This window comes from Pseudomonas sp. AA-38 (genome assembly GCF_029457475.1).
Lineage (GTDB): Bacteria > Pseudomonadota > Gammaproteobacteria > Pseudomonadales > Pseudomonadaceae > Aquipseudomonas.
In genome coordinates this window covers 515454-573124 of sequence record NZ_CP120359.1, presented here as the reverse complement: position 1 = coordinate 573124, position 57671 = coordinate 515454, and the positions used below count along the sequence as shown (strand labels likewise).

General features: G+C 61.1%; 41 protein-coding genes (2 of these 41 cut by a window edge). 17 read left to right on the top strand and 24 right to left on the bottom strand.

What is annotated here, in order from left to right:
• The 19 genes from PVE35_RS02530 to glnE all read right to left on the bottom strand — a co-directional run.
• A protein-coding gene (locus PVE35_RS02530; RefSeq protein WP_277373674.1) for an O-antigen ligase family protein crosses the window boundary here: on the bottom strand, nucleotides 1–37 show its beginning. 1148 nt of this gene lie to the left of the window's left edge; the window shows 37 of its 1185 coding nt (coding positions 1–37); its start codon is at nucleotides 35–37; its stop codon lies off the left edge, out of view.
• A gap of 36 nt (nucleotides 38–73) precedes the next feature.
• Entirely contained in the window at nucleotides 74–979 is a 906-nt protein-coding gene (locus tag PVE35_RS02525; RefSeq protein ID WP_277373673.1) for a glycosyltransferase, read from the bottom strand.
• 82 nt (nucleotides 980–1061) lie between these two features.
• Nucleotides 1062–2012, bottom strand: a complete 951-nt coding sequence (locus tag PVE35_RS02520; RefSeq protein WP_277373672.1) for a glycosyltransferase — start codon at nucleotides 2010–2012, stop codon at nucleotides 1062–1064.
• Nucleotides 2009–2884 (bottom strand): lipopolysaccharide core biosynthesis protein, encoded by an 876-nt coding sequence (locus tag PVE35_RS02515; RefSeq protein ID WP_277373671.1) that lies wholly within the window; start codon nucleotides 2882–2884, stop codon nucleotides 2009–2011. The genes PVE35_RS02520 and PVE35_RS02515 overlap by 4 nt, the downstream gene beginning before the upstream one ends.
• A gap of 2 nt (nucleotides 2885–2886) precedes the next feature.
• Nucleotides 2887–3549, bottom strand: a complete 663-nt coding sequence (locus PVE35_RS02510) for an HAD hydrolase-like protein (protein WP_277373670.1) — start codon at nucleotides 3547–3549, stop codon at nucleotides 2887–2889.
• 3 nt (nucleotides 3550–3552) lie between these two features.
• On the bottom strand, nucleotides 3553–4290 hold the full coding sequence (locus PVE35_RS02505; RefSeq protein WP_277373669.1) for a 3-deoxy-manno-octulosonate cytidylyltransferase: 738 nt from the start codon (nucleotides 4288–4290) through the stop codon (nucleotides 3553–3555).
• 15 nt (nucleotides 4291–4305) lie between these two features.
• Nucleotides 4306–5907 (bottom strand): aldolase catalytic domain-containing protein, encoded by a 1602-nt coding sequence (locus PVE35_RS02500; RefSeq protein ID WP_277373668.1) that lies wholly within the window; start codon nucleotides 5905–5907, stop codon nucleotides 4306–4308.
• Between the two features lie 15 nt (nucleotides 5908–5922).
• Nucleotides 5923–7074: a glycosyltransferase gene (locus tag PVE35_RS02495; protein WP_277373667.1), complete on the bottom strand. Its 1152-nt coding sequence runs from the start codon at nucleotides 7072–7074 to the stop codon at nucleotides 5923–5925.
• Nucleotides 7061–8815, bottom strand: a complete 1755-nt coding sequence (locus PVE35_RS02490) for a carbamoyltransferase (protein ID WP_277373666.1) — start codon at nucleotides 8813–8815, stop codon at nucleotides 7061–7063. The genes PVE35_RS02495 and PVE35_RS02490 overlap by 14 nt, the downstream gene beginning before the upstream one ends.
• 12 nt (nucleotides 8816–8827) lie before the next feature.
• Nucleotides 8828–10273: a lipopolysaccharide kinase InaA family protein gene (locus tag PVE35_RS02485; RefSeq protein WP_277373665.1), complete on the bottom strand. Its 1446-nt coding sequence runs from the start codon at nucleotides 10271–10273 to the stop codon at nucleotides 8828–8830.
• Nucleotides 10273–11016, bottom strand: a complete 744-nt coding sequence (locus PVE35_RS02480; protein ID WP_277373664.1) for a lipopolysaccharide kinase InaA family protein — start codon at nucleotides 11014–11016, stop codon at nucleotides 10273–10275. The genes PVE35_RS02485 and PVE35_RS02480 overlap by 1 nt, the downstream gene beginning before the upstream one ends.
• Complete coding sequence (locus tag PVE35_RS02475) at nucleotides 11013–11747, bottom strand: lipopolysaccharide kinase InaA family protein (protein WP_277373663.1); 735 nt, start codon at nucleotides 11745–11747, stop codon at nucleotides 11013–11015. The genes PVE35_RS02480 and PVE35_RS02475 overlap by 4 nt, the downstream gene beginning before the upstream one ends.
• A 2-nt stretch (nucleotides 11748–11749) precedes the next feature.
• Nucleotides 11750–12736: a glycosyltransferase family 9 protein gene (locus tag PVE35_RS02470; RefSeq protein ID WP_277373662.1), complete on the bottom strand. Its 987-nt coding sequence runs from the start codon at nucleotides 12734–12736 to the stop codon at nucleotides 11750–11752.
• The gene (gene rfaP / locus PVE35_RS02465; protein ID WP_277373661.1) at nucleotides 12737–13543 is read right to left on the bottom strand and encodes a lipopolysaccharide core heptose(I) kinase RfaP; all 807 of its coding nucleotides are present in this window, start codon (nucleotides 13541–13543) and stop codon (nucleotides 12737–12739) included.
• A complete protein-coding gene (locus tag PVE35_RS02460) occupies nucleotides 13540–14664 on the bottom strand; it encodes a glycosyltransferase family 4 protein (RefSeq protein ID WP_268180980.1) in 1125 nt (374 codons plus the stop codon). Before PVE35_RS02460 ends, rfaP begins: the two co-directional genes overlap by 4 nt.
• 9 nt (nucleotides 14665–14673) lie before the next feature.
• Entirely contained in the window at nucleotides 14674–15678 is a 1005-nt protein-coding gene (gene waaC / locus PVE35_RS02455; protein ID WP_277373660.1) for a lipopolysaccharide heptosyltransferase I, read from the bottom strand.
• A 2-nt stretch (nucleotides 15679–15680) separates the two neighbouring features.
• Entirely contained in the window at nucleotides 15681–16724 is a 1044-nt protein-coding gene (gene waaF / locus PVE35_RS02450) for a lipopolysaccharide heptosyltransferase II (RefSeq protein ID WP_277373659.1), read from the bottom strand.
• A gap of 84 nt (nucleotides 16725–16808) precedes the next feature.
• Complete coding sequence (locus tag PVE35_RS02445; protein WP_277373658.1) at nucleotides 16809–17732, bottom strand: branched-chain amino acid transaminase; 924 nt, start codon at nucleotides 17730–17732, stop codon at nucleotides 16809–16811.
• Nucleotides 17733–17792: 60 nt separating this feature from the next.
• Nucleotides 17793–20735, bottom strand: coding sequence for a bifunctional [glutamate--ammonia ligase]-adenylyl-L-tyrosine phosphorylase/[glutamate--ammonia-ligase] adenylyltransferase (glnE, locus tag PVE35_RS02440; protein WP_277373657.1), 2943 nt, complete (start codon nucleotides 20733–20735; stop codon nucleotides 17793–17795).
• A gap of 269 nt (nucleotides 20736–21004) precedes the next feature.
• Here glnE and aceE point away from each other — a divergent pair, with 269 nt between their 5' ends.
• Both aceE and aceF read left to right on the top strand, forming a co-directional pair.
• Nucleotides 21005–23650, top strand: coding sequence for a pyruvate dehydrogenase (acetyl-transferring), homodimeric type (aceE, locus tag PVE35_RS02435; RefSeq protein WP_268180972.1), 2646 nt, complete (start codon nucleotides 21005–21007; stop codon nucleotides 23648–23650).
• An 11-nt stretch (nucleotides 23651–23661) separates the two neighbouring features.
• Nucleotides 23662–25635, top strand: a complete 1974-nt coding sequence (aceF, locus tag PVE35_RS02430; RefSeq protein WP_277373656.1) for a dihydrolipoyllysine-residue acetyltransferase — start codon at nucleotides 23662–23664, stop codon at nucleotides 25633–25635.
• A gap of 95 nt (nucleotides 25636–25730) precedes the next feature.
• On the opposite strand, the gene PVE35_RS02425 is transcribed toward aceF, so the two are convergent.
• Nucleotides 25731–26231, bottom strand: coding sequence for a hypothetical protein (locus tag PVE35_RS02425; RefSeq protein WP_268180968.1), 501 nt, complete (start codon nucleotides 26229–26231; stop codon nucleotides 25731–25733).
• A 165-nt stretch (nucleotides 26232–26396) separates the two neighbouring features.
• On the opposite strand from PVE35_RS02425, the gene PVE35_RS02420 reads away from it, so the two are divergent.
• The 4 genes from PVE35_RS02420 to PVE35_RS02405 all read left to right on the top strand — a co-directional run bounded on the left by PVE35_RS02420 (nucleotide 26397) and on the right by PVE35_RS02405 (nucleotide 31368).
• Nucleotides 26397–29108 (top strand): EAL domain-containing protein, encoded by a 2712-nt coding sequence (locus PVE35_RS02420; RefSeq protein WP_268184172.1) that lies wholly within the window; start codon nucleotides 26397–26399, stop codon nucleotides 29106–29108.
• Nucleotides 29109–29159: 51 nt separating this feature from the next.
• A complete protein-coding gene (msrA, locus tag PVE35_RS02415; RefSeq protein WP_277373655.1) occupies nucleotides 29160–29819 on the top strand; it encodes a peptide-methionine (S)-S-oxide reductase MsrA in 660 nt (219 codons plus the stop codon).
• 10 nt (nucleotides 29820–29829) lie between these two features.
• Nucleotides 29830–30027, top strand: coding sequence for a putative motility protein (locus PVE35_RS02410; protein ID WP_277373654.1), 198 nt, complete (start codon nucleotides 29830–29832; stop codon nucleotides 30025–30027).
• Between the two features lie 87 nt (nucleotides 30028–30114).
• Nucleotides 30115–31368 (top strand): HD-GYP domain-containing protein, encoded by a 1254-nt coding sequence (locus tag PVE35_RS02405; protein WP_277373653.1) that lies wholly within the window; start codon nucleotides 30115–30117, stop codon nucleotides 31366–31368.
• Between the two features lie 68 nt (nucleotides 31369–31436).
• On the opposite strand, the gene rlmJ is transcribed toward PVE35_RS02405, so the two are convergent.
• Nucleotides 31437–32291 (bottom strand): 23S rRNA (adenine(2030)-N(6))-methyltransferase RlmJ, encoded by an 855-nt coding sequence (rlmJ, locus tag PVE35_RS02400; protein ID WP_277373652.1) that lies wholly within the window; start codon nucleotides 32289–32291, stop codon nucleotides 31437–31439.
• Between the two features lie 121 nt (nucleotides 32292–32412).
• Here rlmJ and PVE35_RS02395 point away from each other — a divergent pair, with 121 nt between their 5' ends.
• Nucleotides 32413–33447, top strand: coding sequence for a nitronate monooxygenase (locus PVE35_RS02395; protein ID WP_277373651.1), 1035 nt, complete (start codon nucleotides 32413–32415; stop codon nucleotides 33445–33447).
• 162 nt (nucleotides 33448–33609) lie between these two features.
• Here the strand turns inward: PVE35_RS02395 and PVE35_RS02390 are convergent, their stop codons facing one another.
• Nucleotides 33610–33984, bottom strand: a complete 375-nt coding sequence (locus PVE35_RS02390) for a hypothetical protein (protein ID WP_277373650.1) — start codon at nucleotides 33982–33984, stop codon at nucleotides 33610–33612.
• 592 nt (nucleotides 33985–34576) lie between these two features.
• Nucleotides 34577–34915, bottom strand: a complete 339-nt coding sequence (locus PVE35_RS02385) for a hypothetical protein (RefSeq protein ID WP_277373649.1) — start codon at nucleotides 34913–34915, stop codon at nucleotides 34577–34579.
• Between the two features lie 600 nt (nucleotides 34916–35515).
• Here PVE35_RS02385 and PVE35_RS02380 point away from each other — a divergent pair.
• Nucleotides 35516–36709: an IS4 family transposase gene (locus PVE35_RS02380; protein ID WP_277372347.1), complete on the top strand. Its 1194-nt coding sequence runs from the start codon at nucleotides 35516–35518 to the stop codon at nucleotides 36707–36709.
• 358 nt (nucleotides 36710–37067) lie between these two features.
• On the opposite strand, the gene PVE35_RS02375 is transcribed toward PVE35_RS02380, so the two are convergent.
• Nucleotides 37068–43721, bottom strand: a complete 6654-nt coding sequence (locus tag PVE35_RS02375; protein WP_277373648.1) for an RHS repeat-associated core domain-containing protein — start codon at nucleotides 43719–43721, stop codon at nucleotides 37068–37070.
• A gap of 272 nt (nucleotides 43722–43993) precedes the next feature.
• On the opposite strand from PVE35_RS02375, the gene PVE35_RS02370 reads away from it, so the two are divergent.
• From PVE35_RS02370 to PVE35_RS02330, 9 genes are all read left to right on the top strand, one after another.
• Complete coding sequence (locus PVE35_RS02370; RefSeq protein WP_277373647.1) at nucleotides 43994–45799, top strand: acyl-CoA dehydrogenase; 1806 nt, start codon at nucleotides 43994–43996, stop codon at nucleotides 45797–45799.
• Nucleotides 45800–45995: 196 nt separating this feature from the next.
• Nucleotides 45996–47741, top strand: coding sequence for a potassium/proton antiporter (locus tag PVE35_RS02365; protein WP_268180956.1), 1746 nt, complete (start codon nucleotides 45996–45998; stop codon nucleotides 47739–47741).
• A gap of 103 nt (nucleotides 47742–47844) precedes the next feature.
• Nucleotides 47845–51192, top strand: a complete 3348-nt coding sequence (gene mscK, locus PVE35_RS02360) for a mechanosensitive channel MscK (protein ID WP_268180955.1) — start codon at nucleotides 47845–47847, stop codon at nucleotides 51190–51192.
• Between the two features lie 18 nt (nucleotides 51193–51210).
• The gene (gene selO / locus PVE35_RS02355; protein WP_277373646.1) at nucleotides 51211–52674 is read left to right on the top strand and encodes a protein adenylyltransferase SelO; all 1464 of its coding nucleotides are present in this window, start codon (nucleotides 51211–51213) and stop codon (nucleotides 52672–52674) included.
• Between the two features lie 181 nt (nucleotides 52675–52855).
• On the top strand, nucleotides 52856–54646 hold the full coding sequence (locus PVE35_RS02350; protein WP_268180952.1) for an SLC13 family permease: 1791 nt from the start codon (nucleotides 52856–52858) through the stop codon (nucleotides 54644–54646).
• Between the two features lie 124 nt (nucleotides 54647–54770).
• The gene (locus PVE35_RS02345) at nucleotides 54771–56048 is read left to right on the top strand and encodes a bifunctional O-acetylhomoserine aminocarboxypropyltransferase/cysteine synthase (protein ID WP_277373645.1); all 1278 of its coding nucleotides are present in this window, start codon (nucleotides 54771–54773) and stop codon (nucleotides 56046–56048) included.
• A gap of 322 nt (nucleotides 56049–56370) precedes the next feature.
• Nucleotides 56371–56805: a thioredoxin TrxC gene (gene trxC, locus PVE35_RS02340; RefSeq protein WP_268180948.1), complete on the top strand. Its 435-nt coding sequence runs from the start codon at nucleotides 56371–56373 to the stop codon at nucleotides 56803–56805.
• Nucleotides 56806–56978: 173 nt separating this feature from the next.
• Nucleotides 56979–57422, top strand: a complete 444-nt coding sequence (locus tag PVE35_RS02335) for a YiiD C-terminal domain-containing protein (RefSeq protein ID WP_277373644.1) — start codon at nucleotides 56979–56981, stop codon at nucleotides 57420–57422.
• 122 nt (nucleotides 57423–57544) lie between these two features.
• Nucleotides 57545–57671, top strand: partial view of a universal stress protein gene (locus PVE35_RS02330; protein ID WP_277373643.1) — the start only. The gene runs 671 nt beyond the window's last position; only the first 127 of its 798 coding nucleotides appear in the window; its start codon is at nucleotides 57545–57547; its stop codon lies beyond the right edge, outside the window.

The window sequence follows — 57671 nt, the reverse complement described above, 5'->3', positions numbered from 1 at the left end:
AGCGAGCATAGCTCTCATATAGCTTTTCACGCCACATCAATCGGTTCCCACAGCAAAATCATACGAGCGCTCATCAAGAAAACAATAAACGACCAATACCGCGCAGCACTTTGGCATTCCAATGACGCAAGGGCAACTCACTTAACAACTCACGCGCCAGTTCCTTATCACGCCCAGCAGACTTCAAAAACATGGAACATAGATATTTTGACTTAACCTGCTCATATGCAGGATGATCGGAAAAAACCTCATAGGTTTTCAACATATTTTCCACCATGAAGCGCAAGCGCTTGTAGGTATTGCTTTCATGCTTCCTGTAGTCACCCAACACATCTGGCAGAATGTCGATATAATATCCAGCCCTGAGAACGCTCAGGCAGATATAGACATCCTCGAGGCGAATCTCAGGATTGAACCCTCCAACGGCCGCCAACGCCTCACGTCTGAACATCAAGGTCGCAGCTTGTGGGCCCGGTTTGAGATCAAGGAAAAGATCATCGAAATCCAGACGCCGAAAAGGCAAATGACGCTGTTTTTGCTCTTTCTCAGGAAGAGGTTGTCCGTTGCTGTCGATGATATCGATATTGGCCGAGCAGATGCCCACCTCGGGCTTGCCCTGCATGTATTCGGCCTGAACGGCAAGCCGCTGAGGGCGCATGATGTCATCGGAGCCAAAAGGAACGATAAGACTACCTTTGCTTCGTGCGATGGCCGCATTCAGTGTTCGACTCAGACCGCAGTTCTGCTGAACCTGAAAGTCAAAGCCATACTCCGCCTGCAAGCGGGTGATGCGCTCGACACTATCATCACTGGAACCGTCATCGATGACCAGCAGCTCGAAATTCGAGTATGTCTGCTGCATGACACTGCGGATGCTGGCCTCTATGTAAGGCGCATGGTTATAGGATGCGATAATCACGGAAATGAGTGGCAAGGAACCCTCCTCACCAAGACATTTTTCTTCATTAACTTCTTTCACCAACACTCACCTTGAAGAACAAGAGCCATCTCGCATCACTGGCCATTCAAAAAAATCTGATAAAACTGAGAAGCTGCATCGCTCAAATACCAAGCCGCATCAGCCAGTTTGCCCTACGCTGAGGGGCGCGAAGCGCTGGGCGCATGGCGTCAACTATCTGTTGACCAATGCGATTGAAACCATATTTTTCTTCGACCAGAAGCCGCCCAGCCTGGGCGATACGCTGCGCCCGCTCAGGCTCGGCTCTCAGCAGGGACAGTTTTTTCCTCAGCTCAGCCACCGTTCGATACAGAACCAGATTGTGCATATCCACGAAACCCAGTGCCGAGTTCTCGATCTCGCCCTGATCATAGGCCAGCAGCACGCAACCACAGGCCATAGCCTCGAAGTTCTTGATCATGTACTCGCCCATTCCCACGTCCGCACTGACGAAGAAACGAATACGATTGAGCATCTCACAATACTCGTCACCGGACTTGGTTTTGGTCACAAACAAGTTTTCTACTTGTCCCAATTCATCAAGCAACGCCTTGCGACCGCTATAGGCCACGCTTTTGGTGCTACCGACAAAACCCAACTCGATATCCCGCTCTCGACCTTGGAAGCCAAGCAGAGCCTGGTCGTAGCCTTTGGGCACGAAACAGGCATCAAATCCCTCTTCAGCCAATCTTTTAGCAACCTGAGCACCGGAGCTAATCACGCGAGCCCATGGCATCCGGCGGTAGTGTGCGGAAAACTTGCCGGTATATTTGCACGGGATGTAATTTTGGTATGCATCGTGTTCCAAAATCACGAGATTCGGAATGGTACGAATGAAGCGCCACTGCTTTATCTCTTTCTTGAAGCGGAGAAAGAAGAGAATCCGGTCATAGCGAGACACATCCACCTGTTCACGAAAATAGCGTTTCAGATTGGCTTGTTCATCACTCGTTAGCCAGCGGGTATCGCAGTTATCGCATGCTTCGGCAATACCCTCGTACAAGCGATCCAATATCGCTCGCTGCTCTGCCTGCACCAAAAAAAGAACGTTCATACGCTTCCCTCCCGTAGTGCCGTCACTGCCAAAAGTCTATCGAGTTCGGCCAAGTCGATCTTAGGCAGTACATCCGCAGGTAGCCGGCTGTTGGTCGAGAGGTTGAACACTTGAAAATCACGTCCCAACACCTGCCGGGACATCCACTGAAAGTGCGGCAGGATGAGGTCTTCATAATCCTCATCCAAGCGGCTGGGTACACGCGTGCCCTTGGGATCATAGAAGTGGCCAAGCGAAGCCTGCAGATCCATGCCTACCATGAAGATTCGATTGAAGCCCAAGTAGTAAGCCAACTGAATCGCGGCGTATGCGATGGTGCGACATGAAAAATAGCCGGCCGGAAAATTTCGGCTAAATCCAATCCGGCTGCGCTTCTGGCTAAACAGCGCACGCTGAATGACATAGTCGCCATTATTGCGCTGCTGCCAAGCAAAACGCCGATCACTAACCCGGGGGACACCTCGCCAGCGGTTGACCCGCTCAGCAACAAACAGGCGACTTTGCCAGATAGCCTCCGGCTCTCGTTCAGCCAGGCTCTCCAAGGCATCTGGCCCCATAAAGCTGAACGCGGCTCGACGTACTCCTTGCGCGACCAGATCACTTTTCCCGGCGGCAACACTGCGGTCATCACAGAGAAAGAAAAACGGATCGATCCCGCTCGGAAAACAGGCAATCGAACCATTGACCGCCATCATGGGAATGTTGCCATAGCGCTCAATGGGAAAGTCCGCGACCGAAGGCCCGGAGGTGACAATGAACACAGGCCCGGAGTATCGCCCCTTGAGCCGCCGCAGATCATCAAGCGGCCTACGCCCATAGGCTTCAAGCTCAATTGCGGGATCATCCTGCAAGTCAATCGTTAACTGCCCCATGATCAACCCCACGCCTGCAGCAGTGCGGCAATGTCGTCAAAAATCACCACTGACTCTCGCTGGCAATAGCCCTGCCAATCTGGAAGCTCACTCCAGCGCGAGACGAAAACGAAGTCCAGACCTGCTTTTTTGGCGCACAGATGGTCGAAACGGCTGTCGCCTATGAATAGTGCGGGCTGCTCAATAGTGCCTGCCAACAGCGCATCGCGCAGAATCTGATCCTTGGGGGTCGGACTGCCATGAATCCCCTGATCGAAATAATCGGCAAGCCCTCGCGCCTGGAAAACCTCTCGCAGTTCCTGCTGATCCCCCCCTGAGGCCACTAACCACCGGCTTGAACGGGTGGCTTGGCGAAGCGGCTCCAGGCCCTCTGCAACAGCGCACCTCATCAATCCCTCGCGAACCGCGCACGCATACGCCTGCAAGAGCTGTTCGAGTTCCTGAGACTTGGGCTCACGACGCAAGATAGCGCTGAACAGGTAGCTGAACTTCTGGTATCGCGACACCCCACCATTGCGAACGTGGTAATCGACGAAAGCCGTTGAAATGTCCACACCGTAATGCTCGGTTACCGAGCCAAATGCATGTGTTTTAACCGCATTGGAATCCAGTAGAACGCCATCGCAATCAAACACCAGCGTGGCGTATCGGGATAACCGGGGCATGAGTTAAAGCCCTCGCTGACGAATCGCCAACTCGGCGCGTTCGACATCTTCGGGGTTATCGACGGCAATCGAGTCGCGGGACATTTCCAACATGCGGACATCCCACCCCAATTCGAGAAAGCGCAGGATCTCGATGTCCTCAATGGCCTCGAGCGCTGTCTTGCCAGTCAAAGCCGCAAATGCCTGTAATGCCGCACGCGGGAATGCATAGATACAGACCTGGCGATAGCCCTGAACGAATACGCTCTGCTTGTTGCCCGGAATCGGCGCACGCGACATATACAGCAGTCGACCATCTGGGCGTAACACCACCTTGGGTGTACTGCTGCTGAAGAACTGCTCAGCGTCATCGATCGAGCAATAGCCATTCAAGACCTCGCCAGGAAACCTGGAGACAGCCTCGGTCATGGAGCGCAAGTCATCTGGGTTCAAAACTGGCTCATCGCCCTGAACATTGATCAGGACATCCACCCCCAACTGCTCTGCGCATTCGGCAACACGGTCGGTTCCGGTCAGGCACTGAGCTGACGTCATCAGTACCTGTATGCCCCACTGGCTGCAGACATCGCGGATACGCTGATCATCGGTCGCGACGTAGACCCGCTCAGCAGGGCACGCCTGAATACAGCGCTGCCAGGTGCGTACGATCATCGGCACGCCACCGAGCAGCACCAGAGGTTTACCAGGCAGGCGGCTGGAGGCATAGCGAGCAGGAATGATCACCGCATAGTTATTCGTCATCGACGGCCCTTACGCTTACAACGCATAAACAGAGGAAATAGGGAGCTGCAACCGAGTCGGAGTAATCGAGAGTAACTCAGGAACCCCAGGTTGGGCTTGGAACAACCCGACCGTCTGATTCAGCTCATGGTTGCGAGGGTCTTCGCCGCTATAGCCGTCGAAGCCTGCCAAAAGAATACGAGAAGCCCTTGCACTGGCCAGCAGCGCCAGCGCATAACTGAGTGCCAGTGTGTTCGGCACCGTGCAATAGCGCTCGGCAAATTCAAAAACACCAGGACGAACGCTCAGCCCAAAGTCCAATAGCGTCAATGCGCCCAAGGCCTCTCGTACACTTGGCGGCAGCATCGCGGCTGGAGTCACCAGTGGCTGGCGCATCTGTGCGTAATCACGTAAATCAGCCATTAGACGCAATGGGTGACAGGCAAGGCGCAAATCGATGACGCTGTCGTCAAGTACACAGTGAGTATTCAACGCGACGACGACCGGATTGTGCTGGCGAATATAGCGTTCCAATGCCTGACGATGACGTGCAACACCCGAACCAGCACCGATAAGGAGTGCCTCGCGACCTTGTAAGGTTTCACGCGGGGCCCAGTCTCCCGTCACTTCGCCATAGTAAAAATGCCGCGCGGCCTCAAGCGTATTAGCGCTGAACGTTCTAGCGCCTTGAGCCTTGAGTGCCTCCAGGGTAGTGGCCAGATCCGCTTCGCTGTAGCGCGGATCGCCCAGCATTTCCTGAACATAGGTCGGATGAATGCCATGTTTGCCAGCCAGGTAATAATGGGGGTTGGTTCCCCAGCCGAAAGCCTGCTGCATCGGTTGAAAGTCCTGAGAGACCAGCCTCAGCAATGGCGCGGTGTTGGCGCCCTCACGCTGCTCGGCGAACTCAAGCGCCAGGTATTCGGTTTTGGCATTACCCGGGCCTCGCCCCATACCCGTTACGGTCGAGTCGACCCAGGTCACGCCATCGGATATGGCTTGCAGGGTATTGGCATGTGCCAGCGCACGGTTGTCATGGGCGTGAATGCCCAGTGCTCCAGCCCAATGCTGACGCAGCGATGCGACCACTGAACTGACTTGCACCGGGCTCATGCCCCCCGTGCTGTCAGCAAAGTACAGTACCTCAACAACGTCCGTTGGAATCGCAGCAACCTGGACAGCCAGTTCATCCGCGTCACACTGCGCGATCTGCATGATATTCAGACCGATACGATAGCCCTGCTCTTTCAGCCAGCGACATGCATCCAGCACGCCCGAGACCTCACGCAAGTGGCACGCGACCCGAACCAGCTCGACCGGAGACTCAGCCGCCGGCCCAAAGAGCAGCTTAACGGCGACATTCGGCCCTTCGGCATGTTTAAGCAGCTCAGCGGCGTTGACCATAACGCCGTAGCGTAGCTCCTCAGGCAACCCCAGATCCTTGAGGTGTTCATCGCGCGAAAAGGCATAGGGCCCGAAGAAACCAGGTCGCAAAAAGCCTCTAAGCCCTAGCTCGACATAATCGATTTTGGCTGCCGCCATCGCCTGCAAATAGCGCTTAACCACCGCTTGCTCGAAGTCCCAACTGTTGTAGTAGCCACCATCTCTGAGAGTGCAATCAAGCATAACAACAGGCATATCTGACCTCCGCAATCAGCTCTTAGTCATCGTGGCGGTCAAGCCAATCGACAGTTTGAGAGTCGCAAGCTGCCAAAAACATGCCCTGGCAGCCGCATCGGAAAACAAGTGCTCCAACCGCGCAACCATCGCTCCAGCATCAGCGCCATGAGTAGCAAGCGTCACCAGGCATTGACTCAATGCATTTGCATTGCCTATGGCAAACAGCGCGTCAGGATCGCCCACTACTTCAGGCGCGCCACCGCAGTCAGTTGCTAGCACTTGCACTTCAGCCGCCATAGCCTCCAACAGCACCATGCCAAACGGCTCATGATCAGAGGTCAGGGCAAACACGTCGAACGCCTTGAAATAACGCCGGCCATTCGCCACCTGGCCGAGAAAGCGCACTGACTCGCTGACACCCAACTCCGCCGCCAGAGCCTTGAGTTGCGCCTCCAGGCGACCACTGCCCATGATCGCCAACAGACTCCCGGCTGGCAGTTGCGGCAAGGCCTGGGCGAAGCCGCGAATCAGCGTGGCCTGATCCTTGTCCGGGTGCAGACGGCCGACATTGCCGACCACCCAGGCGCCCTGCGGCAGTCCTAGGTGCTCGCGCGCGGCCTCGCGGGATACTTGCTCGGCCTGCACCGCTTTGACGTCGATGCGGTTGTACAAAGTCTCGATACGCTCGGCCGGCCACGCCGGCAGGCAGGCGCGCATATCGTCACGCACCGCATTGGACACCCCAAGCAGCGCCAGACGCTTGCGGAAGAAGTTGGCGAACAGTTGGCGCGTGCGGCGCCTGTAGTCGCCGAAGGCGTGATGCACGCCGATCACTGGCAGCGTGCTGCCCAGCAATGCAACGTAGATCGGTTTGAAGCGATGTGCGATGCACAGAGCGAAGTCGCGCGAGGCAGCGATCCGGCGGAAATCGCGGATGGCCCCCAGTTTCAGGCCGCGTACTTGGGCGCTGGAATAGTCGAGAAAGATCACCTCGTCGGAAGCCGAGCCACGCTCGACCTCCGCCGACGGCTTACCCGTCAGGTAGACGGTGCAGACCTTGTAAGGCGTGCCCTTGAACAGCACGGCGTACTGCCGCGCGCAGTCCAGAAAGGGGCCGTCGTAGCCGTGGCAGAACTGCAGCACCCAGCGCTGCGCCTGGCCAGCGGCCTGCTCAGACGCCGTCATACCAGTCCTTGCCGTCCTTGACCACGAGGATGTCTTCCATGATCAGGTACTGCAGATCCGAGCCGTAGAACATGTTCAGCGCGTCGGTGGGCGAGCAGATCATCGGCTCACCACGACGATTGAGCGAGGTGTTCAGCGACACGCCATTGCCGGTGAGCTTCTCCAGTTCCAGCATCAGGTCGTACCAGCGCGGGTTGTACTGGCGCTCCAGCACCTGGGCGCGCGAGGTGCCATCCTCGTGCACCACTTCGCCGACGCGCTCCTTCCACTCCTCGTTCACCTCGAAGGTGAAGGTCATGAACGGGCTCGGGTGATCCACCTTGAGCATCTTCGGCGCCACGGTGTCGAGCATGGACGGGCAGAAGGGTCTCCAGCGTTCGCGGAACTTGATCTGCTCGTTGATGCGGTCGGCCACACCCGGCACGCTCGGGCAGCCGATGATGGAACGGCCACCCAGGGCACGCGGGCCGAACTCCATGCGTCCCTGGAACCAGGCCACCGGGTTGCCGTCGACCATGATCCTGGCGATGCGCTCGGCCGTGTTGTCGATGCGTTTGAACACCGGTTTGTTCGGGTGTTTGGCGCAGGCAGCGATGACCTCCTCGTTGCTGTACGAGGGGCCGAGGTAGACGTGCTCCATCTTCTCCACCGGTACGCCGCGCTGGTGCGAGACGTAGGCGGCGGCGCCAACCGCTGTGCCGGCGTCGCCGGAGGCCGGCTGCACGAACAGCTCCTTGACGTCATCGCGGGCGATGATCTTCTGGTTGAGTTTGACGTTCAGCGCGCAACCGCCGGCGAAGGCGATCTTGCCGGTTTCCTTGAGGATGTCGCCGAGGTAGTACTCCATCATCTGCAGCGCCAGCTTCTCGAACAGCGCCTGCATGCTGGCCGCGTAATGGATATAGGGGTCGTCGGCGATGTCACCCTCGCGCTTCGGCCCCAGCCACTCGATCAGCTTGGGCGAGAAGTAGTAACCCTTGCCGTTTTCCTTGTAGCGACGGAAACCGATGACATTGGCGTACTCGGTGTTGATGATCAGCTCGCCGTTCTCGAACTTGGCCAGGCGCGAGAAATCGTACTTGGCGGCATCACCATAGGGCGCCATGCCCATGACCTTGAACTCGCCGTCGAGCATCTCGAAGCCCAGGTATTCGGTGATCGCACCGTACAGGCCACCGAGCGAATCCGGGTCGTAGAACTCCTTGATCTTGTGGATCTTGCCGTTCTCGCCGTAGCCGAAGAAAGTGGTGGCGTATTCGCCCTTGCCGTCGATGCCGAGGATCGCGGTCTTTTCCTTGAATCCCGAGCAATGATAGGCACTGGAGGCGTGCGCCAGGTGGTGCTCGACCGGCTCGATCTTGACCTTCTTCAGGTCGAAACCCAGTTGCACCAGGCACCACTCGATACGCTTCTTGTAGCGTTTGTAACGACGATTGCCGAACAGGATGGCATCCAGGGCGCGATCCGGTGCGTAGGCGTAGCGCTTGGCGTACTGCCAGCGCGCCTTCTCGAAGATGCTGATGGGGGCGAAGGGAATGGCCACCACGTCGACGTCCGAGGGCTTGATGCCCGCCTGCTCCAGACAGAACTTGGCCGACTCGTAGGGCATGCGGTTTTTCGCATGCTTGTCGCGCACGAAGCGCTCCTCTTCCACGGCCGCGATCAGCTTGCCGTCGATGTACAGCGCGGCGGACGGATCGTGACTGAGGGCGCCAGACAGGCCGAGAATGGTCAGTGCCACAGGTTTGAGCCTCTAATTCGGGCAGGTGCCGGGCACCTGCGGTAAACGTTGGTCGAGCAACTGGTGCAAGGCGCAGTCCGCCGGCCAGTTGCGCAGAAAACGGGCGCGGTCGCGAGCATAGGCCTGGGCGAAACTGCGCGCATTGCGATGCTGGCGCATGGCATCCAGATCGATCAGCGACCAGGCGCCCTGCGCATCATCCCAGAACAGGTTGTGCCCCTTGAAATCACCATGGCTGATACGTTCACGCAACAGGGCTGCGAACAGACGATCCAGCGCCAGCAGTTCGTTTTCCGGGGGCATTGCCTGCTTGTATGCTTCAAAACGCGCGATTATATCCTGCCCGCCGCAATAGTCGGTAATCAGGTAGGCGCGACCGCGCAGCCAGCACCAGCGCCGCTCGATCACGGCCAGCGGCGTCGGCGTGGCGATGCCCAGCAGTTGCAGGCGATTGCCCTCGAGCCAGCTATGCCAGGCGCGGCTCGGCCGCCAGAAGCGCTTGAGCCAATGCAGCCAGTTCTTCACGTTATAGCGCTTGATCACCAGCGGCCGGCCGTCGAGCTCGACCCGCGCAACAGTAGCGGCGCCACCGGTCTTGTAGATATGTCCGGCGTCGATCCGGGCGTCCAGGTCAGCCAACAGCGGCTGCAAGGCCGGCTCGGCCTCGCGGCGTACTACGCGCAGGCCGAAGGCACCGATACGTGCGGCGAACAGGCTGCAGTCTCGTGCCGCCTTTTTCAGGTAGTCGCGCAGGCGCCAGCGCCGCACCTTGGCTATCTCGGCCTGGAGCATCTCCAACGGCAAGGCATGCTCGCCGTTGGCCAGTAAATAGTGGATCAGCAGCTCCTCGATAACAGCATCCAGCTCAGCCGGTAGCTGGGCGAAGAAGACCCCGAGATTCTCCAGCACCTTTGCCCGCGACAGCGGCTGCCCAGGTGTTTCGCAGCGCACACCACCACCGTCGATCAGGCAGAGGTGGCCGTCATGCCGCAGCAGGTTGTCCAGATGCAGGTCGGCCTGCCACAGACCCTGAGCATGCATCTGCCCGATGGCGCCCAGTGCCTCGGCCAGCACCGCCTGCTGGGCATCGCTCAACAGCGGCTCGCGCGCTGCCTGACGCCAGGCATCCCAGAGGCTCTGCGCACCTTCCAGATAGTCGAACAGCAACCAACCGCCCTGACCCGCGACAAAGCCCTGCGCCAGCAGCTCGGGTGTGGTTAGCCCCTGACCGGCCAGCAGCTCGGCGCCCTCCAGCTCGCGCTGATAGTGACGCTGCGCCTTGCTGCCCACCAGCAACTTGGCCAGCACCTGACGCTCCCGCCAGTGAGCCAGCGCGACATAACGCTGCCCAGGCAGCACACGCAGCAGGCGCTCCAGCACCAGCGTTTCGCCGGCGATATCCAGCGTCAGTGGTAGCGCGGGTGCGCGCCCAGCCTGGCTCAGCTCGCTCAAGCCCATCAACGTGCCTCCTTGTAACGCTGGCGTGCACCGAGCAGACGCCACCAGGTGTCGACATCCCCCGCACTGCCCAGATAGGCCGCCAACAGTTCACGTACCTCGGCCTCGTTCCAGACCCTGGCGCGGCGCAACAGCGGTTCGAGATCCTTGATACGGTCACGTTGTCCCAGCAGCAGCGGGCGAGTCTTCTCCAGATCGATCAGTTTCGCCTCGAAATGGCCATCCTGCTCACGGAGAAAGATGTGCTTGGGATAGAAGCAGCCATGCATCTGCCCGGCTCGATGCAGACAGCGCGCAAGCTCACCACAGGCACGCAGGATGGCCATACGCCTGGCGCCATTGAGTCCAGACCATTGCATCAGCCAGTGTTCGAGCTCCAGCCAGCCATCCAGCGCGCGCGTGAGCAGCACCGCGCGCCGCTCGCCCGGCAGGCGGCGTTGGGCAAAGAAGGCGGCCTGCAAGGCGGGTATGGCCAGGTCGGCATAACGGCGGATATTGCGAAACTCGCGGGCGAAGGTGGGCTCACCGAAGGGGTGTAGCAGACTGCGGGTCAGGTGATTGCTCTGCCGCTTGAGGTAGAAGGCGCGCTCGCCCAGCTCCAGGCGATACACCGTGCTCCAGCCACCACGCTCGGTATTGGGCTCGTCCACCGCCTCCAGCTTCAGCGCCCACAGCGCGTCGAAACTGGCCAGGCCGTGACGCTCGAGCAGAGCGCGATCCTGCGCCGCGATGAAGTCGCTCATTCGCGGCCCTCGAAGAACTTGAGAATTTGCCGCACACGCCGCTTGTCGCCCTCACTCAGGCGCCGGCGCCCTCGATACTGCAGATAGAAGCGCAGGCGCTGCGTGCGCGACAGATGATACTTGGCCACCTTGTCCAGGCAGGCCAGATCCTTGACGATGCGGTAGCGCAGCAACGGCCCCCACCAGAAACTACCAGTGGGGCAATCGATGAAGAATAGCTCGTCGTTGTCGTTGACCAGCAGATTGCGCCACTTGAGGTCGTTATGGGTAAAGTGGTGATCGTGCAGGGTACGGGTGCCATCGGCCAGTTGCTGACTGACACGCAGAACCCACTCTCGATTGGCCAAACGCTCATCCTGGCGTTTGGCGATCTCGGCAAGATCGAGGGTATTTTCCAGCTCTCGCGTTACCAGCGCCCCACGCACGAATGCGCCGGCATTTCGTTCGAGCCCATAGGCCACTATCGGCGCGGTCGGGATACCCCATTTGGCGAACAGCTTGAGATTCTGCCACTCGGCCTTGACCCTGGGTCGCCCGAGATAGCGCCGCAAGCCCTTGCCCGCCCCCCAATAACGCTTGACGTAATAGCGTATGCCCTGCAACTCGATACGGATGACCTCCGACAATGGATCCATGGTCAAGCGCTCGCCCTGGAGAGCGAATACGGCCTCGAGCGAGCCAAAGGCCTCAAGCAGCGACGAATCATGCACATTGTGCTTCCAGGCTGACATGCCTATCGCACCCTCACGTCGGCAAGTGCTCTTACGATCCGTCGCAACGGGATGAAGGGCCGCCACACAGTCTTGCCCATCCACTTGAAGCTCATCACCGGATTGATGACGCGATTGAACTCGTTGAAACCGGGACGCCAGGTGAAATCGGAGCGACGGCGCGTAATGGTGAAGGTACGCAAGCCCAAGAGCGAACCAAGGTGCCCGCCCCCCGAGTCGTTGCTGATCACGACGGAGCAGGTTCGTAGAAAAACGACCAACCCCTTGAGATCCCCGAAAGCACGCACCGGATAAGCAGAATACTGTGCCTGCAGAGCCTGCTGCTCTGCCGGAATACCGACGAATTCGACTTGCCAGCCCAGGGATGTCAGGCGACGCGCCAGACGAAGGAAGCCCGACGGCGAGAAATTTTTGCTGGGATGTGGTGTTGTGGGAAAGATGGCGACACGCCGCGATGCATCGCTAGCTACATCCGGCAACGACTGAAACCCCGAAACTGGTCGGGCAAGATCAAGCCCCAAGACTTCTTCTGCATAGAGATCGATCCACTGCACCATGGTCTTGCCGGCCTTTGGATCGCGGCAGATGACATTATGCGCCCCCCGTAGCTCGCTCCCATCGACAATCACGGGACGCTCGGAAAGACGCAGGTTGGCCGGTAGTTTCTTGCCAGATAAGTAGGCAATGTTAGTTATATGCTTCAAGTCATCGCCAGAACGAGCAGCCTTGATCAACCAATCGATATAACAGACAACCAACTCATGGCGCTCAGCTAGTTGCGGCAGATCCGGCTGCACATCGGCGACGATCTCCAGACCTGGGAGGTAGTCACGCAAAGCAGCCAGAGACGTAGACACCAGCGTGACCTTGGCGCCCGCCATCTGAAGGCGCCAGGCCAGCCTGAGGAACAGCGTTGTGTCCCCCAGAGCCGGGCAGGAGACAACCGCCACTTTCATCCCAGGCTTGATTACTGTTTTTTCCACAGCCATCTACAGTCGATCTCCATAACGCTGCTTACGCTCATACAGTTTCGCCGCCTTGCGCTCCAGCCAGGCCAGCAGGCTTGCCTCTTCGCGCAGCACCTGGCGCAGGGGGCGATGGAAGTAGGTGCGCAGGAAGCGCAGCTTGTCGCGGCGGGTCAGGCCGATGTCCAGTGCCGAGAAATACAGCGCGGCCAGATCCTTGTCGCGCCAGCGGCGGGGCACTGCGTCGCGCACCTGGGCGCGGTGCAGGTCGATGACCGACAGGCGTAGGTCGCTGGCCTGGAGCGGTCGGTCAGTGTGCAGGAGGAAGTGGCAGATATAGCAGTCGCGATGATTGACCCCAGCCCGGTGCATACCGCCGGTCATTTGCGCCACGCGCTCGATCAACGCCCACTTGAGCGCAGGCTTGGGCGGCTGCTGCGCCCAGTTCAGGCTGAGCTGCTCCAGATCCACGGTCGGCGCCAACTCTTCGGTGACGATGAAGGAGTGCTGCTGCGCCGGATTGCTGCCACGCTCGCCATAGGCCACCGCGGTCATGGTCGGCACACCGGCCTCGGTCAGACGCTGAATGGCCTGCCATTCCTGCCCTGCCCCCAAGACGGGTGCCTTGGCGCTGAGCAGGTTCTTGACGATCTCGCCCCAGCCGATACCGCGATGGATCTTGACGAAATAGCCGCGCCCGTCGACCTCGGTGCGCAGGGTGCGGCGACCCTCCAGCTCACGGTAGACCTGGCCTTCGAGCGCCTCGACGGCCTCGAAGGCATCGCGGTTCGCCCACAGGCTCTTGAAGGGCTCGGCAAGGATCAGCTTCACGCGTGCTTCTCCGCGAGGATCACGTCGGCAGCCTTCTTCGGCATTGAATACAGGTCGGCACTGTCGGCATAGGCGAGGCCGTTGCGCCCCCAGAACGCACGACGTTGGGGGTCGGCAAGCATATCGGCCAGGGTGCGGTTGAGCTGCTCCTGCGCGAAGGGGCTGGGCACGACCCGGCCGCAGTCGGCATCGGCGATGTAATGGGCGTAGCCGCAGACATCGGTGACCAGCACCGGCAGGCCAGATACCAGCGCCTCCAGCAGTACGGTGCCGGTGTTCTCGTTGTAGGCCGGGTGGATCAGCAGGTCGGCGCCGAGCAGAAAGCGCGGGATATCGCTGCGCCCCTTGAGAATCTGCACCTGATCCGACAGCCCCAGTGCCTTGACCTGCAACAGGAAGGGTTTGGGATCGTCCTGGCCAATGGCGATCAGGCGCGTGCGCTTGCGCAACTCACGCGGCAAGGACGCCAGCGCCTTGAGGCTGCGATCCAGGCCCTTGGTCTTGAAACCGGAGCCGATCTGCACCAGTAGGAGATCATCCTCGCCCAGCTCGAACTCGCGACGGAATTCGGCACGAATCTCGGCAGCATTGGCCGGCGCACGACGATCCTGGGCAATGCCTGGCGGCAGCAGGTGGAAACGCTGCAACGGGGTCTTGTAGTGCTTGATGAACAACGGCTGCTGCACCTCGGAGATCATCAGAATCTCGGTCTTCGAGTCCGGGGCGAACACCGCGCGCTCGTACTCGGCAAAATGCTTGTAGCGGCCCCAGCGGCGATAGATCGGGTTGCGCAGGGTCTGCGCCTTGTCCTCGAAACAGCCATCGGCGGCGTAGTAGAAGTCCAGCCCCGGCATCTTGTTGAAGCCGATCACCCGGTCGACCGGGTCGCGCGCCAGATCGGCCTGCAGCCAGGCCGTGAATTTCTCGTTGCGGCGATGGTTGAACAGCGCCCGCACCGGCGCCACGCGCACGTCGAAGCCACCGGGGTTTTCCCCTTCCCAGATCGGTGTGTAGACGCGGATGGCATGGCCACGCGCCTGGCACTCCAGGGCGATGCGCATGAAATCGCGCTGCAGCCCGCCGAACGGGAAGTACTTGTAGAGAACGAAGGCCAGTTGCATAGCCGCTCCTTAAAGGGTGCCGGGAGGCGCCAACAGCAGCGCCTCCAGTTCCAGGCCGACGCGCTCGGCGCCGAGGCCATCGAAGCAGGGCTTGTCACGGTCACCGCTGCCGGCGTTCGGACCACTGGCGCACAGGTGAATCTGGCTACGGCCGTAGGCGCCCACCTTGCCAGGCAGGGTCGGGCCGTAGAGGGAAATGTTCGGCACATCCAGCGCAGCAGCCAGATGGCCGAGGCCGGTATCGACAGAGACGCAGGCACTGGCCCCGGCGATCACCTTGGCCACACCAGCCAGGTTCAGCTTCGGCAGCACGGCGGCATGCGTCAGGCCAGCCGCGATGCGCTCGGCGCGCGCCTTTTCCGTCTCGTTGCCCCAGGGCAGGCGTACGGCCCAACCCAGCTCGTCCATGCGCTCGGCCAGGGCACGCCAGTCGGCTTCCGGCCAGTGCTTGCTGGCCCAGGTGGTGCCATGCAGGAACACCAGATAGGGCTGCGCTGTGGCATCCATCATCGCCGCACGGTTCAGCCCATAATCACCAGTGCCGGACGGCAGGGGGTAATCCAGCGCCTGAGCGAACAACTGGCGCACCCGCTCCAGGGCGTGCTGATCCTTAGGCACCGCGTAGCAGCGGTCATAGAAGCGACTGGCCAGCGGCTCGCGGGCCGAGTCGCGATCCAGCCCGGCCACCGGCGCCGACACGTAGCGCGTCAGCCAGGCGCTCTTGAGCAGGCCCTGGGCATCGATCACCAGGTCGTAGCGAGTTTCCCGCAGGCGCTTCTTGAAGCGCGCCCACTCACCACTGCGCCAGGTACGCAACGGATGCTTGCGCCAACGGCGAATAGCCACGGGAATCACTTGGGACACCGCCGGGTGCCAGGCCGGAATCTCGGCGAAGCCTTCCTCCACCACCCAGTCGAAGCGGATGCCAGGGATGGCGCGCGCCGCATCGGTCAACGCCGGCAGGGTATGCACCACGTCGCCGAGCGACGAGGTCTTGATGATCAGCACCCGCAAAGTCAGTCGTCCTCGGCCAGGATCGAGACATCGCCGACCAGCCGCTCCAGCGCCTCGATCACCGGCTGCGGCTTCAGTTCACGCAGGCAGTTGTAATGCCCGTAACGGCAGGTGCGCTCGAAGCAGGGACTGCATTCTAGGCCCAGGCGGACGATTTCTACACGGTCGGCCAACGGCGGGGTGAAGCCCGGCGAGGTGGAACCGTAGACCGCCACCAGCGGACGATTCAACGCCGCTGCCACATGCATCAGGCCAGAATCGTTGGACACCACCGCAGTAGCCGCCGACATCAGGTCGATCGCCTCGGCCAGACTGGTCTGCCCGGAGAGGTTGCTGACCTCCTCGCGCAGGCCCGGGATCAGGCGCAGGCGAATATCCTCGCCGCCGGCATGGTCGTTCTTCGAGCCGAACAGCCAGACCTGCCAGCCCTCGCGAATCTTGGCCTCGGCTACCTTGGCGTAGTGCTCGGCGGGCCAGCGCTTGGCCTCGCCGAACTCGGCACCTGGGCACAGCGCCAGCACCGGCCGATCCAGTTGCAGGTCGAACTTGACCAGGGCGGCGTCGCGACTGGCCTCGTCGATCTGCAAGCGCGGCTGCGGATAGGGCTGCGGCAGTACAGCACCCGACTCATAGGCCAGCGCCATGAAGCGCTCGATCATCAGCGGGTAGCGCGCCTTGTCCAGGGTACGGATGTCAGTGAGCAGGCCATAGCGCATCTCGCCCTTCCAGCCGGTGCGCTGGGGGATGCCGGCGAACCAGGGCACCAGGGCGGACTTGAGCGAGTTGGGCAGCAGGATGGCCTGGTCGTACTGGCCGACCAGCGACTTGCCGATGCGTCGGCGCGTGGCCAGGTCGAGCACACCATGGCCCAACGGCAGGCTCAGCGCGGCGCGCACCTCGGGCATGCGTTCGAGGAGTGGCCGACTCCAGTCCGGGGCCAGCACGTCGATCTCGCACGCGGGGTGGCGTTGCTTCAGGCACTGGAACAGGGTCTGCGCCATCACCATGTCGCCTACCCAGCTCGGCCCAACGATCAGTATCTTCATCAAGGACAACCTCAAACGCCAAACCACAAGCCGCAAGCCACAGCAGCTCGGGCCACTTGAAGCTTGTTGCTTGAGGCTTGCGGCTTATTTAACCGGCGTACGCCATTCGGCGTGCGCGCTGGTCTTGCCGGTGACCAGGTCGAAATAGGCCTTCTGCAGCTTCTCGGTGACCGGGCCACGGCGGCCGGCACCGATCCGACGACCGTCGACTTCGCGGATCGGCGTGACTTCGGCGGCGGTACCGGTGAAGAAGGCCTCGTCGGCGATATATACCTCGTCGCGGGTAATGCGCTTCTCCACCACTTTGATACCGTGCTCGGCAGCCAGGGTCAGCACGGTGCTGCGGGTGATGCCATTGAGGCAGGAGGTCACTTCCGGGGTGTACACCACGCCGTCCTTGACCAGGAAGATGTTCTCACCCGAGCCCTCGGCCACGTAGCCTTCCGGATCCAGCAGCATGGCCTCGTCGGCGCCGCCGGAGATGGCTTCCTGCAGGGCCAGCATGGAGTTGATGTAGTTGCCGTTGGCCTTGGCGCGAGTCATGGCAATGTTGACGTGGTGGCGGGTATAGGAGCTGGTGCGCACCTTGATACCGGCTTCCAGCGCCTCTTCACCCATGTAGGCACCCCAGTGCCAGGCGGCGACGATCACGTGCACCTTCAGCCCGGCAGCGCGCAGGCCCATGCCTTCGCTGCCGAAGAACACCATCGGGCGCAGGTAGGCGCTTTCCAGGCCGTTCTCACGCACCGCAGCGCGCTGTGCTTCGTTGATCTCGTCCTTGGAGAAGGGGATCTGCATGTTGAAGATGTGTGCGGAGTCGAACAAGCGGTCGGTGTGCGCCTGCAGGCGGAAGATCGAGGTGCCGTCCGGGGTGTTGTAGGCACGCACGCCCTCGAACACGCCCATGCCATAGTGCAGGGTGTGGGTCAGCACATGGGTGGTCGCATCGCGCCACGGCACCAGTTTACCGTCGTACCAGATCACGCCATCACGGTCGGACATCGACATCTTGCCTGCTCCTCAATTCGCTTCGCGGTTCGGTCATGCTCGGGGCTTGGCCCCTCTCGTTCAACTCAGTTCCAACTGGCGCCACAACCGCATCACGGCGCGGCGCTCGTCCTGGAACTGATCGCCCGGCACCACCCCGGGCTGCTTCTGCAGCGCCTGGCGATGGGCAGCCGAGCGGTAAACCTTGTAGACCTCGCGCAGCAAGCCGGCATCTTCCGCCGTCATCAGGCCGACCCGCTCCAGACCTTCCAGGATGCGGATGTTGTCGGTGAATTCGAGCAGTTGCGGGTATTGCCACGACCAGGCCAGGGCCGCGTATTGCACCATAAATTCGATATCGACGATACCACCGGCGTCCTGCTTCAGGTCGAAGGAGGCCGCAGCCTCGAAGGCGTTCGCCCCGGTGCCGGCGGCGGTCGCACGGGTGCCGAGATTGTCGCGCATCTTCGCCCGCATCTCGCTGACTTCGCTGCGCAGGGCCGTCACGTCACGCTGGCGCCCCAGCACTTCGGCGCGCACCCGGGCGAATTCCCCAGCCAGGCGCTGGCAGCCCACCAGCACCCGTGCACGTACCAGCGCCTGATGCTCCCATGTCCAGGCCTCGTTTTCCTGGTAGCGCTGGAAGGCGCCGAGCGAGCTGACCAGCAAGCCGGCGGCGCCCGAGGGCCGCAGGCGCATATCCACTTCGTAGAGCGCGCCGGAGGTGGTCTGGGTGGTCAGCAGGTGAATGATGCGCTGGCCCAGGCGGGTAAAGAATTGCGCGCCGTCGATGGGCTTGGCGCCATCGGTCTCGGCTTGCGGATCGCCGTCATGGATGAACACCAGATCCAGATCCGACCCATGGCCGAACTCCAAGCCACCCACCTTGCCGTAGCCGACGATGATGAAATCCGGATCACAGGGCGAACCATCGGCACGCTGCGGCCGGCCATGGCGCTGCACCGTATGCTGCCAGGCCAGCGCCAGCACCTGATCGAGAATCGCCTCGGCCAGCCAGGTGAGGTAGTCCGACACTTTCATCAGCGGCAGCGTACCGACGATCTCCGACGCCGCCACACGCAGGCTGTGAGCCAGCTTGAAATGGCGCAGCGCCTCCATCTGTTGTTCCAGATCGTCTTCGGGAATGCGCACCAGCCGCTCGCGCAACTCGGCCACCAGCTCCGGCGCCAGCGGCGGCGAATACAGCCGCCCCTCGTTGAGCAGTTCGTCGAGCAATAGCGGGTAGCGGGCGATCTGCTCGGCAATCCAGGGGCTGGCGGCGCACAGGGTAATCAGCCGCTCCAGCGCGCCGGGGTTCTCGGTCAGCAGCACCAGGTAGGCCGATCGCCGCGCCACCTTCTCCACCAATGGCAGCACACGCTCGAGCACCAGATCCGGCTGTTCATGCTCGACGGTCTGCGCCAGCAGGCGCGGAATGAAGGCGTCCAGACGCTCACGCCCGAGACGCTGCATGGCGCGCACCTGCGGGCCGTTGCGCAGATCACCCAGGCGCCGACTGGCCGCTACGGCCTCGCTGAAACCGGCCTCCTGCAATTGTTGAACGGCAGCCTCCTCGTCCAGCGCGCCTTCCCAGAGCGGCAACCATTCGGCACCGACAGCGGCCTCGCCAGATTCGCCGCCCTCCTCGTCGGGGTCGGCGATCACCTGCTGGAAATGCCACTCGATGCGCCCACGCCAATGCATCAGGCGCTCGTGGAAGCTCGCCCAGTCGGCGAAGCCCATGATCGCCGCCACCCGCGCCTGATCCTGAGGGTCGGCCGGCAGCATCTGCGTCTGCCGGTCGCCGATGCCCTGCAAGGCATGCTCGGTGTAACGGAGGAATTCGTAGCCTTCGCGCATTTCCGCCACCACCGCAGGCGGCAGATAACCCTGCCCTTCCAGCGTGGCCAGCACCTTGAGCAGAGGGCGCTGCTGCAGACTGAGATCACGCCCGCCATGGATTAGCTGGAAGGCCTGAGCAATGAACTCGATCTCACGGATGCCGCCAGCCCCGAGCTTGATGTTCTCGCTCATGCCCTTACGCCGCACCTCCTGCTGGATCAGCAGCTTCATCGCCCGCAGCGCCTCGATGGCGGAGAAATCCAGGTAACGGCGATAGACGAAAGGCCGCAGCATCTCCAGCAATTCGGCGCCAGCGGCCTGATCGCCACCGACCACCCGCGCCTTGATCATGGCGTAGCGCTCCCAGTCGCGGCCCTGATCCTGGTAGTACTGCTCCAAAGCATTGAAGCTGAACACCAGCGCGCCGGAGGAACCGTAAGGGCGCAAACGCATGTCGGTGCGAAAGACGAAACCATCGACGGTGATCGCATCCAGCGCCTTGATCAGCTTCTGCCCCAGACGAATGAAGAACTCCTGATTGTCCAGTGGGCGCTTGACACCTTCGGTCTCGCCGCCCTCCGGGTAGCCGAAGATCAGGTCGATGTCCGAAGACAGGTTCAGCTCGTGCGCCCCGAGCTTGCCCATGCCGAGGATGACCATGTGCTGAGGCCGGCCGCTGCGCCGACCGGTGGGCGTGCCGAACTGCTCGCAATGGCGCGGGTAGAGCCAGTGATAGGCCAGGTCGATGCAGGCATCGGCCAGATCGGACAGGTCGCGACAGGTTTCCGCCAGCGTCGCCTGGCGGCTGATGTCGCGCCAGATGATGCGCACCTGCTGGCGATTGCGAAAACGCCGCAGGCAGCGCCCCAGCGCCTCTTCGTCAGGGCATTCGGCCAGACGCTCGGCCAACTGGGCGCGCAACTCACCCGGCGCCAGCGAGCGCTCCAGCTCACCGGAGCTGGCCAGGGCCACGAAGGTGTGCGGATCGCGGGCTGCCTGCTCGGCGACGAAATCACTGAGGGTCGCCACCCGGCGCCAACTGGCCAGCCGTTCTGCAGGCCAGCCCTGCCTCTGCGCCTGCAACTCGGCCTGCTCGGCCAGCGCAGCACTGAGAAACTGCTCGGCGCGGTCGCCAAGGTGATCGAGAGAGGCAGGCAAATCGAGCAGCACAGGCAGGCTCATGGTCTATCCTTTTTGCGGGCTGCGAACCGCAGGCCAGGGTCTCCAAGACCCCGGCGCCGCCCGAGGTGCGCGGCATACGGCACAGCTCACTGTAGTTTTACTACTGGTCAAATGTGCCCAGAGGGCTGAATCCGCCGTCGAAATGTAGTAAAACTACACACCGGCCGGTCCTACCCCCGGTACATCCAAGAATTCAGCTCGCCCGCTCAAAAAGCCAGCGAGACCCACTGGCCTCCGATTCTGGAAGCCTTTCCGCCCTGGAGCAAGCCATGCAAGACCTCGATCCGATCGAAACCCAGGAATGGCTGGACGCCCTTGAATCCGTCCTCGACCGTGAGGGTGAAGACCGAGCCCACTACCTGATGACCCGTCTGGGCGAGCTGGCCACCCGTAGCGGTGCGCAACTGCCCTACGCGATCACCACGCCGTACCGCAACACCATCCCGGTCACCCACGAAGCGCGCATGCCCGGCGATCTGTTCATGGAACGCCGCATCCGCTCGCTGGTGCGCTGGAACGCCCTGGCCATGGTGATGCGTACCAACCTGGAAGACCCGGATCTGGGCGGCCACATTTCCAGCTTCGCCTCCTCGGCGACCCTCTACGACATCGGCTTCAACTACTTCTTCCAGGCGCCCACCGAAGAGCACGGCGGCGACCTGGTGTTCTATCAGGGCCACGCCAGCCCCGGTGTGTACGCTCGCGCCTTCATGGAAGGCCGCCTGAGCGAAGACCAGATGCAGAACTTCCGCCGCGAAGTCGACGGCAAGGGCCTGTCTTCCTACCCGCACCCCTGGCTGATGCCGGACTTCTGGCAGTTCCCCACCGTTTCCATGGGCCTCGGCCCGATCCAGGCCATCTACCAGGCGCGCTTCATGAAGTACCTGGAAGCGCGCGGCTTCATCCCCGCCGGCAAGCAGAAGGTCTGGTGCTTCATGGGTGACGGCGAGTGCGACGAGCCGGAATCCCTCGGCGCCATCGCCCTGGCCGGCCGCGAGAAGCTGGACAACCTGATCTTCGTCATCAACTGCAACCTGCAGCGCCTCGACGGCCCGGTACGCGGCAACGGCAAGATCATCCAGGAACTCGAAGGCGTGTTCCGTGGCGCCCAGTGGAACGTCAACAAGGTGGTCTGGGGTCGCTTCTGGGATCCGCTGTTCGCCAAGGACAAGGACGGCGCCCTGCAGCGTCGCATGGACGAGGTGGTCGACGGCGAGTACCAGAACTACAAGGCCAAGGACGGCGCCTACGTGCGCGAGAAGTTCTTCAACAGCCCGGAACTCAAGGAGATGGTCAAGGATCTCTCCGACGACGAGATCTGGAAGCTCAACCGCGGCGGCCACGACCCGTACAAGGTCTATGCGGCCTACCATCAGGCGGTCAACCACAGCGGCCAACCCACCGTGATCCTGGCCAAGACCATCAAGGGTTACGGCACCGGCGCCGGTGAAGCGAAGAACACCGCGCACAACACCAAGAAGGTCGACGTGGAAAGCCTGCGTCAGTTCCGCGACCGCTTCGACATCCCGGTCAAGGACGAAGACCTGGAAAACCTGCCGTTCGTGCGCCCCGAGCCGGGCAGCCCTGAGCACAAGTACCTGCACGAGCGCCGCGCCGCCCTCGGCGGTTTCGTACCGCAGCGCCGGCAGAAGAGCTTCAGCATCCCCACCCCGCCGCTGGATACCCTCAAGGCCATCCTCGACGGCTCGGGCGACCGCGAAATCTCCACCACCATGGCCTTCGTGCGTATCCTCGCGCAACTGGTCAAGGACAAGGACATCGGCCAACGCATCGTGCCGATCATCCCGGACGAAGCCCGTACCTTCGGCATGGAAGGCATGTTCCGCCAGCTCGGTATCTACTCCTCGGTCGGCCAGCTCTACGAGCCGGTGGATAAGGACCAGGTGATGTTCTACAAGGAGGACAAGAAAGGTCAGATCCTCGAAGAAGGCATCAACGAAGCCGGCGCCATGAGCTCCTTCATCGCCGCCGGTACCTCCTACTCCTGCCACAACCAGCCGATGCTGCCGTTCTACATCTTCTACTCGATGTTCGGCTTCCAGCGTATCGGTGACCTGGCCTGGGCCGCTGGCGACAGCCGTACCCGTGGCTTCCTCATCGGTGGCACCTCGGGCCGCACCACCCTCAACGGTGAAGGTCTGCAGCACGAGGACGGCCACAGCCACATCATGGCCGCGACCATCCCCAACTGCCGCACCTATGACCCCACCTACGGCTACGAGCTGGCGGTGATCATCCAGGACGGCATGAAGAAGATGACCGAAGAGCAGCAGGACGTCTTCTACTACATCACCGTGATGAACGAGTCCTACCAGCAGCCGGCCATGCCCAAGGGTGTCGAGGAAGGCATCATCAAGGGCATGTACCTGCTCGAAGAGGACAAGAAGGAAGCCGCGCACCACGTGCAACTGCTGGGTTGCGGCACCATCCTGCGCGAAGTGCGCGAGGCGGCGAAGATCCTGCGCGACGAGTACAACATCGGCGCCGATGTGTGGAGCGTCACCAGCTTCAACGAACTGCGCCGCGACGGCCTGGCCGTGGAGCGTAGCAACCGCCTGCATCCGGGTCAGAAGCCCAAGCAGACCTACGTCGAAGCGTGCCTGAACGGTCGCAAGGGCCCGGTCATCGCCTCCACCGACTACATGAAGCTGTTCGCCGAACAGATTCGCCAGTGGGTGCCGAGCAAGGAATACAAGGTGCTGGGCACCGACGGCTTCGGCCGCAGCGACAGCCGCAAGCAACTGCGCCACTTCTTCGAGGTGGATCGCAAGTGGGTCGTGCTGGCCGCTCTGGAAGCACTGGTCGACCGTGGCGAGATCGAAGCCAAGGTACTGGCCGATGCCATCGCCAAGTTCGGCATCGATGCCGATAAAGCCAACCCCCTGGACTGCTAAGGAGCGTAGCGATGAGTGAGTTGATTCGCGTACCCGACCTCGGCGGTGAAGGCGAGGTAATCGAACTGCTGGTCAAGGTCGGCGACCGTGTCGAAGCCGACCAGAGCATCCTCACCCTGGAGTCCGACAAGGCCTCCATGGAGGTGCCCTCGCCCAAGACCGGCGTGATCAAGGAACTGAAGGTCAAGATCGGTGACCGCCTGAAGGAAGGCGACGAGCTGCTGGTGCTGGACGTCGAAGGTGCCGCCGAGGCGGCACCGGCGCCGAAAGCCGAGGCCACTCCTGCCGAAGCGCCGAAAGCGGCTGCTCCGGCTGCTGCTCCCGCCGCCGCTGCCACCAGCAGCAGCGTGCAGGATGTGCACGTACCGGACATCGGTTCGGACGCCAAGGGCAAGGTCATCGAGATCATGGTCAAGGTCGGTGATCGCATCGAAGCCGACCAGAGCCTGCTGACCCTGGAATCCGACAAGGCTTCCATGGAAATCCCCGCTCCGGCCGCCGGCGTGGTGGAAGAGCTGCTGGTCAAGCTGGATGACGAGATCGGCACCGGCGACCTGATCCTCAAGCTGAAAACCGAAGGGGCCGCACCCGCTGCTGCTCCGGCTCAAGCCGCAGCACCCAAGGCCCAAGCCGCTCCCGCGGCAGCCCCGGCACCGGCTGCCACGCCCAGTGGCAACAGCGTGCAGGACGTGCACGTGCCGGACATCGGCTCCAGCGCCAAGGGCAAGGTCATCGAGATCATGGTCAAGCCCGGCGACAGTATCGAAGTCGACCAGAGCCTGCTGACCCTGGAATCCGACAAGGCCTCCATGGAAATCCCCTCACCGGCAGCCGGCGTGGTGGAACAAGTGCTGGTCAAGCTGGACGACGAGATCGGCACCGGCGACCTGATCCTCAAGCTCAAGGTGGCCGGTTCTGCACCGGCCGCTGCTCCGGCTCAGGCCAGCCAACCGGTGCACCGCGTACCGGAAGGCGCCGCACCGGAAGTGGCCGCCGAAGTGCGCGCCATCGCCTCGCTGTCCGCCGCCGCGGCAGAAGTGGCCAACGCGCCCAAGCGCGATGGCGCCAAGGTGCATGCCGGCCCGGCCGTGCGTCAGCTAGCCCGTGACTTCGGCGTGGAACTGACGGAGATCGCCGGTACTGGCCCGAAAGGTCGCATCCTCAAGGAAGACGTGCAGGCCCACGTCAAGGCCATGATGCAGAAGGCCAAGGCCGCGCCCCAGGCTGCTGCCGCAGCCACTGGCGGCGCCGGCATCCCGCCGATCCCGACCGTGGACTTCAGCAAGTTCGGTGAAATCGAAGAAGTGCCAATGACCCGCCTTATGCAGGTCGGCGCCGCCAACCTGCACCGTAGCTGGCTCAACGTGCCGCACGTGACCCAGTTCGAGTCCGCCGACATCACCGAGCTGGAAGCCTTCCGCGTCGCGCAGAAGGCCGTGGCCGAGAAGGCCGGCGTCAAGCTGACCGTGCTGCCGCTGCTGCTCAAGGCCTGTGCCCACCTGCTCAAGGAGCTGCCGGACTTCAACAGTTCGCTGGCCCCGAGCGGCAAGGCGCTGATCCGCAAGAAGTACGTGCACATCGGCTTCGCCGTGGACACCCCGGACGGCCTGCTGGTGCCGGTGATCAAGAACGTCGATCAGAAGAGCCTGCTGCAGTTGGCTGGCGAAGCCGCTGCACTGGCCGAGAAAGCGCGCAACAAAAAGCTTTCGGCTGACGACATGCAGGGCGCCTGCTTCACCATCTCCAGCCTCGGTCACATTGGCGGCACCGGCTTCACGCCGATCGTCAACGCGCCGGAGGTGGCGATCCTCGGTGTGAGCAAGGCGAGCATGCAGCCGGTGTGGGACGGCAAGGCCTTCCAGCCGCGCCTGATGCTGCCGCTGTCGCTGTCCTACGATCACCGAGTGATCAATGGTGCAGCCGCCGCCCGCTTCACCCTGCGCCTGTCGCAGTTGCTGGCCGATATCCGCACCATCCTGCTGTAAACCCTTTCGAGCACGCCACGCTCGCATCCTCAACCCCGCCATTAAGGCGGGGTTTTTTTTGCTTCGTTGGAGGAGACTGGGTGAAACGGCGCGCGTCAGCCTTTCTGCAGATTGCGAATCAGGAAGCTCAAGGCCTTGGCCAGCTCGGCCGCGCCATTACGGTCACGCAGGATAGTCAGCAAGGGCTGGCCATCCCCTGGGCTGCGCAGGATGCAGCGGATACCACCCGGGGGGCATTCGTAGGCAATGAAAGGGTCGAGACCGAACAGCGAGATACGCCGGTTATGCACGCTCTGGGTAACACCCTGGGTGCTACGAATTTCCTCACGTAGCACCAGCTCGCCCGGCTCACCGAGGCGCAACTGGTAAAGCAGATCCTGGCGTTGCGGCTGGCCAACCTGATAGGCCGCGCGCAAGGCATAGGTGTCGAGCAGGGCATTGCTGTGCAGCAGCAGCGCCTGACGCTCGTTCTGAGTCAGATACAAACGTTTCAGGTTGTCGAGGTAAACCTGCCGTTCACCGCCGCGAAGGCCGGAATCGTCTTCGGCAAGGGCATGGACAGTGGAAAAAAGCGCTCCCCAGAGCATCAAGACCATGAGTCTTCTTGTAAGTAACGATTGCATCATGCACCCTTGTCGAACGCTGTAGAGAAGTAGGCTCAAGTCAAAGTCATCATCCGTGTTGTCAGTGCTACTGAAGTAGCCATGCCCAATGCGGAAACCTTTGTTCGCCTGTTCAGCATACTGGAAGCCCACCGCCTGATGAAAAGCCGTCCCGATACTGGCAACCGCCCAGTAGCCGAGGTTGTGACGCAGTTGCCAGTGCCTTCGAGGCTCGGCATGTTGCGTTTCGAGCGCTTGAACGAGCCTAGTTGGTCATTACTGTTTCTCGACGCCACCTGCGAGCAGGTCTTCGGCGTCAGTGCCACGGATCTCTGCGCGCTGGTCGATGCGCCCTACGCCAGCCTGATGGAACCGGAAGCGCGCTACAGCCTGCATGACGACATTCAGCGCCAATTGCTCCGCGACCATCATTACCAGGTACGCTACACCCTGCATACCACGCATGGCCCGCTCGAACTGCTGGAAATTGGCGAACCCTTCAAACAACGCAACCGGCAGTTGTTACGTGGCTACCTGCAGGTCATCGGCGAACCGGATCGCCTGTCTCCTGCCACGGCTCCGGCCCTGCAACTGACCGACCTGGCCCTGCATGACACGCTGGAGCACTATCAGCGTACGCAGCATGAGCACCTCGAACACCTGGCTCGCTCACGCACACAACAGAGCCTGATCGTGCGCCTTTCCAGGCAGCGTTACGTATCTGCCACCCCCCTGATCGAAGCAGCCGAACTGATCACCAAGGCTGCCTGCGAGCTGTATGGCGTGGCCAGAGCCAGTATCTGGCGGCTCAATCACCATCACCTCGAACCCGTTGCCTTCTATCGCAGTGATCTGGCCAGGCACGAGCAACCCGCGCCGATCGATGCACGTCACTTTCCCAAGTACCTTGCGGCGCTGCGCAGCGGGCGTGCCATCGATGCCTACAACGCCCAGCAAGATCCGCGTACCGACGAGCTGAAAGCGTCCTACCTGCTGCCCAGCGGCATCACCTCGCTGCTCGACGCCAGCATACGCGTCGAGGGGGAAGTGGTCGGCATCCTGTGTCTCGAGCACACTGGCTCCGAGCGCATCTGGCAGGCCGATGAAGTGGCCTTCGCCGGCGAGCTGGCCGACCAGTACGCTCAGGTGCTGGTCAATCAGCAGAAGCGCGATGCCACTCAGGCCCTGCACCTGTTCCAGCGCGCCGTGGAACAGAGCGCCAGCGCCTTCTTGCTGGTCGACCGCGATGGCCGGGTGGAGTACGTCAACCCGAGCTTCACCGCCATTACCCTGTACAGCAGCGAAGAGGTCTGCGGTTATCGCCTGTCCGAGCTGTCGGCCATGAGCAACATCAGTGATCTGTTGTTCAACGCCGAATCCAGCCTGGCCGAACACAATAGCTGGCAGGGCGAGTTCCGCAGCCGTCGCAAGAATCAGGAGCCCTACTGGGGGCACCTGTCGATCTCCAAGGTGTATGGCGACGACGGCGAACTGACCCACTACATCGGCATCTATGAAGACATCACCGAGGCCAAGCTGGCTCAGCAGCGCATCGAGCGCCTGGCCTATACCGACAACCTGACCAACCTGGGCAACCGCCCGTCCTTCATTCGCGGCCTGGAAGAGCGCTTTGCTCGCGGCTCGCAGCAATCGCTCGGGCTGCTGCTGGTGGACATCGACAACTTCAAGCGGATCAACGACAGCCTCGGCCACCAGACCGGCGACAAGCTGCTCTCGGCCCTGGCTCGGCGCCTGCGCAACAGCTTGGGTACGCAAGGCACACTGGCCCGTTTCGCCAGCAACGAATTCGCCATTCTCCTCGATGGCTGTGATCAGGACAGCGCCTATAGCGTCGCCCACCAGGTGCTGCAAACCCTGGACAAGCCCCTGTTCGTCGACAACCAGCTAATCAGCATCACCGGCTCGGTGGGCCTGGCGCTCGCCCCGGCTCATGGCGGCGACCCGCAGACACTGATGAAGCATGCCGGCCTCGCGTTGCACAAGGCCAAGGCCAATGGCAAACACCAGGTGCAAATGTTCACCGAGGCGCTCAATGCCGAGGCCAACTACAAGCTGTTCGTCGAGAACAACCTGCGCCGAGCCCTGACTCAGAGCGAGCTGGAGGTCTTCTACCAACCCAAGCTGTGCCTCAAGACGGGTCAGTTGCTCGGCATGGAAGCCCTGCTGCGCTGGCAGCACCCGGAAAAAGGCATGATCCGCCCGGATCAGTTCATCAGCGTCGCCGAGGAAACCGGCCTGATCATCCCCATCGGCAAGTGGGTGGTACGCCAGGCCTGCCGCATGAGCCGGCAGATCAAGGCGATTGGTCTGGGCAACCTGCAGGTGGCGATCAACCTGTCACCCAAACAGTTTTCCGACCCGGATCTGGTCGGCTCCATTGCCGCCATCCTGCACGAGGAACAGCTCGACCCCAGGCTGCTGGAGCTGGAGCTGACCGAAAGCCTGCTGCTGGAAGCCACCGACGACACCCGCCACCAGCTCAGCCGCCTGAAGAGCCTGGGCCTGACCCTGGCCATGGACGACTTCGGCACCGGCTATTCCTCGCTCAGCTACCTGAAGAAATTCCCCATCGACGTGATCAAGATCGATCGCAGCTTCATCAAGGACATCCCGGACAACCAGGACGATATGGAAATCACCTCGGCGGTGATCGCCATGGCGCATAATCTCAAGCTCAAGGTGGTGGCCGAGGGCATCGAGACCGGCGCCCAGCTCGGCTTCCTGCGCCGGCAGAAGTGCGACGTCGGCCAGGGCTACCTCTTCGACAAGCCGATTCCTGGCCGCGAACTGGTCGAAAGCCTGCGCCGCTATCCTTGTCGGCCAGCGACTGCGACAGAGCAGCGCGTGTAATACGCCGCCTCAAGCGTTGTCCATTGCCAGACTGACACAGGAGGATACCCCATGGTTCTGCGCTCCCAGATTCTTGCCCACAAGCTCGCCCTGCCGACACCCGAGCAAGCGCTGCCCGGCCGTGCCGAAGCCTTGCCGGTGGCCGACACCCACCACGTCAATGGCAACCCGATCAAGCCGCCCTTCCCGGCCGGCCTGCAGCAGGCGGTATTCGGCCTGGGCTGCTTCTGGGGTGCCGAGCGACGCTTCTGGCAACAACCCGGCGTGTTCAGCACGGCAGTCGGCTATGCCGGCGGCTTCACCCCCAACCCGACCTACGATGAGGTCTGCTCTGGCCTCACCGGGCACAGCGAAGTGGTGCTGGTGGTATTCGCCCCAGGCCAGACCAGTTTCGAGGCGCTGCTCAAGGTGTTCTGGGAAGCGCACGACCCCACCCAGGGCATGCGTCAAGGCAACGACCGGGGCACCCAGTACCGTTCGGCGATCTACTGCCAGGACGAAGCGCAACTGCAGGCAGCGCTGGCCAGCCAGGCGCGCTTCCAGAGCGAGCTGGACAAGGCCGGTATAGGCGCCATCACCACCGAAATCGCCAAAGCACCGACCTTCTACTACGCCGAGACCTACCACCAGCAATATCTGGCGAAGAACCCCAATGGCTATTGCGGCCTGGGCGGAACAGGCGTATGTCTACCCCCTGACACCCCAGCATGAGTGCAGCACCTTGGAACTGAGCAGCCTCCCCAGCCAGGTATCCAGCCAGGCCTCTTCGCAGATCGCCGCGCAGATGTCGCTTCTGCTGCTGCGCAAGACCCTGGAGCTGCAGTCTTCCAGCATCACCGGGCTAGTGCAGGCGGCGGCGCCGACCAGCCTGGCGAGCAACCCACCCAACCTGGGTAACAGCATCGACGTGATGGCCTGAGCCTGCTCATCGGAAGAAAGGCTACGCAGCCTGGCATGCGCCGGACTAGAATGCCGGCAAACAGCCATTAGTCTGTAAAAACAAAACATGTCCGCCAGCCCTTCCTACATCACGCCAGAACAGCTCTGTGTCGGCCTCTATGTGCAGTTGGATCTGAGCTGGTGGGAACATGACTTCGCCTTCAGCAATTTCAAGATCAAGGACGAAGCGCAGATCCGCGCCTTGCGCGCCCTCAAGCTCAAGCAACTGCGCTATGACCCGGCACGCAGCGACTGCCCGCCGCTGCCACTGGGTGAGGAACCGCCACCGGCACCCATCGAAGAACCGCAGCTCGATCCCGAGACCCAGGCCCGGCAAGTGCGGGCGCAGAAGCTGCGCCAGTTGCGCACCCGCCTGGCCGAAGTGGATCGCCGCTTCATCGAAGCCAGCCAGCGCATCAAGGCGCTCAACCAAACCCTGCGCAGCCGCCCCGAAGACGCCATGCGCCAGGCCGGCGCCATCGTCGGCGAGATGGTCGAAACCCTGCTCGGCGCCCCCGGCGTGGTGCTCCATGGCATCACCGGCAAGGCCGCCGAGGACAGTTATTTCCATGCCCTCAACGTCACCGTGCTGTCCCTGCTGCTCGGTCGTCAGCTCGGCCTCGACAGCGAGGCCTGCCACAGCCTCGGCCTCGGTGCGCTGTTGCATGACATCGGCAAGCTGGAAGTACCCAGCAAGGTGCTGCTCAAGCCCGAACCGCTGACCCGCCCGGAGCAGCAACTGTTGCAGATGCATACCGACTTCGGCCTGCGCATGGGGCAAAAGCTGATGCTCGACGACGAAGTGCTGCGCATCATCCACGAGCACCACGAGCACTGCGACGGCAGCGGTTATCCACGCGGCCTGCGCGAAGCCGCCATCGGCCGTCTGAGCCGCCTGGTGGCCGTCACCAATCATTTCGACGGCCTGTGCAACCCGCTCGATCCGCGTCAGGCGCTGAGCCCGCATGAGGCCCTGGCGCTGATGTTCAAGCAACAGCGCGAACGCTTCGACGAAGTGGCCTTGAAGGCCTTCGTCCGTGTCATGGGCGTCTACCCGCCTGGCAGCCTGGTGCAGCTCGAAGACGAACGTTATGCCCTGGTGCTCGGGGTGAACCCGACTCAGGCGTTGAAACCGACGCTGATTCTTTACGATGCCGAGGTGGCCAAGGAGGAAGCGCTGATCGTCGATCTCACCCAGGAGCCCCGGCTGGCCATCGCCCGCAGCCTGCGCCCCTCGCAGCTACCGCTGGAAGTGCTGGAATACCTCAGCCCACGGCGCAACCTGAGCTACCACATCGAGCCGAACCACAAGCGCGGCTGAGCCCCTTGTAGCCCGGATGCAATCCGGGGATCGGAGGCCACGGCTCCCGGATTTCATCCGGGCTAAGCTTATGGCTTGCCGCTTGCCGCTTCTTCTATCAACCAGTCCAGGCGCCAGCCGCCCTGGCTCTGGCCGAGCGCATCGGCCAGCCACGGCAGCAGTTGCCGAAGTTCGTCCTCCAGGCCCCATGGCGGGTTGCTGATCACCAGGCCCGAGCCACTCAGGCGTGTGGCATCGTCCGGCGCATGCACGTACAACTCGGCGCGTAACAGCTTGGGCGCGGCACTTTTCTGCAGGTCGCGATAGAAACGCGCCAACTGGCGTTCATCCTTGATCGGGTACCAGATCGCCACGATGGCCTGGCGCATGCGCCCATGGGCCTCGTTCAGCGCCTCGACGCAGCGCTGCAGCTCGTCGGCCTGCTCGAAGGGTGGGTCGATCAGCAGCAGCACGCGCTTCTCACGGGTCGGCATCAGCGCCCGTGGCACGTGCCAGCCCTCCCCCAGGTGCACGGCCACACGGCGGTCACCGCGCATGTTGTCCTTGAGCAGGCGGCCATCCTCGGGGTGCTTCTCGTTGAGTTGCAGACGATCCTGCTCGCGGCTTAGCAGCCGTGCCCACTCCGGCGAGCCGGGGTAGTAGCGCAGTTCACCATCGGGGTTCATCGCCCGCACCACCTCCAGATAGGCCTCCACCGCATCCGGCAGTTGCGTGGCCTGCCACAGCCGGCCGATGCCCTCCAGGTACTCGCCGGTGCGGCTGGCCTGATCACCTTGCAGATCGTATAGGCCAAGCCCTGCATGGCTGTCGAGGTAGGCGAATGGTGCCTCCTTTTTCGACAGCAGGGCGATCAGGCGGGTCAGCAGCAGATGCTTGAGCACGTCGGCGTGATTGCCGGCATGGAAGGCGTGGCGGTAGTTCATGGGGGAGTCCTCGAATCAGGCACGCAGTTTAACAGGCTGCCGGCACGTCGCATCGCGGCTTGATCCAGAGTAACGGCAACGCCTAGGCTGATGACCTCCCTCGGATCGCGAGAACATCGCCATGTCTCTGCAACACTTGCTAGGCACTGAACTACCCCTGATCCAGGCGCCGATGGCCGGCTCGCAGAATCATCGCCTGGCCGCTGCCGTATGCCAGGCCGGTGGCCTTGGTTCGATTCCCTGCGCCATGCTCACACCTGCCGCCCTGCGCCAGGAGCTGGAAGCGATGCGCAGCCTGACGGCTGGCCCGTTCAACCTGAACTTCTTCAGCCATGTGCCGCCAGAACCGGACGCCGCTCGCGAAGCACTCTGGCGCGAAGCGCTGGCGCCTTACTATGACGAGCTAGGTGTGGATGTGGCGAATATTGCCAGCGGGCCTGGACGCCTGCCGTTCAATCACGAGGCTGCCGAGCTGGTGGAGGAATTCCGCCCAGCCGTGGTGAGTTTCCATTTCGGTCTGCCAGAGGACACCTTGCTGGAGCGGGTACGCCGCAGTGGCGCGAAGATTCTCTCCAGCGCCACTACCCTGGAGGAGGCCCTGTGGCTGCAAGCGCGCGGCGTCGACGCGGTGATCGCCCAAGGGCTGGAAGCCGGCGGCCACCGCGGGCACTTTCTCGATCATGATCTGAGCTTCCAGCTCGGCACCTTCGCCCTGCTGCCGCAACTGGCGGATGCACTCTCGGTGCCGGTAATCGCCGCTGGCGGTATCGCCGACGCCCGTGGCGTGGCCGCCGCCATGGCCCTCGGCGCCGCCGGCGTGCAGGTGGGCAGCGCTTACCTGCTGTGCCCGGAAGCCAGCACTAGCCCTATCCACCGCGCCGCCCTGCAAAGCCCAGCCGCGTGCCATACCGCCCTGACCAACCTGTTCAGCGGTCGCCCGGCACGGGGCATCGTCAATCGCCTGATGCGCGAACTGGGGCCACTCAGCACCCAAGCGCCGGAATTCCCCCTGGCCACCGCCGCCATCGCCCCCTTGCGCGCAGCAGCCGAAGCACAGGGCAATAGCGACTTCTCCCCTCTGTGGGCCGGGCAGAACGTCGCCAATTGCCGACCGATGCCAGCGGCGGAGCTGACCCGTGAGTTAATGCCAAACTAATTAAGAGTAAGACCAGTACACGGCGTTAGCCAAGGCTAACTGGTGAAGGCGAAGATTAACAAGGCAAAGCACCGTCCATCGCGATCATGAGCAACTAAATACAAGCATGACCATGACAACACCTACCGTCCCAAACACGCCCCATATAGCAAACACAAGCTTCTATCGACTCATAGGCCCTATATAAACTGGTGCTGGAGCCCCTCCATAGGAAGGCAATTCAGAGCATGAGTTATAATCCTGCGCTGTATTGTAATAAAAATCCGCTTTCTTATTCTCACTTTTCAAGTTTAGTAGCATGCCCGCCCACATCGCGCATGTCGTCACACTAACGCCTTGCCGCTCCTCATTCAAATTACATATATGAGTATACTTCCCCGCCCCAGAATGAAGAACATTAACTACACCATTGGAATATATTAGAACCGCATTTATATCCGAAGCACACTCAAATGCAGCATTAACAATGCCCACATAAGAAAACATCACAAAAACAGCAAACTTTGCTTTAAGCAACCACTTATCGAAAACTCCCATCTCATTCTCCACATATACCAAACCAGAATTATCAATACTATCTAATCAAGACAACTACTTCACCAACCAATACAGGCCTTTATTGCCGATCATGCAAAATATACGCAAGTGTGCATCCCTGGCTACCATTAACAATCCTGAATGATACCTTGCGATCCGAAATCTGTGCAGCAAGAAGAGTCGAATAGTACACATTCCCAGCGGGCTCGGAGAGGTCAAATGTCAAATATATCTTTGAGGTAGCACTGCAATCCAACTTACTTTCATCCCCGCTAGTCGCCACGTACACCCGACCATTTGTATTCGGATAGAGCCTTTCCACGTAGACATCCTGACACACTTGGGAAATACAATCAGAATACGACATCTTAGCAAAAGCCAAAACGCTCATCCCTAAAATCCATTTAGCACGCATACAACACCTCACTCTTGCCTCTCAAGGCTATTTAGTTACCCTCGCAAACCCAATCAAATTCACTCACTCCAGGCATCCACACTTAAACTCGAAAACTCAACTAGCACAACTAGCAGATGAGACCTAAAGCAATTGAGAAACTATAAAGCACTACACCAGAGCACTTCATAATGCGCCTCAAGGTGCAGTCACCATATAGGCATGCCTTAAATCTTCCGACCCATTAGACAACGCGCAAGTACCTTTCCCTCCAATGCTGATCGTCTGCCGGGATACCTGAGCTGCGAGTATGATGGAGAGCAGGTTTTTCCCTTCAGAGGTACTGCCATCAAAGGTATAGTGCCAACTGGATGTTGCACAGGCAGCTAAATTCGGGGAACCATTTAATGAAACCTGACAGAGTGGAGAAACATTCCCAGCATGGCACACCACTCGAAGGACAGTCCCTGTAGAGTCCGCATGAGCGTTTTTACACAACACCGAAAAAATAGCGAAAAGCAAAAATCCCTTTTTCATAAACTCTCATCCCAACAACGATAATAGCGATAAACCAGACCTAAAAAATATTTCTCGAGCCCACCAATCAACATGAGAACTCTTATCAAACTACTCGAGAAATATAGCTCGAAGCTTACAATACGGAGTACCAGAACCAGACCAGTACTGATTATCATAGACCTGTACCCGGACAGTCTTGCCTGCTACATAAGCACTCAAAGCTGCAGAGTATGCCTTATTGGAATTCTCAGTATTTTGAATATACACACCTTGCGGGCACTGAGCCAAACCAGTATCTATATGCAACACTGCATCCCCATCTATCGAAGCCTCTGTTTGCGCCCAAGACCATACCTTACTAATAGTGGCGGGCTTAGAATAGGCAATATCACCCAGACAAACGCCCGGAAGCAATAACACAGCAAAACCTAATTGCCACACCCTAGTCACAATCTCTCTCCTATACGGCAGTGCCGCAACCATTGCCCTAGTCGATAAACGTGGTCTGCCCCTGAGGAATCCCCACAAAAATCCCATTTTTATCAATGGGATAGCTTGAAGAAGCCTGCATGAGTCGGGCAGTTTGGTAGTCGCCAAACAAACCAACCCCCGAGACTCATGCAGGCAGTACGATTCTTACACAAGGCATTTTCCCAAGCACTCCCCACGATCCACAGCAAGCGGCTGAACGCCTTGATGAGCAGCGTCAGTGCCTTGCTGCATGGGCATCGCCTGACCCTGACCGACCTTGGCAGGGCCATGCCCAGCGAGGCTTACACCAAGCATTCGATCAAGCGCGTGGATCGCCTGCTTGGCAACGCTCACCTGCAATACGAACGCACGCTGTTCTACTGGAAAATGCTGACTGCGCTGATTGGCTCCCTGCGTCATCCATTGATCCTGGTGGATTGGTCGCCGATCAATGCGGCCTCTGACCTTTACTTGCTGCGAGCTTCAATCCCGCTGGCTGGTCGAGCGTTTCCTGTGTACGAGAGCGTGCATGACCGTGAAGGCTGCCCTCAGCGTCAGAGACAACTGCTCGATGCACTGGAAGCCATGCTTCCCAACCAATGCGTGCCGATCTTGGTAACGGATGCCGGATTTCGCCGCCCCTGGTTCCAGGCTGTCGAAGCCAAGGGGTGGTATTACGTGGGACGCGTCCGCAATCGTGATCTTTATCGCGACGAGCAAGGTCAATGGCAGCCGATCAAGCAGCTCTACCAGCAGACGACATCTCGTGCGCGGTCACTCGGCCAAGTCGAGATGACGCGCAGTGCACCGCACAAAGTTGCGTTGTACGGCATTCACCAACCGCCCAAGGGCAGAAAACATCGACGCGTGACGGGCAGCATCGCACGCAGCAAGCTCAGCCGGCAGAATGCGCGTCGTGAACAGGAGCCCTGGCTGCTCGCCAGCAACCTGCCACAAGCCAACTGGACGGCACGTCAAGTCGTGGGTATCTACCGAAAACGGATGCAGATTGAGGAAGGTTTTCGGGATGTGAAAAGCCTACGTTTCGGCTTTGCTTTCGACCTACACCGGACGCGCTGCCCACGGCGTATCGAGATCCTACTGCTGATCGCAGCACTGGCGTGTTACGTGCTGTACTTGGCTGGCCTCCAGGCTCACATGACAGGCAAGTCGCGCCGCTTTCAGAGCAACAGCGTCAGGCATAAAACCGTACTGTCGCTCTGGCGTATCGGTCTTGAATACCTCAGGCGCTCGGCCAGCGATTTATCCTACTCGGCACTCACAAAGATGGAGCTATTGCTGCGTGACGAGGTGCACCGGCAAGCTCGGGCGCTGGAGTAGATTTGTGGGGATTCCTCAGGGTCTGCCCCCTATTGCCTCTTTTCGGGGGCTCTAGCTAAATTTGGCTTTTGTAAACCACAAGAAAAACCAATACAACGACCATAACCTCTATACCAGATACCCATGTGTACCATCTATACCGCTCGCCCCCCATAACAAACAAGCAAAGAGCCGAAAGCATAAGCGAAAGCGGGGCTCCCCAAACAAAAAAACGCACTACCCAAGCACCAACTTCTCGCCCCAAATATAGAACTCCAAAAACATCACTCAAGATATACACAACCGATAACACCACCCCCCCGAAAAATACAAAACAGGTCAAAATCCTTAATAAGTAAATCACGCCACCCCCCATGAATCACTTTTGCTGACGCATATAATCAAAAATGTTCTCATCCACCTGACGCCATAAGAAATCAGAGAAAAACTCATTAGCCCTGGGAAGCGCTCCGGTTCCCTCCCCATATGTATGAATTGTAACGCTAAACACATCTTTCGTTACCCATCTTCTAACTATTCCTGGATGCAAGATATGCTGCCAGCCAGGAAGAGTGACATTTACCACCTGCGAACCACCATCAATAACCACATGACGCACCCTGCCAACAGGCATCGCAAAACTAGTTTGTCCATTTATTATAGGCTCACCCGATCCGCCAGGTGCTGGATACCTTAAAAGGCCAGCCACTGCATTTCCATACGAACAACCTGCAAGCCCTTGAACGCAAGAATTAGAAGTATAGTAATGATGAAACATAGGATGAGACTCATCAAAAACAGGAATACCGTACATATCATAACCAGTTATCCCATCCCCTATCTCTTGTGCATACGGCATAGTCACTGGGTCACTAACAGGCGCCATATACAAGAAACTACTCGCCATACCTTTACCAATACCTATCGACGCATAAAGCCAGTTTAAAGGCTCATTTCCTAGGAAGGTGTTGGATAACGTAAACCCCATATTCTGCGTGGCTAATTGGAACCAGTTACTTGGAGCTCCAGCCTCCTCCAGTGCATACCCCGTCGGATCCACCCCACTAAACGGCGAGTTGAACCCATACGAATACCGATTGAACGCCTGCCCATTGGCCGTATCCTGATACACGATATCGGCACTCAGAAAACGCCCCAGCGCTGGGTCATAGACCCGGCCATTCATATGGATCAACCCGCTTTCCGGCAGGTGTTCATGGTCGGTAAAGCCACGGCGGGTGGTCATCAGAGGCGCAGGTGTATCACTCCAATCCGCGCCACGCACCGCACCAAAGGGTGCATAGCTGCGCCGCTCCACCAGCGCGCCACTGCCATCGGTGACGCTCTCCAGCGAGCCTAGCTGGTCGCGCAACTGGTAGTTGAACTGGAACTGCTCACTGCCAACCACGCGCGACACCTGAAGGTAATCACCGATATAGCTGTTCTGCCGCCGTTGACCTTTCTCGTGAACTTCCTCGAAGCGCCCTTCATCGATATAGACCGTGAGACGCGCACTGGTTGTCTGCAGATAGCGACGGCGCTCGGGGTCGTAACGAAAGTCGCTATGCTGGCCACCTTCGCTGATGCGCAGAGGCTTGTCGTAGAGGCTGTAGTCGATCGTGCGCCCTGGCGCACCGATCTGATTGCCGCGCGCGTCGTAGCAGTAATAGCCACTCGGGCTTTGTAGCACGGCATGTGGGCCAGGGCTGGGCACCCCACCCTGAGCAGCACAGGTCGACTGCCCGGCATCGCTGTAACCGCCATAATTCAGTTCGTTGAAATTGGGGGTTTGCAGCAGGTTGCCCAGCGCGTCGTAGCGGTATTGCTGTTGCAGTATCTGCCCGGCCAATTGCCGGGTGCTGCTGGTAAGGCGCTGCAGCAGGTCGTAGTCGAAGCTTTCGCGCAGTCCGCGACCGTCCTCGCGGGTCAGGAGCAGGCCGTTCTGCGCATAGCTGTAACTCAGTTGCTGGAAGTTGCCCTGGGCAGTACCAGCCAGTTGTTGTTCGAGCCAGCCGGTGGCCTCATCGTACTCGGACTGACTGGTTACACCATTGCCATAGACCACGCGCGTGATCTGATCACGCACGTTCTGGGCTTCGATACGCCGTAGGGATGCACCACTGGCCTGGTCACTCTCGCCCTGCAAATAACCATAGCCATTGTAATGTTTGACGTAACGGAAGCCGCTGGCGTCCAGGACGCTATTAGGCCGACTGAAGCCGTCGTAGGTCATGCCGTCGTTGTAGGTCAAGGTCGACCCGGCTGCCTGGATGCTAGTTTGCCGGGCCGAAGGGCGCGACAAGGCATCGTAGCTGTAGACCTGCATGAAACCCTGGTCGTTACTGGCCATGGCCGATAGCTGGCCAAGGCCATTGGCTGCCTGGTCGTATTGCCAGAGCGAACCTTCTTTTACCTGACCGTCTACATCATAGTCGGTACGACTGATACGCCGCCCTAGCAAGTCGTACTGGCTGACCACACGGCTGCCATCCGCCGCCTGTGCCTCCAACAGATTGCCCAAGGCGTCATAGCGCATGCGCAACTCGCCGCTGTTGGGATCATGGAACAAGGTACGGTTGCCGGCAGCGTCATAGGCCATGCGGATGACAGTACGCGGGTCACCATTGACCCGCGTCCAACGCAGGTTACCTGCCGCGTCATAGGCATATGACGTGGAGGTTTCCAGCGAAGAGCCAACGGCATTACGGCTCAGTACCAACTGGCCGAGGGCATCGTTTTCACGACGTTCGACGCGGGTTTTGCTGCCTTGCTGCTCATAGTTGAGGCTGTACTCACGCCAACTTCCACCGCTACTGCGTACTCCGTAGGAGTAGGCGATCTGCATGCCACTGGGCAATGTCCGGGAAAGAGGCCTGTCCTTGAAGTCCCAACTGGTTTCCTCATACACAGGCGCCTGAGTATAGGGTTCACTCTGCCGAACCAGGCGCCCCAGTGCGTCGTAATGGTTGTCAACATTGACCCAGGCACCATCGAAGCCTTGGTGGCGCGTGCGAACCTCTCGACCAAGGGCATCCAGATAGCGCCAGCGCTCTGGAGCCCCCTGCTGGTTGCCACTGGCATTGAGGGTACGTTCCCGTATGGCCAAGTGTGCCTGCGTTGGGCATGCCAACATGCCGGAGCAGCGTTGGTAGCTACGCTGAACCTGCGAGCCATCGGGTTTGCGCACCAATAGTTCACGCCCGAAGGGGTCATAGCTGGCATGGGTGATAAGGCCGTTTGCATCCTGATGCTGGCTGACCAGATCTGTGCCCGGAACATAGGTAAAGCGCTCTTCATGGCCTAGGGCATTACGTTGATATCCTGGTGAAGCGCCTTGGTAGTCACCATACTGCTCGCTACGGCTGGTGAAACCCGCTCCAGAGCGCGAAACCTTAGCAACACGCCCCCGAGTATCATGTTGATAGGTGATGGTCTGCTTTAACGCAGGGTCATCGGCATAGCGTGCTTCCTCGGCGACCAACAAGGTGCCCGCCTGAGGGCTGAAGCGATGCAGGTAGGAAGTGCTGTAGCCGTCGCTCTGGATCTGGGTCTGTTCCTGGCTGAGAAAGCCGATCAACCACGTGCTGTCTTCATTACGGTATTGACGCACGGTTCGGGTGGTGCGCAATGCCGGCCCCGTTGCGCTTGCAGCTTCTTCCAGGCGTTCTTCGAGCAGGGTGCCGTACTGGATATCCAGCGTCTGCTGGCGACGGGTAGCGGATACGGCAACGCCCTGCTCGAACTGCTCCTGCACGCTGGATTCAAGCTGGGGAACATGAACCTTACCGGCGAAGGTGGTATCCGAGCGCCATTGCCAGGTCGCACGAGATTGCAGCTCACCGTTACGCTCGACACGCTCCTGGCTCAGGCGACCAATGAAGGGGAACGTCTGCTGCAACTGCTGTGTCTGGGTAAGCTGGCGGGCCGGCTCATGACGGATGATTTCGGCAAATCCCAAAAAGCCACGACCGAGCAGGTTGATCTTGCCATTGCGGTACTCGAAGCGGGTGTCGCGCAAACCTCCGATGCCATCGCTTTGCTTTAGGGCGGACAGCAACCAGCGAGGGCCGCGCCAATCCAGCACCGGGAACTGTCCGCCCATCCCCCCCTGGTAGACGGCCGAATCACGTATCGAGCCATACTCAGCCAGGGAGCGATTGCCGAGGCTATCAGTGATGCCTTGTAGCCACTCAGTATGCTGGCGGGTCTGCGTATAGAGGCGCCAGGTAATAGCGTTACCGTTTTGTGCAGCAAGCAGAAGGTCTTCCTGCCCATCACCATTCCAATCACCTATCAAACTATGGTGAGGGGCCGTGAGCGGGCCGGCCGCAACGTATTTACAGGCCATATCGAGCATAGCCAGGCTTACGGAATAGAATCTCTTCCATTCGGGGTCGCTCGCTCGGGCCATAGCAGCCAATAGTTCAGCCCGCCTGGCAAGATAGTTTTCGCAACCGGGTAGACTGGCATCGTAGCTCTCTGCTGCTATTTGTATCGGCACCCCGGTCGTCACACGCAGGAATCCGTCGCCAGACGAACGCAGTACGGCATAACGCTGACTGGCATTGTCGAGGAAAAGCAAATCCTGCCGACCATCGCCGTCATAATCCATGGGTTTGGGTAGGTAGTTCTCACTGTCACGACGCGGCCCAGCGGGAGCGAAGATGCCAGCCGCCGACAGTCCCGTATTGACCAGTTTGTATCCAGTGGCAGAGGGCGCGCCGCCCTTGTTGAGGTAGAGCTGAATCTGGTTCGAGGCATTCGGCACTGCAAAATCCAGAAGGCCATCGCCGTTGGCATCCAGGATCACCGAGCGTTCGACTGGGATGCCCAAGCTGATCTTCTGCGCAGCTGTGACACTGCCCTGCCGGGGCACAGGCAATACCGCGTATGTCTGCACATCGTTAGTGATGTTGCTCGTCAGCAGTAACCAGCGCCCTTCGCCGTCGAGGCCATAAGGCTCGAACCAGGGAGTTGCTGTTACAGGAATATTGGCGAAGCGACTGCTCTCGACGAAGCCACTGCCGGAACCGGGACGATTCTCATAGACTTGCCAACTGCCTTTGGCCGGTAACAAAACATCCAGCCGCCCGTCATGATTGAAGTCAAGCGCAACAGCCTTGGCTGCCGTCGCAAGAATATTCTGGCCGGGCGGTAGGGAGCCACCGAAGTTGGTCACTACCGCCAGTAAATCATTGGCTTGCCACTCCACAACCTTGTGGGAGGTTCCGTCTTGTTTCAGGTAATGCCAGGTAAGCTGGTTGGGAGAGCCACTCTTGACGGTGAGATAGAGAATCTCTTGTAACCCATCGCCGTCAACATCTATCGGGGTGGCCGTCAGGAAGGAAAAGCCTGAAGCAGAAACCAGTCGAGTGTCCGCAGCAAGTCCGGCTTCGGAACCTAAAGCAACGGTAATCCGATCAACGTAGACCGTTAACAGGTCGTTGACGCCATCACCATTCCAGTCCATTGCGGTTTCAACGGACAGCAAGTTACTGAGCATGGGTTTGGCTGTCGCTAGCAGGCCCTTATCGCTCAATCCCCCAGGCTGCGCCTTGTAGTCGAAACGTACCGGCTCCAGGCACTGACTGTCGGCGCAGTGTTGAATAAATGCAACCCGCGGCTTGCGGGTATTCGGGCTATAGCTGTAGCCCAAACGGTATTCGCGCAAACGACTGCCATCAGCGGCAAACATCTGCACCCGCTCCAGCAGACGATCGAGACGCAGCTCTCCACCCAGGGCGAATTGGCTGAAGCCCGGCTGACGAGCTTGATACTCGAACTCGACACGCCCCTCGGCATAAGTGATGGACTGCGGCAGCCCCATGCCATCGTCGCCATAACTCACATCGAAACGATTGCCGGAGCGATCCTCGACAGTTTCCGTCTGCCAGGCCAGCGTCTTGCCTCCACTGGGCACTATGCGGCTAGCGGCTGTCTTGCCCAGCGTAACGATCAGGCCAGATGCCGTGCGCACCTCGAAATAAGGGTCATTGGCGCTGCCTTTCTGGATGACTTTGTGGAAGGCGTCTATTTCCGTACGGTATTCACTACCCGGTTGCCATGCCTGCCCCGCTACGAGCACCAAACGCTGGCCATCGAGACACAAGCGATCCTGGGCACTACCGCTGGGGAGGCCGCTAAAACCGTCTTGATCGATGGTGGCGGGGCAGCGCTGAATGCGCATCAAGCCACCCAGCCCCCACCCCTGCCCCAGAAAGGACTCAGCCTCCGAACCCTGATAGGCGAAGGCCAGATTCGGCTGAACCTGGTTGACCGCTGGCGGAGCTTGCAGTGGAAAGTTGTAAGCCAGGCGACCATCCAGAGTGACCTGAGCCTCACCCTCGGCAATTCCCCAGGCGGTAGCCCGAGCAGCCGTGCCATCTTCAGGAACAGCCACACTGGAATAAGGGACAGCCGTGGCAAGCCCAGAGGCACTGCCCAATAGCAGCAAAGGCTCGGTGCCCGGCTTGGACAGGATCAGATCGGCCTTGCCATCACCATTGGCGTCCTGCCACTTCATCGCATAGCCGCCAGACTGCGACAGCTCAACCCCCAGTTCACGGGAATTGAGTACCTGCGCTAGCGTGGGCGCGCCAGCAGCACTGAGGGTCAATAGAAGAGCATTTTCCCCTGACGCCGAAGGGCGCAAGAGAAGATCTGGAGAACCGTCGCCATTGAAATCACCGGACAAGAGCTCATAAGCCGCTGGCTGCCAGGTGATGGTGCCAAGTGTCTGACGGTCGATACTGCCAAGAACGCTGAACTGCCCCGCGCCATCGCCCAGCAAAACCACATCATGCTGACGGCGCGGCACGACGAGTGGCATGCCTTCCAACTGAGGCAGCGGCACGATGAGAGGATTTGCCCGCAGATAGATGTCTGAACGACCATCCTTGTTGTAGTCCCCCATATAAACCTGGTGACTACTATTCGACCACCGCAGCCCCTCTGCCAACACGTGGTTGATCGGCAGCAGCGCCAGGGCGATGAGCGAATACCAGCAGATAGAAAATCCTTTTACCCTGTGCATTACACATCCTTATGACTTCTGGATAACGCAGACAGTTAAGTTCGGGTCGTGCGGTCGACCACGCTCGGGGACAACTTCATATGAAACATGGCGTACAGCCACCATACTTACGTATGGTTTCCGTAGCCAGCAAGGAATTGATTGTCCTGAACAGGTAACACGCACCATGGCGAGTACCAAGCAGATGTAGCGCTTTATCACGACCAATGATGATGCTGGGCAGCCGGGCGGCAGGCTGCCTAGACTCGGTTGATCATCTGGAGGCCCGTTTCATGTCCGAGACCCTGCTCAGCTCCCGTAACCTGGCATTCGAGCTCTACGAAGTGCTCGACGCCGAAGCCCTGACCCAGCGCCCGCGCTTTGCCGATCACAACCGCGAAACCTTCGATGCGGCGATCGATACCGCGCGCGGCATCGCCGAGGAGCTGTTCGCCCCGCACAACCGCAAGAACGACGAGCACGAGCCGCAGTACGTCGATGGCGGCGCGGTGCTGATCCCTGAGGTGGAACCGGCACTGCGTGCCTTCCACGAAGCCGGTTTTCTCAATGCCACCCGCGACTTCGAGCACGGCGGCATGCAATTGCCCAATCTGCTGTCGCAGGCCTGCTTCGCCCATTTCCAGTCGGCCAATATCGCCACCAGTTCCTATTCCATGCTGACCATGGGTGTGGCCAACCTGATTGAGGCCTTCGGCAGCGAGGAGCAGAAGGCCCGCTACCTGCAACCGATCATCGACGGGCGCTTCTTCGGCACCATGGCGTTGACCGAGCCCCATGCCGGCTCATCGCTGTCGGATATCCGCACCAAGGCCGAACCACACGCCGATGGCAGCTACCGCATCAAGGGCAACAAGATCTTTATCTCCGGCGGCGACCAGCCGATTTCGGAGAACATCGTGCATATGGTGCTGGCCAAGCTGCCGGACGCACCGCCCGGGGTGAAGGGCATCAGCCTGTTCCTGGTGCCCAAGTTCCATGTCAATGACGACGGCAGTCTGGGCGCACGCAATGACGTGACCCTGGCCGGGCTGTTCCACAAGATGGGCTGGCGCGGCACCACCTCCACCGCGCTGAACTTTGGCGACAACGGTGAGTGCGTCGGCTATCTGGTGGGCAAACCGCACGCTGGCCTTTCCTATATGTTCCAGATGATGAACGAGGCGCGCATCGGCGTCGGCATGGGCGCGATCATGCTCGGCTACGCCGGCTACCTGTACTCGCTTGACTACGCGCGCAACCGCCCGCAGGGCCGTCAGCCGGACGGCAAGGATCCGTCCAGTCCACAGATTTCCATCGTCGAGCACGCCGACGTGCGGCGCATGCTGCTGACGCAGAAAGCTTATGTCGAAGGCGCCTTCGATCTCGGCCTGTACGCCGCGCGGCTGTTCGATGACACCCAGACCCTGGAAACCGCCGAAGACCGCACCCGCGCGCTGGAGCTGCTCGACCTGCTCACGCCCATCGTCAAATCCTGGCCTTCGGAGTTCTGCCTCAAGGCCAACGAGCTGGCCATTCAGATTCTCGGTGGCCACGGTTATACCCGCGAGTACCCGGTGGAGCAGTACTACCGTGACAACCGCCTCAACCCGATCCACGAGGGCACTCATGGCATCCAGTCGCTCGACCTGCTCGGGCGCAAGGTGTCGATGAATGGGGGCGCGGCGCTCAAGCAACTGCTCAAGCTGATCAACGCCTGTTGCCAGCGCGCCAGTGCGCATGAATCACTCGACGGCCTGCGCCAACCACTGGAGCAATTGCTGGCGCGCCTGCAAGCGGTGACCCTGGCCCTGCTGGGTGATCTGATGAGTGGCAAGATCAACCAGGGCCTGGCCAACTCGGCGCTGTACCTCAAGGTGTTCGGCCACACGGTGATCGGCTGGCGCTGGCTGGAACAGGCGATTCGCGCCGAAGAAGGCCTGTCTCGCACGGACAATGCCGAGGAGCAGGCCTTCTATCGGGGCAAGCTGCAGGCCGCGCGCTACTTCCTGACCTGGGAGGTGCCGAGCTGCCATCATGGCCTGACCATTCTCGAAGCCCGCGACGACACCTGCCTGGGTATGCAGGACGCCTGGTTCTGAGGAGCAGCCACAAGCTGCAAGCTTCAAGCGGCAAGAGAAAGCGGCAAGACGCCTCAGCCCAAGCTTGCGGCTTGAAGCTTGTGGCTCGAAAAATGTAATACCTTTTTTGACAGTGATACGAAGGCTACGGTTAGAATCCCCTGGCACGCACCATGCATGATGGTGCCTTACCTTAATCGGACCAGGGAGTAAGCCGTTGGACGCAAGCGCCATCAACAATCTGTTCTTGATCGGCGCCTCACTGGTAGCGGCCAGCATTCTGGTCAGCGCCTTCGGTACGCGTTTCGGCATCCCCATTCTGGTGATCTTCCTCGGTGTCGGCATGATTGCCGGCGTCGACGGCCCCGTCGGCATCGTCTTCGACAATTATCCTCTGGCCTATCTGGTGGGCAACCTGGCACTGGCGGTGATCCTGCTCGATGGCGGCATGCGCACCCGAGTCTCGACCTTCCGCGTGGCCTTGTGGCCGTCGCTGTCCCTGGCCACGGTCGGGGTAATGATCACCGCCGGGCTCACCGGCCTGGCCGCGGCCTGGCTGTTCGATCTGAGCCTGCTGGAAGGCCTGCTGATCGGTGCCATCGTCGGCTCCACCGACGCCGCGGCGGTGTTCTCCCTGCTTGGCGGGCGCGGACTCAACGAACGGGTCAGTTCCACCCTGGAGATCGAGTCCGGTAGCAACGACCCGATGGCTGTGTTCCTCACCGTCACCCTGATCGCCATGCTCGCCAGCGGCCAGACCGGCTTTAGCTGGGATCTGCCAATCCAGCTAGTGCAGCAGTTCGGCCTCGGCATGATCCTCGGCCTCGGCGGCGGCTGGCTGCTGCTCAAGCTGGTCAACCGCATGGAGCTGGCCAGCGGGCTGTATTCCCTGCTGGTGGTCAGCGGCGGCCTGATCATCTTCGCCATCACCACTGCCGTGGGCGGCAGTGGCATCCTCGCCATCTACCTGTGCGGTCTGCTGCTGGGCAACCGGCCGATCCGCTCGCGCCACGGCATCCTGCATATGCTCGATGGCCTCACCTGGCTGGCGCAGATCGGCATGTTCCTGGTGCTCGGTCTGCTGGTCACGCCGCACGAGCTGCTGCCCGTCGCCCTGCCGGCCCTGGCCCTGGCGCTGTGGATGATCCTCTTCGCCCGGCCGCTGTCGATCTTTCTCGGCCTGCTGCCGTTCCGCGCCTTCCATGACCGTGAGCGCATATTCATCGCCTGGGTCGGCCTGCGCGGCGCGGTACCGATCATTCTCGCCGTGTTCCCACTGATGGCCGGCCTGCCCAACGCGCAATTGTTTTTCAACGTGGCCTTCTTCATCGTGATCATCTCCCTGCTGGTGCAAGGCACCAGCCTGCCGTTGGCTGCCAAGCTGATGCGCGTCACCGTACCGCCGGAGCCAGCACCGATCTCACGAGCCGGGCTGGAGGTGCACCCCACCAGCCAGTGGGAGTTGTTCGTCTACCGCCTGGGAGCGGAGAAATGGTGCATCGGCGCCGCCCTGCGCGAACTGAACATGCCCGATGGCACCCGTATCGCCGCTCTGTTCCGTGGCCGTGAACTGCTGCACCCCTCCGGCAGTACCCGCCTGGAGGCCGGCGACCTGCTCTGCGTGATCGGCCACGAACATGACCTGCCGGCACTCGGCAAGCTGTTCAGCCAGGCGCCCAAGCGCGGCCAGGATCTGCGCTTCTTCGGTGACTTCGTGCTGGAAGGCGACGCCGAACTGAACGCCATCGTCGCGCTCTATGGGCTCAAGCTCGGGGATGTCGAGGGCAACCAGGCGCTGGGGCGTTTCATTGCCCACAAGATCGGCGGCGAGCCGGTGGTCGGCGACCAGGTGGAGTGGCAAGGCTTGACCTGGACGGTGGCGGCCATGGAAGGGAACAAGGTACGCAAGGTCGGCGTCAGATTCCCCGAAGGCAGTCGCCCCGGTCCCGGCCTGTTTCTCTGAGACTTTGCTAGGATCGTGCACCTGACGCCGATCATTCATGATCGGCGTCGTCACCTCTGCTGCATACTGAGCACATCCACATTTCCTCGGTCACCGGATCATCATGCCCAAGCTGCGCCTTTCTCTAGCAGTCACCCTCTTTCTTCTGTGTTTCGGTCTGAGCGCTGCGCAGGCCGATGAGCCGCCCAAGGAAGCCGATGTCCAGCAGAGCCTGGACAGCCTGGCCGACCGCAAGCTGCCCGAGGCCGATCAACTGGCCCTCAAGCAGACTCTGGAGCAGACGCTGCAAATGCTTCAGGACCGCGACAACGCCGAACAGCGCCTGGACGACCTGCGTCAGCAGATCGACAAGGCCCCGCGGCAGATCAATGAAGCGCAGCGTGAGCTGAACCGGCTCAAAGCCAGCCCCGAGGTGCCGGTGGCACAACGCTATGGGCGCCTGTCTCTGGATCAGCTCGACCAGCTCCTGAGCGAACGCTCCAACCAGATCAGTGACTGGAACAAGGCGATCATCGACGCCAACAGCCTGATCATCAGCGCGCAGAACCGCCCCGAACGCGCCCAGACCGAGATCAGCCAGAATCAGACACGCAGCCAGGACATCAACAACAGCCTCAAGAGCGGCCGTGTGGATGGCAAGCCACTGAGCCAGGAGCGCCGCGACCAGCTCAATGCCGAATTGGCCATGCTCACGGTGCAAACCCAGCTACGCCGCCAGGAACTGGCCAGCAACAGCCTATTGCAGGATCTCGGCAGCGCGCAGCGCGCCCTGCTCGACGAGCGTATCCGCCGCGCCGAGCAGGAACGCCAGGATCTGCAGGGCCTGATCAACGAGCGCCGTCGTGAAGATTCCGAGCAAACCGTCGCCGAACAGTCGCGCGAGGCCGCACGCACCAGCTCGGACAAGCTGCTGGCCAAGGAAAGCTCGCTCAACCTCAAGCTTTCCGACTACCTGCTGCGCTCCACCGAACGCCTCAACAGCCGCACGGAAGAGAACCTCAGAGCACGCCAGCAACTGGACAATCTGAATCAAGCCAACCAGGCCCTGGACGAGCAGATTCGTGTGCTGCAAGGCAGCCTGCTGCTGTCGAAGATTCTCTATCAGCAGAAGCAGGCGCTGCCACAACTCAAACACGAGGATGGCTCGCTGGCCGACGACATTGCCGATATCCGCCTGTACCAGTTCGACCTCAACAAGCAGCGCGACGAGATCAGCGACCCCAACGCCTACGTGGACACGCTGCTGGCTGACCAACCCAGCGAGGAAATCACCCCGGCACTGCGCAAGGCGCTGCTCGATCAGTTGGCCACCCGCCGCGAGTTGCTGGAAAAGCTGAGTCGCTCGCTCAACGCCCTGCTCAACGAATCGATCACCCTGCAGATCAACCAGAAGGAACTGCAGAGCACCGCCAGCAGCCTGCGCGCCACCATCGACGAGCAGATGTTCTGGATTCCCAGCAACAAGCCTCTCGATCTGGAGTGGCTCAAACTGGTGCCCTACCAGCTAGAGCGGCAGCTCGCGGAAATCCCCTGGGCCATAGCCATCAGCGAGCTGGGGGCCGGCCTGATCGAGCGCCCGCTGGTGTTCCTGCCGCTGATCCTGCTCTGCGCCGTGATTCTCTGGCGCCGCCAGTACCTGTTCGGCAAGCTCGGCGAACTGCATGCCGATATAGGCCACTACAAGCACGACAGCCAGTTGCACACCCCGCTGGCCTTGGGGCTCAACCTGATCCTGGCGCTGCCGGTCGCGCTGCTGCTGGCGCTGTGCGGCTATGCCCTGCTGCACGATGCGCGTGGGCAGAACCTCTACCTGGGCGGCGCGTTGTACGAGATGGCCGAGGCCTGGCTGGTGTTCTACACCCTGCACCGCATCCTGGCCCCCGATGGCGTGGCCGTCCTGCATTTCCATTGGCCACCGGCCAACGTCGCGTTCTTCCGCCAGCACATGCGCCGCCTGGGCCTGGTGGTGATGGCGCTGGTCGCGGTGGTGAGCATCGCCGAGCACCAACCCGAGAGCCTGGCCAGCGACGTGATCGGCATTGCCGTGGTGATCACCTGCTATGCCCTGATGGCCTGGATGCTGTTCAACCTGCTATTCAATGCGCCCTTGCGCGAGAACGCCTCGGGGCTGCGCACCACGCTCGGCGTGCTGTTCAACCTGCTGCCGCTGGCATTGATAGGCGCGGTCGCCTTCGGTTATTACTACACCGCGCTCAAGCTCACCGACCGCCTGATCGACACGCTCTACCTGCTGATCATCCTGCTCATCGTCGAGGCGGCGCTGGTGCGCGGCCTGAGCGTCGCCGCCAAACGCCTGGCCTATCAGCGCGCCCTGGCCAAGCGCCAGGCACAGAGCAAGGAAGGTGTCGATGGCGAAGCCACCCTGGAAGAACCCACGCTGGACATCGAACAGGTCAACCAGCAGTCCCTGCGCCTGATTCGCCTGGCCCTGCTCGGCGGCTTCCTGGTCTGCCTGTACTGGGTCTGGGCCGATCTGATCGGCGTGTTCACCTACCTGGAAACCGTCAACCTCTACGAATACAGCAGCGGCACCGGCAATGCCGCGACACTGGTGCCCATCAGCCTGCTGGATGTGCTCGGCGCCTTGCTCATCATCGCCATCACCGTGGCCCTGGCGCGCAACCTGCCCGGCCTGCTGGAAGTGCTGGTGCTGTCACGCATGAACCTGGCGCAAGGCAGTGCCTATGCCACCACCACGCTGCTGTCCTACGCCCTGGTGGGCATCGGCATCGTCACCACCCTGTCCACCCTCGGGGTGAGCTGGGACAAACTGCAATGGCTGGTGGCGGCGTTGTCGGTGGGGCTGGGTTTCGGCCTGCAGGAAATCTTCGCCAACTTCATCTCCGGTCTGATCATTCTCTTCGAGCGCCCGGTGCGCATCGGTGACGTGGTGACCATCGGCAATCTGTCCGGCACCGTGAGCAAGATCCGCATCCGCGCCACGACCATCACCGATTTCGACCACAAGGAAATCATCGTCCCGAACAAGACCTTCATCACCGGCCAGTTGATCAATTGGTCGTTGAGTGACACGGTGACTCGCGTCACCCTCAAGGTCGGCGTCGGTTACGGTTCGGATCTCGACCTGGTGCGCAAGCTGCTGCTGCAGGCCGCGCAGGAAAATCCCCGCGTGCTCAAAGAACCGGCACCGCTGGTGTATTTCCTCAATTTCGGTGAGAGCACGCTGGACCACGAGCTGCGTATCCATGTCCGCGATCTCGGCGACCGCAACCCGGCCACCGACGAGATCAACCGTTTCATCGACCGCGAGTTCCCGAAGAACGGTATCAACATCGCCTTCCGCCAGGTCGAGGTGTACGTGAAGAATCTGGAACATGGCGAACAGAAACTCGATCAGAAAGAGATCGCGAAAATCGCTGCGGCTAGCGCAACGGACATCCAAACACCGCCACCGCCGACCACGCCCTGAGCGTCCGAGGAGTCCATGGTGAAACGCCTCGATGAGCTGACCTTCGACAACCGCTTCGCCCGCCTCGGTGATGCCTTCTCCACCGAGGTGCTGCCCGAGCCCATCGAGCAGCCGAGGCTGGTGGTCGCCAGCGAAGCAGCCATGGCCCTGCTCGACCTCGATCCTGCCGAGGCGCAGCGCCCCGAGTTCGCCGAACTGTTCGCCGGGCACAAACTCTGGGAGGAGGCCGAGCCACGCGCCATGGTCTACTCCGGCCACCAGTTCGGCGGCTATACACCGCGCCTCGGTGACGGCCGCGGCCTGCTGCTGGGCGAGGTACTGAACGAGGCCGGCGAGCACTGGGACCTGCACCTCAAGGGCGCCGGCATGACGCCCTACTCGCGCATGGGCGACGGTCGCGCGGTGCTACGCTCGTCGATCCGCGAATTTCTCGCCAGCGAACACCTGCATGCCCTCGGCATACCCAGTTCACGGGCACTGTGCGTCACCGCCTCCGACACCCCGGTCTGGCGCGAGAAGAAGGAAAGCGCGGCGATGGTGCTGCGCCTGGCGCAGAGCCACGTGCGCTTCGGCCACTTTGAATATTTCTACTACACGCGCCAGCACGAGCACCTGAAAACTCTCGGCGAGCACGTCATGGCCTGCCACTTCCCACATTGCCTGGAGCAGGACGAGCCCTGGGTGGCGCTGCTGGGCGAAGTGATCGAACGCACAGCCGCGATGATCGCCCACTGGCAGGCCTACGGCTTCTGCCATGGGGTGATGAACACCGACAACATGTCCATCCTCGGCATCACCTTCGACTACGGCCCCTACGCCTTTCTCGACGACTTCGACGCCAACCATATCTGCAACCACTCCGATGACACCGGCCGCTACAGCTTCAGCAATCAGGTGCCCATTGCCCATTGGAACCTCGCCGCCCTGGCCCAGGCGCTAACGCCCTTCGCCACCGTCGACAGCCTGCGCGAGGCGCTGGATCTGTTCCTGCCGCTGTACCAGGCGCATTACCTCGACCTGATGCGTAAACGCCTGGGCTTCACCAGCGCCGAGGACGACGACGAAGCACTGATCCAGCGCCTGCTGCAACTGATGCAGGCGGGCAAATCCACCGACTACACGCTGTTCTTCCGCCGCCTCGGCGAGCAGGCGCCCGCCGAAGCCTTGCAGGTGGTGCGCGACGATTTCGTCGATCTCGCCGGCTTCGATGCCTGGGGCCAGGACTATCTGGCGCGCTGCCAACGCGAAGGTGGCGAGCAGGCCGACCGCCAGGTGCGCATGCACGCGGTCAACCCCAAGTACATCCTGCGCAACTACCTGGCGCAACAGGCCATCGAAGCGGCCGAGGCCGGCGATCATGGCCCATTGCGCGAACTGCACGCGGTATTGTCCCGCCCGTTCGACGAGCAGCCAGGCAAGGAGCGCTACGCCGAGCGCCCGCCGGAATGGGGCAAGCACCTGGAGATCAGTTGTTCGTCGTAAGTCAGCCGTGGACGGAGGGGCCTCAAGCATCCGGCCACCCCTTATCTGTTAAACCGAAAAGGCATATCAATCTGCCCAAACATTCTTAGACTATCTATAAGAAGCCCTCTATCTTGGCGCCCAGCCAGGCCGCCCCGGTGCGCGCCGATACCTCATACGAGATTCGCTGCCAAGGATTTTCATGCCCTGGGACTCCCTCCCCCTCTTTTTCGTCGGCGCCCTGCTGATCTGGGTGCTCTATGCCTTCGTCCGCGAAAAGTGGAGCCCGGACATCGTCGCGGCCATTGCCGTGGCCGCCTTGCTGGTCAGCCAGTTGCTGACCCCGGGCGAAGTGCTAAGCGTGCTGTCCAACTCGGCGCCGGTGACCATTGCCTGCATGTTCGTGCTCTCCGCCGCACTGGAGCGCACCGGCTGCATCGACGCCCTCGGCAACTGGTTGGGAGATCTGGTCGGCACCAGCCCCATTCGCGTACTCACCGGTCTCACCGTCACCGCGCTGGTGGTGTCCGCCTGCCTGAACAACACGCCGGTGGTGGCCATTCTCACCCCGGTGGCCATCGCCCTGGCGCGCCGCGCCGGCACCCTGCCCTCCAAGCTGCTGATTCCGCTGTCCTATGCCACCATCCTCGGCGGCACCCTGACCATGATCGGCACCTCGACCAACATTCTCGTCGACGGCGTCGCACGCAAGGCGGGCATGGCGCCGTTCGGCATCTTCGAGATCACCGGGGTGGGCCTGGTCATGGCGGCCTTCGGCATGCTCTACCTGCTGACCATCGGTCATCGCCTGCTGCCGGAGCGGGAAACCCTGTCGCGCCAGCTACGCCCCGACCTGTCGCGCACCTTCATGACCGAGCTGCTGGTACCGCATGACTCGCCGATGATCGGCAAGACCCTGCACGAGGCCAATCTCAACGGTGGCAGCGGCCTGCAGGTGCTCAAGCTGTTTCGCGACGAACAGGAGCTGACCGAGCCCGGCGCCGATACCCTGCTGGCCAGTGGCGACCGCCTGATGCTGCACGGCCAAGTCAAGGACGTGGTGGAGTTGCGCGAGAGCGGCCACCTGAGCTTCAACCGCGGCAATGCCTTCGAGACCCTCAGCAGCCATGACGTGATCCTTGCCGAAGCCATCGTCGGGCGTAACTCGCGCTACAGCCACCGCCCAATGCGCGACCTCGACCTCACCGCACGTTACGGCATAGCCGTGCTGGCCATTCACCGCCAGGACGAGAACGTGCAGGGCAACCTCGACAACTTCCAGTTGCAGTTCGGCGACGTGATGCTGGTGGAAGGCACCCCAGCGCAGATCAAGCGCTTCGCCGACAACGGCGAGCTGATCAGCCTCAACGCCGTGCAGGAGCGCGCCTTCCGCCGTGATAAGGCGCCCATCGCCATCCTCGCCACTCTGGCGGTGATGCTGCTGGCCGCCTTCGGCGTCATGCCCATCGAAGGCCTGGCGATCATCGGCGCGGTGACCGTACTGGCCACCCGCTGCCTGGACGTAGAGGATGCCTACAAGGCGGTGGACTGGAAGATCCTCAGCCTGATCTTCGGCATGCTGGCCATCAGCATCGCCATGGACAAGGTGGGCCTGGTCAGGTTGATGGTGGAGAATGTCATGGGCTGGCTGCCCTGGGCCGGACCGCTGCTGATGCTGAGTTTCATCTACCTGTTCACATCGATCCTCACCGAGGTGCTGTCGAACAATGCCGTGGCCGTATTGGTGACGCCTATCGCCATCGGCATGGCTCAGCACCTGGGCATCGACCCGCGCGCCTTCGTGGTGGCCGTGATGTTCGCCGCCAGCGCCAGCTTCGCCACCCCCATCGGCTATCAGACCAACACCTTCGTTTACAACGCCGGCGGTTATCGCTTCACCGATTTCATGAAGGTGGGCATCCCTTTGAACCTGCTGCTGTGGGGCGTGGCCACGCTGGTCATTCCCTGGTTCTTCCCGCTGACTCCGGTGTGACGGCATAAGCTGCGAACGCAATGTTCTAATCCGGGAAGCGTTTTCGCCGCCTCCGTGCATTGACCGGGCCCCGGGCCTTATCCATGCTGCGAATCTTTCAATCTGCCCTTGAAGGAACATGCGCATGAAACTGGAAACCCTGGCCATTCACGCTGGCTACGACCCGGATCCCACCACCAAGGCGGTGGCGGTGCCGATCTACCAGACCAGCTCCTTCGCCTTCGACGACACCCAGCATGGTGCCGACCTGTTCGACCTGAAGGTGGCCGGCAACATCTACTCGCGCATCATGAACCCCACCAACGCCGTGCTGGAAGAGCGCGTGGCGGCGCTGGAAGGCGGCGTCGGAGCGCTGGCCGTGGCCTCCGGCATGGCCGCCATCACCTATGCCATCCAGACCCTGGCCGAGGCCGGCGACAACATCGTCTCGGTGGCCAAACTCTACGGCGGCACCTACAACCTGCTGGCCCATACCCTGCCGCGCTTCGGCATCCAGACCCGCTTCGCCGCGCACGATGACATCACCGCGCTGGAAGCGCTGATCGACGAGCGCACCAAGGCGGTGTTCTGCGAATCCATCGGCAACCCAGCCGGCAACATCGTCGACCTCCAGGCACTGGCCGACGCCGCTCACCGCCATGGCGTGCCGCTGATCGTCGACAATACCGTGGCCACGCCAATTCTCTGCCGCCCCTTCGAGCATGGCGCGGATATCGTCGTGCACTCGCTGACCAAGTACATCGGTGGTCACGGCACCAGCATCGGTGGCATCGTGGTCGACTCTGGCAAATTCCCCTGGGCCGATAACAAGGCGCGCTTCCCGCTGCTCAACACGCCCGATCCGTCCTACCACGGCGTCACCTACACCGAAGCCTTCGGCCCGGCCGCCTTTATCGGCCGCTGCCGCGTAGTGCCACTGCGCAACACCGGCGCAGCACTGTCGCCCTTCAACGCCTTCCTTATCCTGCAAGGCTTGGAAACCCTGGCCCTGCGCATGGAGCGCCACACCGACAACGCGCTGAAAGTGGCGCAGTACCTGCAGAAGCATCCGCAGGTGGCCTGGGTGAAGTACGCCGGTCTGGCCGACCATCCCGAGCATGAACTGGCCCAACGCTATTTCGGCGGTAAGCCGGCGGCGATCCTGTCCTTCGGCATTCAAGGCGGACAGGAGGCCGGAGCGCGCTTCATCGATGCGCTGCAACTGGTGGTGCGCCTGGTCAACATCGGCGACGCCAAGTCGCTGGCCTGCCACCCCGCGTCCACCACCCACCGCCAGCTCAGCGATGAGGAACTGCAGAAGGCCGGCGTACCGCGAGACATGGTGCGCCTGTCCATCGGCATCGAGCATATCGACGATATCCTCGCTGACCTGACCCAGGCGCTCGAAGCGGCGCGCGTCTGAGCGCTTGAAAAGCCGATGCTTCGGCTCCAGATAGCGGTCATAACCACTGGAGGGCACTTCTAAAAACGTAGGCGAGGCAGATGGCGGCCCCGCAAAAACAGGCGAGGAACGCTCGGAGTCGCGGTCGACTGTACTTTTGTACATGAGCATGACTCGCTCCGCTCGCCCCTTCGGAGCCGCACTGAAGTGCGTTGGCCGCAAGCGGCCTCCGAGTCTGTTTTTAACGCAGTGATGGCAACGTACGACTGCATGGATGCAGGAGGTAGAGCGACGCAGGAAGCCAAAGCCGAGGTAGTTTTTAGAGGTGCCCTGGAGCCGAATCATGAGCGATCCCCTGCTAATCCCCTGCCCGCACTGCAATGGGCTCAACCGCATTCCCGCCGAACGCCTGGGCGATGCCCCGCGCTGCGGGCGTTGCAAAAGCGAGGTGCTACCCGGCGCCCCCATCCCCCTGACGCAAGGCAACTTCGCCAGCCAGCTCAAGGGCGACCTGCCCTTGCTGGTGGATGTCTGGGCCAGTTGGTGCGGCCCCTGCAAAGCCTTCGCGCCGACCTTCCAGCAGGCCGCCGCACAGCTACAGGGACGCTGCCGCCTGGGCAAACTCGATAGCGAAGCCAACCCCAATCTGGCCGGGCAACTGGGTATCCGCTCCATCCCCAGCCTGATCCTGTTCAAGGGTGGCGTCGAGGTCGCTCGCCAGAGCGGTGCCATGCCACTGCCACAACTGCAGGCCTGGTTGCGCCAGCAGGGTATCTAGGGTCTGTAGCCCGGATGCAATCCGGGAAATTGCGTGCCGGTTATCCCCGGATTGCATCCGGGCTACGTGCCAGGGCTCTTGAGCGCTTCGGTCAGTCACCGTGGACGTTCGGGGCACTTGCGTAAGCTCAGCATCCTTATAGGCTGGCAGGGTCGACATTCGAGAATCCGCTCATGCCGCTGCCCATGGAAATCGCTCGCCAACTCACCGAGCAACAGATCGCCTTCGTCAAACGCAGCGGCCTCAAGGCCGAGGCGCTGGAGCCCGGTTTCGTGCGCCTGTGCATGCCGCTACAAGGCAACCAGAACCATATCGGCAGCATGTACGCCGGCGCGCTGTTCACCCTCGCGGAAATTCCCGGCGGCGCGCTGTTCCTCACCAGCTTCGACGCCAAGCGCTTTTACCCCGTGATCAAGGAAATGAACCTGCGCTTTCGTCGCCCGGCCATGGGCGACATCCGCGTCGAAGCACGCCTGTCGCCTGACGACATCGTGCGACTGCAGGAGCAAGCTTGCCTGCACGGCAAGGCGGACTACCTACTGGAGCTGCAACTGACCGACGGCAACGCGGAAGTGGTCGCGGAAAGTCGCGGCCAGTACCAATTGCGCTTACGCTGAGGGCAGCCGCTGCCTGCATTCGCAATCGGTAACAGTCCCTGACCTTGCTATAAATCAAAAGAGCGGCTATCTGAACAGACACAATAAAATTGCCGACGGGTATCGGCAGGAGAGCCGTCATCATGTTTCACCACATTCTCATCGCCCATGACTTGCGCGACACCGCTGACATGGCCTTGTGCCGCGCCAGCCAACTCGCCAAGCAGCACGATGCGCGCCTCACGATCCTGCACGTGCTCGACCCGAGCC

Excerpts from the sequence above, each read along its gene's own strand:
- PVE35_RS02520 (WP_277373672.1), bottom strand. The coding sequence starts at position 2,012 with ATGAACGTTCTTTTTTTGGTGCAGGCAGAGCAGCGAGCGATATTGGAT.
- PVE35_RS02515 (WP_277373671.1), bottom strand. The coding sequence starts at position 2,884 with ATGGGGCAGTTAACGATTGACTTGCAGGATGATCCCGCAATTGAGCTT.
- PVE35_RS02510 (WP_277373670.1), bottom strand. The coding sequence starts at position 3,549 with ATGCCCCGGTTATCCCGATACGCCACGCTGGTGTTTGATTGCGATGGC.
- PVE35_RS02505 (WP_277373669.1), bottom strand. The coding sequence starts at position 4,290 with ATGACGAATAACTATGCGGTGATCATTCCTGCTCGCTATGCCTCCAGC.
- PVE35_RS02500 (WP_277373668.1), bottom strand. The coding sequence starts at position 5,907 with ATGCCTGTTGTTATGCTTGATTGCACTCTCAGAGATGGTGGCTACTAC.
- PVE35_RS02495 (WP_277373667.1), bottom strand. The coding sequence starts at position 7,074 with ATGACGGCGTCTGAGCAGGCCGCTGGCCAGGCGCAGCGCTGGGTGCTG.
- PVE35_RS02485 (WP_277373665.1), bottom strand. The coding sequence starts at position 10,273 with ATGGGCTTGAGCGAGCTGAGCCAGGCTGGGCGCGCACCCGCGCTACCA.
- PVE35_RS02480 (WP_277373664.1), bottom strand. The coding sequence starts at position 11,016 with ATGAGCGACTTCATCGCGGCGCAGGATCGCGCTCTGCTCGAGCGTCAC.
- PVE35_RS02475 (WP_277373663.1), bottom strand. The coding sequence starts at position 11,747 with ATGTCAGCCTGGAAGCACAATGTGCATGATTCGTCGCTGCTTGAGGCC.
- PVE35_RS02470 (WP_277373662.1), bottom strand. The coding sequence starts at position 12,736 with ATGGCTGTGGAAAAAACAGTAATCAAGCCTGGGATGAAAGTGGCGGTT.
- PVE35_RS02460 (WP_268180980.1), bottom strand. The coding sequence starts at position 14,664 with ATGCAACTGGCCTTCGTTCTCTACAAGTACTTCCCGTTCGGCGGGCTG.
- waaF (WP_277373659.1), bottom strand. The coding sequence starts at position 16,724 with ATGAAGATACTGATCGTTGGGCCGAGCTGGGTAGGCGACATGGTGATG.
- PVE35_RS02445 (WP_277373658.1), bottom strand. The coding sequence starts at position 17,732 with ATGTCGATGTCCGACCGTGATGGCGTGATCTGGTACGACGGTAAACTG.
- glnE (WP_277373657.1), bottom strand. The coding sequence starts at position 20,735 with ATGAGCCTGCCTGTGCTGCTCGATTTGCCTGCCTCTCTCGATCACCTT.
- aceE (WP_268180972.1), top strand. The coding sequence starts at position 21,005 with ATGCAAGACCTCGATCCGATCGAAACCCAGGAATGGCTGGACGCCCTT.
- aceF (WP_277373656.1), top strand. The coding sequence starts at position 23,662 with ATGAGTGAGTTGATTCGCGTACCCGACCTCGGCGGTGAAGGCGAGGTA.
- PVE35_RS02425 (WP_268180968.1), bottom strand. The coding sequence starts at position 26,231 with ATGGTCTTGATGCTCTGGGGAGCGCTTTTTTCCACTGTCCATGCCCTT.
- PVE35_RS02420 (WP_268184172.1), top strand. The coding sequence starts at position 26,397 with ATGAAAAGCCGTCCCGATACTGGCAACCGCCCAGTAGCCGAGGTTGTG.
- msrA (WP_277373655.1), top strand. The coding sequence starts at position 29,160 with ATGGTTCTGCGCTCCCAGATTCTTGCCCACAAGCTCGCCCTGCCGACA.
- PVE35_RS02405 (WP_277373653.1), top strand. The coding sequence starts at position 30,115 with ATGTCCGCCAGCCCTTCCTACATCACGCCAGAACAGCTCTGTGTCGGC.
- rlmJ (WP_277373652.1), bottom strand. The coding sequence starts at position 32,291 with ATGAACTACCGCCACGCCTTCCATGCCGGCAATCACGCCGACGTGCTC.
- PVE35_RS02395 (WP_277373651.1), top strand. The coding sequence starts at position 32,413 with ATGTCTCTGCAACACTTGCTAGGCACTGAACTACCCCTGATCCAGGCG.
- PVE35_RS02390 (WP_277373650.1), bottom strand. The coding sequence starts at position 33,984 with ATGGGAGTTTTCGATAAGTGGTTGCTTAAAGCAAAGTTTGCTGTTTTT.
- PVE35_RS02385 (WP_277373649.1), bottom strand. The coding sequence starts at position 34,915 with ATGAAAAAGGGATTTTTGCTTTTCGCTATTTTTTCGGTGTTGTGTAAA.
- PVE35_RS02380 (WP_277372347.1), top strand. The coding sequence starts at position 35,516 with ATGCAGGCAGTACGATTCTTACACAAGGCATTTTCCCAAGCACTCCCC.
- PVE35_RS02375 (WP_277373648.1), bottom strand. The coding sequence starts at position 43,721 with ATGCACAGGGTAAAAGGATTTTCTATCTGCTGGTATTCGCTCATCGCC.
- PVE35_RS02370 (WP_277373647.1), top strand. The coding sequence starts at position 43,994 with ATGTCCGAGACCCTGCTCAGCTCCCGTAACCTGGCATTCGAGCTCTAC.
- mscK (WP_268180955.1), top strand. The coding sequence starts at position 47,845 with ATGCCCAAGCTGCGCCTTTCTCTAGCAGTCACCCTCTTTCTTCTGTGT.
- PVE35_RS02350 (WP_268180952.1), top strand. The coding sequence starts at position 52,856 with ATGCCCTGGGACTCCCTCCCCCTCTTTTTCGTCGGCGCCCTGCTGATC.
- PVE35_RS02345 (WP_277373645.1), top strand. The coding sequence starts at position 54,771 with ATGAAACTGGAAACCCTGGCCATTCACGCTGGCTACGACCCGGATCCC.
- trxC (WP_268180948.1), top strand. The coding sequence starts at position 56,371 with ATGAGCGATCCCCTGCTAATCCCCTGCCCGCACTGCAATGGGCTCAAC.
- PVE35_RS02335 (WP_277373644.1), top strand. The coding sequence starts at position 56,979 with ATGCCGCTGCCCATGGAAATCGCTCGCCAACTCACCGAGCAACAGATC.